63 protein-coding genes (1 of these 63 running past the window's edge) are annotated in these 56,177 nt (G+C 42.3%); 37 read left to right on the plus strand and 26 right to left on the minus strand.

What is annotated here, in order from left to right; genetic code table 11:
- From BLS59_RS07945 to BLS59_RS07990, 10 genes are all read left to right on the plus strand, one after another.
- Positions 1–492: sugar phosphate isomerase/epimerase family protein (locus BLS59_RS07945; protein WP_143014072.1), on the plus strand; the 492-nt coding region annotated here is incomplete at its 5' end.
- Positions 493–774: 282 nt separating this feature from the next.
- Positions 775–2,082, plus strand: a complete 1,308-nt coding sequence (locus tag BLS59_RS07950) for an MFS transporter (RefSeq protein WP_091147541.1) — start codon at positions 775–777, stop codon at positions 2,080–2,082.
- Between the two features lie 176 nt (positions 2,083–2,258).
- Positions 2,259–2,693, plus strand: a complete 435-nt coding sequence (locus BLS59_RS07955) for a c-type cytochrome (protein ID WP_091147544.1) — start codon at positions 2,259–2,261, stop codon at positions 2,691–2,693.
- A gap of 30 nt (positions 2,694–2,723) precedes the next feature.
- The gene (locus BLS59_RS07960) at positions 2,724–3,974 is read left to right on the plus strand and encodes a nucleoside permease (RefSeq protein WP_091147546.1); all 1,251 of its coding nucleotides are present in this window, start codon (positions 2,724–2,726) and stop codon (positions 3,972–3,974) included.
- Between the two features lie 5 nt (positions 3,975–3,979).
- Complete coding sequence (locus BLS59_RS07965) at positions 3,980–4,870, plus strand: hydroxypyruvate isomerase family protein (RefSeq protein WP_091147549.1); 891 nt, start codon at positions 3,980–3,982, stop codon at positions 4,868–4,870.
- Positions 4,871–4,920: 50 nt separating this feature from the next.
- Entirely contained in the window at positions 4,921–5,796 is an 876-nt protein-coding gene (locus BLS59_RS07970; protein ID WP_091147553.1) for a sugar phosphate isomerase/epimerase family protein, read from the plus strand.
- Between the two features lie 11 nt (positions 5,797–5,807).
- On the plus strand, positions 5,808–6,578 hold the full coding sequence (locus BLS59_RS07975; protein ID WP_091147556.1) for a 3-keto-disaccharide hydrolase: 771 nt from the start codon (positions 5,808–5,810) through the stop codon (positions 6,576–6,578).
- Between the two features lie 191 nt (positions 6,579–6,769).
- Positions 6,770–7,507, plus strand: coding sequence for an NIPSNAP family protein (locus BLS59_RS07980; protein ID WP_240315189.1), 738 nt, complete (start codon positions 6,770–6,772; stop codon positions 7,505–7,507).
- 118 nt (positions 7,508–7,625) lie between these two features.
- On the plus strand, positions 7,626–10,700 hold the full coding sequence (locus BLS59_RS07985; protein WP_091147563.1) for a PAS domain-containing protein: 3,075 nt from the start codon (positions 7,626–7,628) through the stop codon (positions 10,698–10,700).
- Positions 10,701–10,775: 75 nt separating this feature from the next.
- The gene (locus BLS59_RS07990; protein WP_205411217.1) at positions 10,776–11,126 is read left to right on the plus strand and encodes a response regulator transcription factor; all 351 of its coding nucleotides are present in this window, start codon (positions 10,776–10,778) and stop codon (positions 11,124–11,126) included.
- A 220-nt stretch (positions 11,127–11,346) separates the two neighbouring features.
- Here the strand turns inward: BLS59_RS07990 and BLS59_RS07995 are convergent, their stop codons facing one another.
- The 5 genes from BLS59_RS07995 to BLS59_RS08015 all read right to left on the minus strand — a co-directional run bounded on the left by BLS59_RS07995 (position 11,347) and on the right by BLS59_RS08015 (position 14,785).
- Positions 11,347–11,769 carry an SRPBCC family protein gene (locus BLS59_RS07995; protein ID WP_091147570.1) on the minus strand — a complete coding sequence of 141 codons (423 nt, stop codon included), beginning with the start codon at positions 11,767–11,769 and terminating at the stop codon, positions 11,347–11,349.
- A 2-nt stretch (positions 11,770–11,771) separates the two neighbouring features.
- Entirely contained in the window at positions 11,772–12,113 is a 342-nt protein-coding gene (locus BLS59_RS08000; RefSeq protein ID WP_091147573.1) for an ArsR/SmtB family transcription factor, read from the minus strand.
- A gap of 118 nt (positions 12,114–12,231) precedes the next feature.
- Positions 12,232–12,891, minus strand: coding sequence for a YdeI/OmpD-associated family protein (locus tag BLS59_RS08005; protein WP_091147578.1), 660 nt, complete (start codon positions 12,889–12,891; stop codon positions 12,232–12,234).
- A gap of 87 nt (positions 12,892–12,978) precedes the next feature.
- On the minus strand, positions 12,979–13,509 hold the full coding sequence (locus BLS59_RS08010) for an RNA methyltransferase (protein WP_091148737.1): 531 nt from the start codon (positions 13,507–13,509) through the stop codon (positions 12,979–12,981).
- 109 nt (positions 13,510–13,618) lie between these two features.
- A complete protein-coding gene (locus tag BLS59_RS08015; RefSeq protein WP_091147581.1) occupies positions 13,619–14,785 on the minus strand; it encodes a galactokinase in 1,167 nt (388 codons plus the stop codon).
- Positions 14,786–14,987: 202 nt separating this feature from the next.
- Between BLS59_RS08015 and BLS59_RS08020 the strand changes: the two genes are divergently transcribed.
- Positions 14,988–15,278 carry a YciI family protein gene (locus tag BLS59_RS08020; RefSeq protein ID WP_091147584.1) on the plus strand — a complete coding sequence of 97 codons (291 nt, stop codon included), beginning with the start codon at positions 14,988–14,990 and terminating at the stop codon, positions 15,276–15,278.
- Positions 15,279–15,314: 36 nt separating this feature from the next.
- Here the strand turns inward: BLS59_RS08020 and BLS59_RS08025 are convergent, their stop codons facing one another.
- Positions 15,315–15,737 carry a hypothetical protein gene (locus BLS59_RS08025; protein WP_091147588.1) on the minus strand — a complete coding sequence of 141 codons (423 nt, stop codon included), beginning with the start codon at positions 15,735–15,737 and terminating at the stop codon, positions 15,315–15,317.
- A gap of 73 nt (positions 15,738–15,810) precedes the next feature.
- Entirely contained in the window at positions 15,811–16,674 is an 864-nt protein-coding gene (locus BLS59_RS08030) for an aldo/keto reductase (protein WP_091147590.1), read from the minus strand.
- Positions 16,675–16,801: 127 nt separating this feature from the next.
- Between BLS59_RS08030 and BLS59_RS08035 the strand changes: the two genes are divergently transcribed.
- Entirely contained in the window at positions 16,802–17,233 is a 432-nt protein-coding gene (locus tag BLS59_RS08035; RefSeq protein WP_091147593.1) for a DUF6526 family protein, read from the plus strand.
- A gap of 144 nt (positions 17,234–17,377) precedes the next feature.
- On the opposite strand, the gene BLS59_RS08040 is transcribed toward BLS59_RS08035, so the two are convergent.
- Positions 17,378–17,782, minus strand: a complete 405-nt coding sequence (locus tag BLS59_RS08040) for a DUF1761 domain-containing protein (protein ID WP_162842585.1) — start codon at positions 17,780–17,782, stop codon at positions 17,378–17,380.
- 46 nt (positions 17,783–17,828) lie between these two features.
- The gene (locus tag BLS59_RS08045) at positions 17,829–20,552 is read right to left on the minus strand and encodes a hypothetical protein (RefSeq protein WP_091147598.1); all 2,724 of its coding nucleotides are present in this window, start codon (positions 20,550–20,552) and stop codon (positions 17,829–17,831) included.
- 339 nt (positions 20,553–20,891) lie between these two features.
- On the opposite strand from BLS59_RS08045, the gene BLS59_RS08050 reads away from it, so the two are divergent.
- From BLS59_RS08050 to BLS59_RS08060, 3 genes are read left to right on the plus strand one after another with little or no spacing between them, the layout of a single operon-like run.
- Positions 20,892–21,374: a methionine-R-sulfoxide reductase gene (locus tag BLS59_RS08050; RefSeq protein WP_091147601.1), complete on the plus strand. Its 483-nt coding sequence runs from the start codon at positions 20,892–20,894 to the stop codon at positions 21,372–21,374.
- Between the two features lie 9 nt (positions 21,375–21,383).
- Positions 21,384–22,007, plus strand: a complete 624-nt coding sequence (msrA, locus tag BLS59_RS08055) for a peptide-methionine (S)-S-oxide reductase MsrA (protein ID WP_205411218.1) — start codon at positions 21,384–21,386, stop codon at positions 22,005–22,007.
- A 54-nt stretch (positions 22,008–22,061) separates the two neighbouring features.
- Positions 22,062–22,544 (plus strand): CYTH domain-containing protein, encoded by a 483-nt coding sequence (locus tag BLS59_RS08060; protein WP_091147606.1) that lies wholly within the window; start codon positions 22,062–22,064, stop codon positions 22,542–22,544.
- Positions 22,545–22,551: 7 nt separating this feature from the next.
- Here the strand turns inward: BLS59_RS08060 and BLS59_RS08065 are convergent, their stop codons facing one another.
- The 5 genes from BLS59_RS08065 to BLS59_RS08085 form a co-directional block, all read right to left on the minus strand.
- Positions 22,552–22,845, minus strand: a complete 294-nt coding sequence (locus BLS59_RS08065) for a DUF3892 domain-containing protein (RefSeq protein WP_091147609.1) — start codon at positions 22,843–22,845, stop codon at positions 22,552–22,554.
- A 309-nt stretch (positions 22,846–23,154) separates the two neighbouring features.
- Positions 23,155–23,373, minus strand: a complete 219-nt coding sequence (locus tag BLS59_RS08070; protein WP_091147612.1) for a hypothetical protein — start codon at positions 23,371–23,373, stop codon at positions 23,155–23,157.
- A 141-nt stretch (positions 23,374–23,514) separates the two neighbouring features.
- A complete protein-coding gene (locus BLS59_RS08075) occupies positions 23,515–24,066 on the minus strand; it encodes a GNAT family N-acetyltransferase (RefSeq protein ID WP_091147616.1) in 552 nt (183 codons plus the stop codon).
- A 24-nt stretch (positions 24,067–24,090) separates the two neighbouring features.
- The gene (locus BLS59_RS08080) at positions 24,091–25,242 is read right to left on the minus strand and encodes a M28 family metallopeptidase (RefSeq protein WP_091147619.1); all 1,152 of its coding nucleotides are present in this window, start codon (positions 25,240–25,242) and stop codon (positions 24,091–24,093) included.
- A gap of 43 nt (positions 25,243–25,285) precedes the next feature.
- Positions 25,286–26,212 (minus strand): hydroxypyruvate isomerase family protein, encoded by a 927-nt coding sequence (locus BLS59_RS08085; protein ID WP_091147621.1) that lies wholly within the window; start codon positions 26,210–26,212, stop codon positions 25,286–25,288.
- 436 nt (positions 26,213–26,648) lie between these two features.
- On the opposite strand from BLS59_RS08085, the gene BLS59_RS08090 reads away from it, so the two are divergent.
- Positions 26,649–26,813, plus strand: a complete 165-nt coding sequence (locus BLS59_RS08090; protein ID WP_240315190.1) for a hypothetical protein — start codon at positions 26,649–26,651, stop codon at positions 26,811–26,813.
- A 90-nt stretch (positions 26,814–26,903) separates the two neighbouring features.
- On the opposite strand, the gene BLS59_RS08095 is transcribed toward BLS59_RS08090, so the two are convergent.
- Positions 26,904–27,506: a helix-turn-helix domain-containing protein gene (locus tag BLS59_RS08095; RefSeq protein ID WP_091147626.1), complete on the minus strand. Its 603-nt coding sequence runs from the start codon at positions 27,504–27,506 to the stop codon at positions 26,904–26,906.
- A 203-nt stretch (positions 27,507–27,709) separates the two neighbouring features.
- Here BLS59_RS08095 and BLS59_RS08100 point away from each other — a divergent pair, with 203 nt between their 5' ends.
- From BLS59_RS08100 to BLS59_RS31530, 4 genes are all read left to right on the plus strand, one after another.
- Entirely contained in the window at positions 27,710–28,201 is a 492-nt protein-coding gene (locus BLS59_RS08100) for a hypothetical protein (RefSeq protein WP_091147629.1), read from the plus strand.
- Positions 28,202–28,221: 20 nt separating this feature from the next.
- Positions 28,222–28,416 carry a hypothetical protein gene (locus BLS59_RS08105; protein ID WP_091147632.1) on the plus strand — a complete coding sequence of 65 codons (195 nt, stop codon included), beginning with the start codon at positions 28,222–28,224 and terminating at the stop codon, positions 28,414–28,416.
- 331 nt (positions 28,417–28,747) lie between these two features.
- Entirely contained in the window at positions 28,748–29,710 is a 963-nt protein-coding gene (locus tag BLS59_RS08110; RefSeq protein ID WP_091147635.1) for a collagen-like protein, read from the plus strand.
- 176 nt (positions 29,711–29,886) lie between these two features.
- Positions 29,887–30,462 carry a collagen-like triple helix repeat-containing protein gene (locus BLS59_RS31530; protein ID WP_091147637.1) on the plus strand — a complete coding sequence of 192 codons (576 nt, stop codon included), beginning with the start codon at positions 29,887–29,889 and terminating at the stop codon, positions 30,460–30,462.
- 62 nt (positions 30,463–30,524) lie between these two features.
- On the opposite strand, the gene BLS59_RS08120 is transcribed toward BLS59_RS31530, so the two are convergent.
- Together BLS59_RS08120 and ppnP are read right to left on the minus strand one after the other, a co-directional pair.
- Positions 30,525–30,854, minus strand: a complete 330-nt coding sequence (locus BLS59_RS08120) for a YbjQ family protein (protein ID WP_091147640.1) — start codon at positions 30,852–30,854, stop codon at positions 30,525–30,527.
- Between the two features lie 31 nt (positions 30,855–30,885).
- Positions 30,886–31,167, minus strand: coding sequence for a pyrimidine/purine nucleoside phosphorylase (ppnP, locus tag BLS59_RS08125; RefSeq protein ID WP_091148740.1), 282 nt, complete (start codon positions 31,165–31,167; stop codon positions 30,886–30,888).
- 165 nt (positions 31,168–31,332) lie between these two features.
- Here ppnP and BLS59_RS08130 point away from each other — a divergent pair, with 165 nt between their 5' ends.
- Positions 31,333–31,896 carry a hypothetical protein gene (locus BLS59_RS08130; RefSeq protein WP_091147643.1) on the plus strand — a complete coding sequence of 188 codons (564 nt, stop codon included), beginning with the start codon at positions 31,333–31,335 and terminating at the stop codon, positions 31,894–31,896.
- A gap of 142 nt (positions 31,897–32,038) precedes the next feature.
- Here the strand turns inward: BLS59_RS08130 and BLS59_RS31975 are convergent, their stop codons facing one another.
- Positions 32,039–32,407, minus strand: a complete 369-nt coding sequence (locus BLS59_RS31975) for a hypothetical protein (RefSeq protein ID WP_205411219.1) — start codon at positions 32,405–32,407, stop codon at positions 32,039–32,041.
- 158 nt (positions 32,408–32,565) lie between these two features.
- Here BLS59_RS31975 and BLS59_RS08140 point away from each other — a divergent pair, with 158 nt between their 5' ends.
- Positions 32,566–33,501, plus strand: coding sequence for a cation diffusion facilitator family transporter (locus BLS59_RS08140; RefSeq protein ID WP_091147646.1), 936 nt, complete (start codon positions 32,566–32,568; stop codon positions 33,499–33,501).
- A 40-nt stretch (positions 33,502–33,541) separates the two neighbouring features.
- Positions 33,542–34,048: a hypothetical protein gene (locus tag BLS59_RS08145; RefSeq protein ID WP_143014073.1), complete on the plus strand. Its 507-nt coding sequence runs from the start codon at positions 33,542–33,544 to the stop codon at positions 34,046–34,048.
- Here the strand turns inward: BLS59_RS08145 and BLS59_RS08150 are convergent.
- From BLS59_RS08150 to BLS59_RS08160, 3 genes are read right to left on the minus strand one after another with little or no spacing between them, the layout of a single operon-like run.
- Entirely contained in the window at positions 34,041–34,829 is a 789-nt protein-coding gene (locus tag BLS59_RS08150; RefSeq protein ID WP_091147650.1) for a DUF817 domain-containing protein, read from the minus strand. The genes BLS59_RS08145 and BLS59_RS08150 overlap by 8 nt on opposite strands.
- A gap of 2 nt (positions 34,830–34,831) precedes the next feature.
- Positions 34,832–35,605 carry an oxygenase MpaB family protein gene (locus BLS59_RS08155; protein WP_091147652.1) on the minus strand — a complete coding sequence of 258 codons (774 nt, stop codon included), beginning with the start codon at positions 35,603–35,605 and terminating at the stop codon, positions 34,832–34,834.
- A 1-nt stretch (position 35,606) separates the two neighbouring features.
- A complete protein-coding gene (locus tag BLS59_RS08160) occupies positions 35,607–36,002 on the minus strand; it encodes a ribosomal maturation YjgA family protein (RefSeq protein ID WP_091148742.1) in 396 nt (131 codons plus the stop codon).
- A gap of 136 nt (positions 36,003–36,138) precedes the next feature.
- Here BLS59_RS08160 and BLS59_RS08165 point away from each other — a divergent pair, with 136 nt between their 5' ends.
- Positions 36,139–36,699, plus strand: a complete 561-nt coding sequence (locus BLS59_RS08165; protein WP_091147654.1) for a sugar O-acetyltransferase — start codon at positions 36,139–36,141, stop codon at positions 36,697–36,699.
- Between the two features lie 12 nt (positions 36,700–36,711).
- Here BLS59_RS08165 and BLS59_RS08170 read toward each other — a convergent pair whose 3' ends face one another.
- Positions 36,712–37,320 carry a DUF1684 domain-containing protein gene (locus BLS59_RS08170; protein WP_091147656.1) on the minus strand — a complete coding sequence of 203 codons (609 nt, stop codon included), beginning with the start codon at positions 37,318–37,320 and terminating at the stop codon, positions 36,712–36,714.
- Between the two features lie 159 nt (positions 37,321–37,479).
- Here BLS59_RS08170 and mutS point away from each other — a divergent pair, with 159 nt between their 5' ends.
- A complete protein-coding gene (mutS, locus tag BLS59_RS08175; protein ID WP_091147658.1) occupies positions 37,480–40,089 on the plus strand; it encodes a DNA mismatch repair protein MutS in 2,610 nt (869 codons plus the stop codon).
- 253 nt (positions 40,090–40,342) lie between these two features.
- Here mutS and BLS59_RS08180 read toward each other — a convergent pair whose 3' ends face one another.
- Entirely contained in the window at positions 40,343–42,331 is a 1,989-nt protein-coding gene (locus BLS59_RS08180; protein WP_091147660.1) for a M1 family metallopeptidase, read from the minus strand.
- A 184-nt stretch (positions 42,332–42,515) separates the two neighbouring features.
- Here BLS59_RS08180 and BLS59_RS08185 point away from each other — a divergent pair, with 184 nt between their 5' ends.
- Genes BLS59_RS08185 through BLS59_RS08215 form a run of 7 tightly spaced genes read left to right on the plus strand, consistent with a single transcriptional unit; the run spans position 42,516 to position 47,229 of the window.
- On the plus strand, positions 42,516–43,037 hold the full coding sequence (locus BLS59_RS08185; RefSeq protein WP_205411220.1) for a carboxypeptidase-like regulatory domain-containing protein: 522 nt from the start codon (positions 42,516–42,518) through the stop codon (positions 43,035–43,037).
- Positions 43,038–43,039: 2 nt separating this feature from the next.
- Complete coding sequence (locus BLS59_RS08190; protein ID WP_091147665.1) at positions 43,040–43,810, plus strand: prolipoprotein diacylglyceryl transferase; 771 nt, start codon at positions 43,040–43,042, stop codon at positions 43,808–43,810.
- Positions 43,782–45,179: a radical SAM protein gene (locus BLS59_RS08195; protein WP_091147667.1), complete on the plus strand. Its 1,398-nt coding sequence runs from the start codon at positions 43,782–43,784 to the stop codon at positions 45,177–45,179. The genes BLS59_RS08190 and BLS59_RS08195 overlap by 29 nt, the downstream gene beginning before the upstream one ends.
- Complete coding sequence (locus BLS59_RS08200; protein ID WP_091147670.1) at positions 45,179–45,439, plus strand: hypothetical protein; 261 nt, start codon at positions 45,179–45,181, stop codon at positions 45,437–45,439. The genes BLS59_RS08195 and BLS59_RS08200 overlap by 1 nt, the downstream gene beginning before the upstream one ends.
- Before the next feature lie 3 nt (positions 45,440–45,442).
- Positions 45,443–45,706 (plus strand): hypothetical protein, encoded by a 264-nt coding sequence (locus BLS59_RS08205; protein WP_091147673.1) that lies wholly within the window; start codon positions 45,443–45,445, stop codon positions 45,704–45,706.
- A gap of 59 nt (positions 45,707–45,765) precedes the next feature.
- Complete coding sequence (locus BLS59_RS08210; protein ID WP_091147675.1) at positions 45,766–46,500, plus strand: carboxypeptidase-like regulatory domain-containing protein; 735 nt, start codon at positions 45,766–45,768, stop codon at positions 46,498–46,500.
- Between the two features lie 6 nt (positions 46,501–46,506).
- Entirely contained in the window at positions 46,507–47,229 is a 723-nt protein-coding gene (locus BLS59_RS08215; protein ID WP_091147678.1) for a carboxypeptidase-like regulatory domain-containing protein, read from the plus strand.
- A 19-nt stretch (positions 47,230–47,248) separates the two neighbouring features.
- Here the strand turns inward: BLS59_RS08215 and BLS59_RS08220 are convergent, their stop codons facing one another.
- On the minus strand, positions 47,249–48,175 hold the full coding sequence (locus BLS59_RS08220; protein ID WP_091147681.1) for a Ppx/GppA phosphatase family protein: 927 nt from the start codon (positions 48,173–48,175) through the stop codon (positions 47,249–47,251).
- Between the two features lie 295 nt (positions 48,176–48,470).
- On the opposite strand from BLS59_RS08220, the gene BLS59_RS08225 reads away from it, so the two are divergent.
- Complete coding sequence (locus BLS59_RS08225) at positions 48,471–48,953, plus strand: hypothetical protein (RefSeq protein ID WP_091147684.1); 483 nt, start codon at positions 48,471–48,473, stop codon at positions 48,951–48,953.
- Between the two features lie 78 nt (positions 48,954–49,031).
- Here BLS59_RS08225 and BLS59_RS08230 read toward each other — a convergent pair whose 3' ends face one another.
- Entirely contained in the window at positions 49,032–50,285 is a 1,254-nt protein-coding gene (locus tag BLS59_RS08230) for an ABC transporter permease (RefSeq protein WP_091147686.1), read from the minus strand.
- 3 nt (positions 50,286–50,288) lie between these two features.
- Positions 50,289–51,197, minus strand: coding sequence for an ABC transporter ATP-binding protein (locus BLS59_RS08235; RefSeq protein ID WP_091147689.1), 909 nt, complete (start codon positions 51,195–51,197; stop codon positions 50,289–50,291).
- Positions 51,198–51,496: 299 nt separating this feature from the next.
- Between BLS59_RS08235 and BLS59_RS08240 the strand changes: the two genes are divergently transcribed.
- From BLS59_RS08240 to BLS59_RS08255, 4 genes are all read left to right on the plus strand, one after another.
- Positions 51,497–52,306 carry an SDR family oxidoreductase gene (locus BLS59_RS08240; RefSeq protein WP_091147692.1) on the plus strand — a complete coding sequence of 270 codons (810 nt, stop codon included), beginning with the start codon at positions 51,497–51,499 and terminating at the stop codon, positions 52,304–52,306.
- Positions 52,307–52,457: 151 nt separating this feature from the next.
- Entirely contained in the window at positions 52,458–53,774 is a 1,317-nt protein-coding gene (locus BLS59_RS08245) for an MFS transporter (RefSeq protein WP_091147695.1), read from the plus strand.
- 168 nt (positions 53,775–53,942) lie between these two features.
- Positions 53,943–55,799, plus strand: a complete 1,857-nt coding sequence (hscA, locus tag BLS59_RS08250; RefSeq protein ID WP_091147698.1) for a Fe-S protein assembly chaperone HscA — start codon at positions 53,943–53,945, stop codon at positions 55,797–55,799.
- Between the two features lie 23 nt (positions 55,800–55,822).
- Positions 55,823–56,177 carry the 5' portion of a hypothetical protein gene (locus BLS59_RS08255; protein ID WP_091147701.1) on the plus strand. Its footprint extends 656 nt past the window's final position, so the window shows 355 of its 1,011 coding nt (coding positions 1–355); the start codon lies at positions 55,823–55,825; its stop codon lies beyond the right edge, outside the window.

A 56,177-nucleotide genomic window follows, 5' to 3' on the forward strand; every position in this document is an offset into this window, starting at 1 on the left:
CACCCGGGCGAAGACCTGCATGATGGCATTACCTTCGAGATGTTTTTGGATAAGGTGAACCACCACAAACGCGCCAACCTACTGTATGATCCATCACATTTTGTATTACAGTGCCTTGATTACCTGGAGTATATCGATCTGTATCATGAGCGTATTAAAATGTTCCACGTAAAGGATGCCGAGTTTAACCCTACGGGGCGGCAAGGCGTTTATGGCGGCTACCAGAACTGGATAGACCGTGCAGGCCGTTTCCGTTCACTGGGTGACGGACAGGTTGATTTCAAAGGCATCTTCAGTAAATTAACCCAATACGATTTTAAGGGCTGGGCAGTACTGGAATGGGAATGTGCCCTTAAACACCCGGAAGATGGTGCCCGCGAAGGTGCCGAGTTCATCAAGAACCACATTATCCGTGTAACCGAGCGTGCTTTCGATGATTTTGCAGCATCAGGTTCTGATGACGCATTTAACAGGAAAACGTTAGGGATATAAAGAAAAAGGCTGTCATGCGGAGCCTGTCGAAGCATAGTTGGGTAAGGCCTATGCGCTCAACCCTTCGACAAGCTCAGGGTGACAGGCCAGCTACATAAAGAACGTTATAAGAATAAACGAAGCACGAAAATTGCCGGCTAACCAACTGGCGAAAGGATGCTTCGTTTTTCAAAACAAAAAAAGATATAGGAGGAGAGTAAAAGAAAAATTGCTGAGTTTGTGAGAAGAGCAAAGCATTTATAAAAGCCAATAAACCAATTAATTAAACCTAAATATTTTTAAATGCAAACCATTAACCGAACACAATTATTCAGGGCCAGTTGCCTGTCACTGCTGGTAACATCGCTATCATTTGGCATCCGTGCCGGTATATTGAACGATCAGGGTGTTAGATTTCACCTGAATGGTTCACAATTAGGCACCATTGCTGCAACGGCTTTTTGGGGCTTTCCATTGGCTATTATAATAGGAGGGATTGTTGTTGATATTATCGGCATGAAAAAATTGCTGGTATCTGCTTTTGTTTTTCATTTGGCAGGTATCCTGCTTACCATTTTTGCAAATGGATATTGGACATTATTCCTGTCTACCCTAATGATTGGAATTGCCAACGGCACTGTTGAGGCATCCTGTAATCCTCTGGTTGCTTCTCTTTATACAGATAATAAAACCACCAAGCTTAATCACTTTCACCTTTGGTTTCCGGCAGGGCTTGTAATCAGCACGCTGATCGTATTTGGGTTGGATAGCTTACTTGCACACGGTGTATCTCCTAAACCTTACTGGATTTCTCAGTTGGCAATAGCTACTATGCTTATTCCTACACTTATATATGGTTTCCTTTTCTCCCGGTTACAGTTCCCGGTTACAGAAAGAGTATCGGCAGGCGTTAGTACAAGCGATATGTACAAATCTTTGATGAACCCGTTGTTGCTGTTCATGATCATATGTATGTTTGGTACGGCTATAACAGAGCTGTTTACCAACCAGTGGACGGATGTACTGTTCAAAACAGTTACTAACAACGCTATCCTGATCCTTACTTTCGTGGCATCTGTACAGGTATTAGGCAGAGCGTTTGCCGGTCCTATAGTACATCGCCTGGCGCCGCAGGGGGTGCTGCTTATTTCGGCAATATTATCTGCGCTGGGAATTTATATGATGATCCATTTACACGGCGATGCTATTTATTTTGCAGCTGTTGTTTTTGGATTAGGGATCGCCTTTTTCTGGCCTTGTATGATAGGGTTTGTAGCAGAAAACCTGCCGCGTACAGGAGCCGTTGGGTTGAACCTCATTGGCGGAGCGGGCATGTTTGGCGTATCAATATATATGATATTTATGGGTGGGCGTTATGATGCAATTATGACCCAGAAACTTCCGGGAGGGGCTAACCTCGATGCTTACAGGTCTGCAGGGGCTGGAACAGAAATGGCTAAAGCCTTTGACGCCGCCAGGTCAGCAGCAGGGCCAGAAGTGTTAAATACCACCCTTATTATCCCGTTGGCTTTGATAGTTGCGTTTGCAGGGCTGGTACTTTACATGCGTACAAAGAAAAAAACTATGTCTTTTGACGCAACTACCGTGTAAAAAGTACACATGTTTACTATAAAAATTGTATTTTTCGCCATCAATAAAACAAACTAAAATATCCGGTCTGCATGGATAAAGTAAAAACATACCTCGTGCAGGCAGGTTATTAATTAACCAACCAATAACTTATTTAAGCGAAGCCTGGCTTCGCAACCAAAAAAACAATTGAAACAATGAAAAAGGCATTTTTTATTCTTGGTATTTGTGCAGTAATTTCTGCTTGCGGCGGTAACGCATCAAAATCTGGTAATGACACTACCAGCAATCAATCGGCAAAGGCAGCAAATTCTGATGCTGATACCAATGCAGTTAAAACAGGTACCGAAACAGCTGCTACTGAGAAGGTAGGATCGGCTGCGGGCGAAAAACTGATCGGTAATTACGATTGTAATACCTGTCACAAAGTAGACGTTAAAATAGTTGGGCCCGCATTTCAGGATGTGGCTAAAAAATACCCAGCAACACAGGCAAATATTGATACGCTTGCCAACAAGATCATCAACGGCGGTAAAGGTAACTGGGGCGATATCCCTATGGCACCACACCCTACACTTGCAGTAGCTGATGCCAAAGAAATTGTGAAATACATTTTATCGCTAAAAAAATAAGTCCATTAGTATAAACCTAAAAAATCAATTATGACCGCTGGAATCAGGGTAAAACTTTCTGCAATGATGTTCCTGGAGTTTTTTATCTGGGGAGCATGGTTTGTAACAATGGGTACTTATTTAACCAAGACCCTGCATGCAACCGATGTGCAAAACGGCGTGGCTTATGCAACGCAATCATTAGGAGCTATCCTGGCTCCATTTATCATAGGATTAATTGCCGACCGTTATTTTTCGGCGCAAAAAATTCTGGGTGTTTTGCATTTGATAGGTGCGGGCTTGCTTTATTATACCACAACCATATCAAACTTCGATTCGTTTTACCCTATCATCCTCATATACATGATCATTTACATGCCTACACTGGCATTGGTAAATTCGGTATCATTTAAGCAGATGAAAGATCCAAGCAAGGAGTTTCCGCCTATCAGGGTTTTAGGAACTTTAGGCTGGATAATTGCAGGTTTAACTATCGGCTGGCTTGGCTGGGAAAATAAAGGATCGTTAGTATTAACGTTCCAAATGGCGGCTGTAGCTTCATTAATTTTAGGATTATTAAGTTTTACATTACCAGACACCCCTCCGGCTAAAAAAGGACAAAAAACTACTTTTGCCGATATTATTGGTCTTGATTCTATAGGTTTATTAAAAAATAAATCATACCTCACTTTCTTTCTGGCTTCGGTTGCCATTTGCGTACCGCTTGCATTTTATTACAACTTCACAAATCCTTATTTAAATGAGATAGGTGTAAAGGCAGCAGCAGGGGTACAATCAATGGGGCAGATATCTGAACTATTGTTTATGTTCCTGATGCCGTTGTTCTTTGTAAGATTAGGTGTTAAAAAAATGCTTGCTGTAGGTATGCTTGCCTGGGTGTTACGCTATATATTGTTTGCGTATGGTAACGTAGGGTTAAACTACTGGATGGTAATTGGCGGCATAGTATTACACGGTGTTTGTTATGACTTTTTCTTTGTAACTGGTCAAATTTATACAGATAAACTTGCAGGCGATAAATTTAAAAGCGCGGCGCAGGGCTTTATTACCCTGGCAACTTATGGTGTAGGTATGCTTATAGGATCTTATATTTCAGGGCCTATTGTAAACAAATATAAAATATCAGATACCGCGCATAATTGGCAATCAATATGGTTAATACCTGCCAGTATTGCCGCAGTTGTGCTAATTGTATTTGTATTGTTTTTTAAAGATAAAAACCACACCGAAACACAACCCGGACTTAATATTCAGGAACCATCGGCTTCAACAGAAATTTAAACAACATGGCATCTAATCAAAACCGCAGATCTGCTATCCGTAACATTGTTGCAGGTACGGCAGCTATAACAGCTACAGGTATGTTATCTTCATTTAAACCATCCGAAGAAAAAGAATTGGGCGCCGATGCGCTTAAAGGTAATATTAACCATGCGGTTTGCCGCTGGTGCTACGGCGGTATGTCTGTAGAGGAGCTTTGTATTGCCGCTAAGGATATCGGCATAAAAGGGATAGACCTGGTTGGCCCGGCAGATTGGCCTACGCTTAAAAAATATGGCTTGTATTCGTCCATGTGCAACGGTGCCGAAATTGGCCTTAACGATGGTTTTGGCGATACACAGTTTCACGCCACACTGCAAAAAAACTATGCCGAGATGATACCCTTGGTTGCCAAAGCAGGATATAAAAACCTGATCTGTTTTAGTGGCAGCCGTCGTGGTAAGGACAACGAAACCGGTTGGAATAATTGTGTAGCAGGTCTGAAGCCATTAATGCCCATTGCCGAAAAACATGGCGTAACATTGGTAATGGAACTCCTGAACAGTAAAATAGATCACCACGATTACCAATGCGACCGTGTTTCATGGGGTGCAGAATTGTGCAAACGTTTAGGGTCAGAAAACTTTAAACTGCTGTATGATATTTACCACATGCAGATTGACGAAGGCGATGTGATTCGTAACATTGGCGAATATCACCAGTATATAAATCATTACCATACCGGTGGTGTACCGGGCCGTGCCGAAATTGACGACACACAGGAATTATATTATCCTGCAATAATGAAAGCTATCCTGGCTACAGGGCACAAAGGCTTTGTTGCGCAGGAGTTTATTCCTCGTAATGCCGATAAGGTGGCATCGCTGCGTAAAGCTGTACATATTTGTGATGTTTAAACCTTATTGAATAAACGCACTCTAACGCTACATTAACCAAACTAAGATACATGACAACCAGAAGAACATTTTTAGCACAGGCCGGCCTTATTTCGGCAGGTGTGATGTTAGCACCACAACTATTATCGGCCAAAGAGAAAAATGGCGCCGGGCTGCAATTATACAGTCTGCGCGATCAATTACCTGCCGATGTAAAAGGTGTAATTGCAAAAGTTGCTAAAGCAGGTTACAAAGAAGTTGAAACCTTTGGCTATAATAAAGATACCGGTTACTGGGGTTTACACAGTAAGGATTTTGGCCAGCTGTTGAAGGATAACGGTCTTACCAGCCCAAGCGGGCACTATGGTTTAGATTCATACTTTGGCAGCGGAAATACCGACGAGCTTAAAACTTATACAGATGTTGCAAACACCATAGGGCAAACTTATATTATTGTGCCTTCGCTTAATCATGATTTCATAAAAACGGTTGACGATTGTAAAAAAGTAGCCGAAAAAATGAACAGCGCCGCCGAAATATTGAAATCGGCAGGTTTAAAACTGGGTTACCACAATCACAATTTTGAATGGCAGCCCGTTGGCAATACTACATTTTATGATGTAGTGCTTACAAACACCGATCCTAAGTTGGTGAACATGGAAATGGATATTTACTGGGTGGTACGTGCCGGTCAGGATCCGATAGCTATTTTCGAGAAACACCCTGGTCGTTTTACCTTTGTACACATTAAAGACAGGGACAAAACCAATGGTGATCTGAATACAGAAATTGGAACAGGCAGCATCGATTTTAAAGCCATATTAGGTAAAGCCAAACTTGGCGGCGTTAAGCATTTTATTGTTGAACAGGAAAACTTTACCAATATTGATCCTTACGTAAGCATCACGCAAAGTGCCGCTTATCTTAAAAACTCACTTCATATCTAACAAATATTAAAATGAAATATTCAATTATATTAACAACACTTTTAGCCGGAAGCGTTTTTATGGCAAAAGCTCAAAATGCAAAGCCCGAGGATACCGAGATCTGGGATCCTGCGCCTAAGGTAGTTGTACCAGCCAAAGTATTGGGCAATGCCCCATCTGATGCTCTTGTTTTATTTGATGGTAAAGGACTTGATGAATGGGTTTCTGTAGAAGATCAGACCCCAGCTAAATGGCTTGTTAAAGGCAATGTGCTTACGGTTAACAAAAGCACAGGCAACATCGAAACTAAAAAGAAATTTACCAATTATCAATTACACCTGGAGTGGAAAGTGCCTGCAAACATTACAGGTACAGGCCAGGCGCGTGGTAACAGCGGCGTGTTTTTAGCTTCAATAGGTAAAGGCGACGATGGTTATGAATTACAGGTATTGGATTCATATAACAACAAAACATATGTTAACGGTATGGCCGGCAGCTTATACAAGCAGGTAATTCCGTTGGCAAATCCTGGTCGTAAACCGGGTGAATGGAACGTTTATGATGTTGTTTGGACTGCCCCCGTATTTAACGAGGATGGATCATTAAAATCGGCCGCAAGGGCAACTGTGTTCTTTAACGGTGTGCTTGTTGAAAATAACTTCGAATTGCTGGGCCCAACCCAGTACATCGGAAAACCATCTTACGAAGGTAAAAAACATGGTCCTTCGCCAATAAAACTGCAGGCTCATGGCGATAAAAGCGAACCGCTTAGCTTCCGTAACATTTGGGTAAGGGAACTATAATATATCAGCTTAAATATTACAAAAAGCCGCTTTATGATTTATCATAAAGCGGCTTTTTGTTTATGGTTATAAAAACCACAAACTTTTTTTAAAACATACAAATTATCCGATTTGAAATTATATTTACATACTCAAATCTGCTTATGAAATTACCTTGTAAATTGCGTGTTTTACTGATTAGCTTTTTATTAATGATTACGGCTGCGCTTCAGGCCAATGCCGTAAAACGTTATTATTATCAGCTTAAAATATATCACTACAAAACGCAGGCGCAGGAAAGCATTATTGACAGATATTTGAAGGATGCTTACGTGCCTGCTATGCACAGGGCAAACATTGCAAACGTTGGAGTATTTAAACCCTTAGCACAAGATACCGCCGATAGGAAAATCTATGTATTTACGCCCTTTACAACAATTGACAAGCTCACCCAGACCGATCAAAAGCTACAAGCTGACACGCGTTACTTAACTGATGCAGAAGACTATTTGAACGCCAGTTACAAAGATGCACCCTACACACGCATTGAAACATTGATATTATGGGCATTTCCCATGATGCCGGCACCAGCCGTACCACAGCTTTTCGCTAAAAAGGCCGATAGGGTATATGAGCTGCGTAGCTATGAAAGCCCTACCGAAAAATATCACCATAACAAAGTACGTATGTTTAATGATGGCGATGAGGTTGGTCTATTCAAACGGCTTGGCTTTAATGCCGTATTTTACTCCCAGGTTATTTCCGGCGCGCACATGCCTAATTTAATGTACATGACCACATTTAACAGTAAAGAGGATAGGGACAAACATTGGGATGCTTTTGGTAAGGACGCCTACTGGAAAACCCTATCAGCAAAAGAAGAATACCAGAATAATGTATCGCATGTAGATATTACTTTCCTGTACCCAACAGACTTTTCTGATTATTAAATCGCTTTAAAACAAAACTTAAACAAGTAAGTTGTTATGATTATTAATTTATAACATAATTAATTTACAACAAAGTTTTATTTTAGAATAGTGCGTTTGCACAATAAAACCCCATTTAATGCAGCAGGGTAACTACAAATTTATGGCGAATGGCGGCGAAATGGGCGCCCTGATCAGGGCACATGACTGGTCGCAAACCTCGCTGGGCAGCCCCAATCAATGGCCTGTTAGTCTGCGTACTACTTTAGGTATAGTTTTAAATAGCCGGTTCCCGATGTTTATGTACTGGGGCCCAGATCTGGTTTGTTTTTATAATGATGCATACCGGCCAAGTTTGGGTATAAACGGTAAGCATCCAACGCTTTTAGGTAAGCCAGCAAAAGTTTTCTGGGCCGAGATCTGGCATATTCTTGAACCGCTCATAAACCAGGTATTATCGGGCGGTGGGGCAACCTGGCATGAAGATCAGCTGATCCCGTTTTACCGTAATGGAACTATCGAAGATATTTATTGGACGTTTAGCTATAGCCCCGTTATTGATGAAAATGGCGAACCGTCGGGCATATTGGTAGCTTGTACCGAAACTACTCAAAAGGTGCTCTCACTTAATAAAATTAAAGAAAGTAAAGAGGAACTGGAGTTTGCTATTGATGCCGCCGAACTCGGCACCTGGGATTTAAACCCTAAAACCAATAAATTTATAGGTAACAGCCGGTTAAAAGACTGGTTTGGTTTAAAGCCTGCCGATGAAATTGAGCTTCAGCTTGCCATAAGTGTAATTGCCGATAAGGATCGCGAGCGGGTTACCTCGGCTATACAGGCTGCGCTTGTTCCCTCATCTGGCGGCAAGTATGATATTGAATATGCTATAATTCATCCTGTAACCCAAACCGAACGGATAGTGAGGGCCAGAGGTAAAACTCTTTTTGACGAACAAGGCCAGGCCATAAGGCTTAATGGCACATTGGAAGATATTTCTGACACAGTAGTAGCCCGTATGGAGCTTGCCCATAGCGAACAGAAATTCCGTTCGCTGATATTGCAGGCGCCCGTTGCTATAGCGGTTTTCAGAGGGCCGCAGTTTATTGTTGAAGTAGCTAATGATCCAATGTTTGTGCTTTGGGGGCGCGGGCGGGATGAAATAATGGGCAACCCCATCTTTGAAAGTCTGCCCGAAGCGCAGGGACAGGGATTGGAAGCCTTACTTGAAAATGTTTACCAAACTGGCGAGCGTTTTGAGGCATTTGAGCACCTTGTTTATCTGCCAAGAAATGGCAAGGCTGAGGCTACTTATATAAATTTCGTATATGAGCCTCTAAAGGATAACGATGTTATTACCGGTGTTATTGGCGTAGCATCGGAAGTTACCGAACAGGTAATTGCCCGGCGCAAAATACAGGATGCGGAAGAACGTACAAGGCTGGCCGTTGCCGCTGCAGATATGGGCACCTTTGACCTTAATATGCAAACCGGGCAAATAATTGCTTCACCACGGTTTGATGCCATATTGGGTATTGAAAACTCACCTTCACATGCCGATTATTTAGAGAAACTGCATCCCGGCGATAAACATACCCGCGAACGATCTTATTTAACAGCGCTTAAAACCGGCCATTTTTTTAATACAGCAAGAGTGATATGGGCAGATGGAAGCATTCATTGGATCCAATCTGAAGGGAAAATGTATTTCGATGAAGAGCATAAGCCGTTACGGTTGCTGGGTACCATAATTGATATCACAGGTCAAAAAGATGCCGGAGAAGAACTTAAACGCTTTAAATTCATGGCCGATAACGCATCGGATGTGTTTATTTTGATTATGGCCGACGGCTCCTTTGCCTACGTAAATAATATGGCCCTTGACGAATGGGGCTATGATGAAGATGAATGGCCTGATCTGTTAGTGGGCGATATTGATGTTTTTTATACCGAAGAAACATTTACCCGGGCATTTAAACTGGCACAGGAACAAAATATACCACAATATGAAACGCTTTATCGCCGTAAAAATGGCACGGTTTATCCCGTAGAAATAAGTATGGTTAGCCTTATGTTGTCAGAAAAGCCATATCTGTTTGCCGTTGCGCGTGATATTACCGAACGTAAAAATTCCCGCGAGGAGTTACTTAAAACCAATCAGCGGTTAGAGATTGCGTTGGAAGCAGGGAAACTTGGGTCGTACGAATTGGAGCTAAGCAGCGGATTTATGAACTGTACAGCCCAATGCAAAGCCAATTACGGTATTGGGGTAAATGCCGAATTTAATTTCCCCGATCTGATGGCGGTTGTTGCGCCCGAAAATCGTGAATATGTAAGGCAGCGTGTGGCAGAAGCAGTTGAAAACCACAGCGTTTACAATGCCGAGTACAAAGTTACCTGGCCAGATGGATCGGTGCATTGGATCAGTGCGTCTGGTAAGGCCACTTATGATGAAAATAACAAGGCTATTAAAATGGTAGGGGTAACCTTTGATGTTACCGAGCAAAAACTGTTGCAGCAGCAAAAAGATGAGTTCATAGGCATAGCCAGTCATGAATTAAAAACGCCGGTAACCAGTATTAAGGCCTATACGCAAGTGCTGGAACGCATCCTTAAAAAGAAGGGGGATACCCAGGAAGCCGCCATGATAGGAAAAATGGATGCGCAGCTTAACCGCTTAACCAGCCTCATTGCCGATCTGTTGGATGTTACCAAGATCAACTCGGGCAGGCTGCAGTTCAATTATACATCGTTTGATTTTAATTTGCTAATAACCGAAGTAGTAGAAGATTTGCAGCGCACCACTCAAAAACATACCCTTATTGAGGATATGCAGGAAACAGGACAGGTGTATGCCGATCGTGAAAGGATTAGCCAAGTACTGGTTAACCTGGTAACCAACGCCATAAAATATTCGCCTCACACAAAAAATATTATCGTTCATACGCGCCTTAATAATAATGAGATTGTAGTAAGCGTGCAGGATTTTGGAATAGGTATATCTAAGGAAAAACAGCAAAAGGTTTTTGAGCAGTTTTATCGTGTAAGCGGCGCAAAGCAGCATACTTTTCCCGGTTTGGGCCTGGGATTATACATCTCATCAGAAATTATAAAACGCGAAAGCGGCCGTATCTGGGTAGATAGTGAAGAAGGAAAAGGCTCTACATTTTATTTTGCGCTCCCCTTGCAAAAACCAGGAACTCCCGAAAATTAAATTATTACGCTTCCCGCCCCTATACAGGCTTGATTTTTGTGGTGTATTTTACCAGTGGGAAATATAAAAAAAATCATGATTGCGGACGATGATCCGGGAATTGTAGATGCGGTGGAAATAATTCTTGATTTTGAAGGATATGAAGTATCATCGACAGTAAACGGTTCGACGCTATTGGATATGCAAAGCGAGTTTCCCGATCTGCTGCTGCTTGATATCTGGATGTCTGGATCAGACGGCAGGGACATTTGTCGTGAGCTTAAACAACGCGACAATACTAAAGGAATCCCCATTATCATGATATCTGCCAGCCGGGATATTGAGCGATCGGCCTATGAGGCAGGTGCCGATGATTTTCTGGCCAAGCCCTTTGAAATTGATGATCTGTTGGGTAAGATCAAAAAACTGTTAGACCGGCATAATTAAGTCTATATAAATTTCATTGGTCAATGCTGAGTTTTAAAAGCCGGGGTTTTTGAAAGAGAAGTGACATCGGAGATTATAAGAAAAAGAGGTGCTGTCATGCTGAGCCTGTCGAAGCATAGTGGGCGAAGGCCTCTGCCCGCAACCCTTCGACAAACTCAGGGTGACTTCCCTTTACTTAAAGAATGTCATACCCATGCCGGCATGACCAATGAAACCGTGGTTATTCTTCCACATATTTCTTTAACGAAATGCCCACAATGTGGTTCCATCCGGCTGAGAAACTTTCTCTTCCAAAATCCTTCAATGGCGGGAACGTTTCTAAACCAACATGGGTAAGCACAACTTTAGTTTTATCACCTTCATCAAATAACTCCCAGGTAACCTCAGAATTGCCTTCATAACCATCGTATCGCCAGGTATGCGACAGCTTACGGCCTTCTACTACTTCGGTTACGCGGCATAGATGGGTATATGTTTTTTCCTTGCTGCCTCCCTCGAAAGTAAATTCAAATCCAACTACGGGTTTAAAGTCAGGTAAATCAAAATACCATTCCTTCATCTTTTTAACATCGGTAATGGCCTGCCATACTTTAGCGATGGGGGCATTATAAACCCGTTCAATTACAAAAGGTTGTGCGCTCATAATTATTGATTTTTTAGGTTAATATTATCGGTTGATTGTTGTTCATTGGTAAGAAATGTATCCAGAGCATCCAGTTTTTGCGTCCAGAACTTCCGGTATTGTTCAACCCAGTCGGTTACCTGCTGTAGTTGCTGCAAATCGGCGCGGCAAAAATGTTCGCGCCCTTGCTTTTTGATAACCAGCAAACCACACTGAGTTAATATTTTAATATGTTTAGATACCGCGGGCCTGCTCATGTCAAAATTATCGGCCACGGCGTTCAGGTTCATGCTGTTGTGGGCAATTAAATTAATGATCTCGCGGCGGGTAGGGTCGGCAATCGCTTTAAAAACATCTCTATGCATACTGTAAGGCTATATGAAACCTTTCGGTTACAAATATAAATGAAACCTTTTGGTTACGCAATAGTGTGGATCAGAATTTTAGAATTAAAGCATTTTCAAAACGAACGCTTGAGAAGAGTTATTTATCTGACGGATTTTTCTTTTTTTCGATAAGCATTTGTACCATTTTGGCCAAACGGTCTTCGCGGGTTTTTTGCTGTTTGGCGGTAAGTATCCATAGTACATATTCCTTTTTATGGCTATAGGCCAATTGCTGAAACCAGGTTAGCACGCCAGGTTGCTGCTCAAGGGCAGTCTTAATATAATCGGGTAGGGTAACAGTTTTGTTGTCAACATCAATATAGGTGCCGTACTCATTGTTTCGCACAGCTTCATTGCGACCTTCAGACACCTTGGTTTGTGCAATTGGCCGAAACCGTAATGCCGTCCATGTTTCGTTTACTGCTGCCGATGCTACCGGGCGCAGCCCATATACTTCCGGCTCAGTCCAGCTGCCCATCATTGCAAGATTGGTGGGTATGTTGGATGTTTTTTTTGGGTAGATGATCCAGAAAACGGTATCTGTCTTTAATAATGGAACTATAACTTTTAGTTCAGCTGCCAGTTCTGCGCTATCGGTTACAAACAATTGAATACCGTTAAAATTGCCGCCGGTATTAAATACCAATTCTGCATCATCGGGCAAAGGACTAAGACTGTCCAAATAATTTGCCGGTGCATTGTAAAGTAACCAGCGCGAAGTGGGCTTTATTAGCAATTTTTTGGCAAGGTTGTTCATTAGTTTATGGCTTCAATTGTCAGTTGTAAACTAATTTAATAAAATTATAACATGGAGCCAAGTTTATGCCGATAGCTATATAAGCAATTATTCAACCAGTTTCGCGAAGAAATCCCATAATACAATACCGGCTGATGTAGCTATGTTAAAAGAATGCTTGGTGCCAAATTGGGGGATTTCAATACAGGCATCTATGGTTTGCATTACCTCGTCGCTCACGCCATTTACTTCGTTTCCAAATATAAGGGCATACTTTTTATCCGGGTCTGGGGTAAACTGATTAAGCATAATGCTGTTCTCGGCTTGTTCAACAGCAATTATTTGGTAGCCTTTTTGACGCAGGAGTTCAACAGCCTGTAAAGGAGTTTCGTGATAGGTCCAGTTTACGGATAGGGTAGCGCCTAAAGCCGTTTTTTCAATTTCACGGTGCGGAGGCTGGGCGGTGATACCGCAAAGCAGGATCTGCTCAACAGCGAAGCCATCGGCCGTACGAAATATGGAGCCTATGTTGTGCATGCTGCGTACATTATCAAGCACCACGGCTACCGGCAGTTTTTCCTGTTCCTTAAATTCATCAACCGAAGCCCGGTTCAGCTCATCTAACTTTAATTTACGCATTTTTATAAATATAAATGGTTCATCGGTCATAGTTCATGGAGCATTCTCCCTAACCATGATCGATGAACCATGAACTATTGCCTTGTTCGGCAAAAGTAATTATAATAGCTTAATTAACTACAGCGCTTAGCAGACCAACACCGTTGCCAATTAACGAGCTGTAAACCGACGGAGCGTAGCCAATTTTTGAAGTATAATATTCGGTAACTGCTTTGCTGAAGTCGTCGTAAGCATCACCTTTAACCAGCGCAATGGCACAACCGCCAAAGCCTGCACCAGTCATACGGGCACCGGCTACATTAGGGTTGGTTTTAGCGTATTCGGCAACTGTATCTAACTCAATGCCGCTTACTTCATAAAGATCGCGCAGCGAATCATGTGAGGCGTACATCAGGCGGCCAAACTCATCCAGGTTATTACTGGCCAATGCTTTTGCGGCAAGTTTTACTCTTTCGTTTTCTTCAATAACGTGTTTGGCACGTTTAAGAACGGTTGTATCGGTTATCAAATGGGCGTATTTTTCAAAAGTGGCGGTATCAATATCGCACAGGTAGTTGATGTTTAATTCCTTTTGAAGGGCGGTCAAAGCTTCCTGGCATTCCTGCACACGTTCGTTATATTTTGATTCGGCAAGTTTACGTGGTTTGTTGGTGTTGATGATGGCCAGCACATATTCGCCAAGGTTACTGTCAACAGCCTCATAATCCAGCGTATCACAGTTAAGCATCAGGGCTTTGTCCTTTTCACCGAAGGTAACAGCAAACTGATCCATAATGCCGCTGTTAACACCTATAAAGTTGTTCTCAACAGATTTTGAAAGTTTTACCAGGTCGAGCTTACTGTAGCCGCAGTTAAACAGATCATTAAGTGCAAAAGCAGTAACAACCTCTATTGATGCTGATGACGATAAGCCCGAACCGATAGGGATATTGCCATAAAACAGCAGATCCAAACCTTTAAGCTCATGTCCGTCTTTTGTAAAGTGCTGTATTACACCTATGGGGAAATTAAACCAATTATCGCCTTCTTTTGTGTATGAGGTTTGCAAAGGTATTGTGCCTGTTTCATCAAAATTAAGGCTCCTGAAACGGAAAACACCATCTTCGTTTGGTGCTGTTAACAGGTAGGTGCCAAAAGTTATGGCGCATGGCATTACCAGGCCACCGTTGTAATCAATATGCTCGCCAATAAGGTTAACGCGACCGGGTGAAAAATAAGCGTTTTCGGCTTCTTTGTTATAAAACTTGTTAAATTCCTGGTGTAAAGTATGCTTCATTATTCAGGTTGGTTTATTCGGAAAACAAATATTGTAAAAATTGTCAGATTTACAGTTATAAAATTAAATTAATTTGAATAAAACGTCAAATTTAACTACCCTGTATTAACTTTTTGCAGCTATATGAAATTTTATAGTTTTACAAATGCAGCAAACAGAAGGCAATGTTTGATGTTGATTACATACTTAACCACCATATACCATGAAACAATACCTTGTAACCGGATACGACTATTCAAACCCTGATGCTCTGCAACATCGTATGGATGTGCGCCCGCATCATTTAGATAACTTAAAAGCCCTTAAAGCCAACGGAAACTACATTTTGGGCGGCGCCGTACTAAACGACGAAGGCAACATGATAGGCTCGGTAATGATCATGCAATTTGAAACCGACGAAGAGCTGGAAGCCTGGAAAGCAGGTGAACCCTACATCACCCAAAAAGTTTGGGAATCTGTTGATGTGAAGCCTTACAAAGTAGCCACGGTTTAGTTGGCCGTTAACAGTTTGAAGTTTGCAAATTGCTTATTACAGAGCAATCCACCTGCTTAGCTGCCAATAGCCCTTTGCATCTTTTTTGTAAAAGGCGGTGTAGCCCGTTCCCTGCATATTAAAGTCAAATGATAGCTCGGTTGTTGCGCTGTCGTCGGGTAAAAAATTGGGTAAAATACTATCGGCAACCAGGGCTACGGCCTCCGCTAATTCATCTGTTTCGGTTTTTATAATGGGAAGCTGCGTGCTTTCTATATAATCATCAAGCGTGGCAAATGCATAGCTGGCTTTGCTTGTGATCCCGTCAATTAATTTACGGGCATTAGCAAAGGCATCGGCTACGCATTGGTCCTTATAGGCTTCCATGGCTTTCAGCAGATCCTGGGCAGATATTTCGGGCATGCCATCAGCGCCGTTTTGGGTGTAATAGCTTTGCAGTATTTCTTCTTTACTTTTCATTATCGATATAAAAACAAAAGGATGCCAAACTTAATGACATCCTTTTGTTTTTTGTGTTTGGTGCGAAAATTAATTATGCCCCGGCCAATGTATTAAGTGTGGCGATATCATCATCTGATAAAGAAATATCGGCTGTTTTCATATTTTCTTCCAGGTGACCAACACTTGATGTACCCGGGATAAGCAATATATTGGGCGAATGGTGCAATAACCAGCTCAAGGCAACCTGGTGAATGGTGGCACTATGTTTATCGGCCACACGTTTCAACAGCTGCTCGCCATTTACGTTGCCGCCACCAAGCGGGAACCATGGAATAAAGGCAATGTTATGATCGCGGGTATATTCCAGTTCTGCCTCCCATTTGCGGTTATCAATGCTGTACATGTTTTGTACGGATACCACTTCAAAAAATTCCTGCGCGTGTTTAATATCGGCTACGCTCACTTCCGATAGGCCGATGTGTTTGATCTTGCCTTCTTTTTGCGCTTCTTGCAAAAACGCGAATGTTTTTTCGGCGGGTACTTTAGGGTCTATCCGGTGAAGCTGGTAAAGTTGTATCTGCTCCAGTTTAAGGCGTTTTAAGCTGCCTTCCAAAGCTTGTTTCAAATGCTCCGGTGATGCATCTACGGGCCATTGATCGGGCCCGGTGCGCAATAAGCCTCCCTTTGTACCTATTATAAGGTCGGCAGGGTAGGGAGCAAGTGCTTCTGCAATTAATTCTTCCGATACATACGGCCCATAGCTATCGGCCGTATCAATAAAATTAACGCCCAACTCAACAGCGCGTTTAAGCACACGTATCGACTCGTCTTTATCCTTGGGCGGACCCCAGATGCCTTTGCCGGTAATGCGCATTGCGCCATAGCCAAGGCGGTTAATAGTATATTCTCCGCCTAAACTGAAAGTTTTTTCAAATGAACTTGTTGTGTTAGCCATAGTGATGTTTGTTGTTACATTTTTAACTCAAATATGGCCGCATTGTTTAGCAATAGTATAACTTGATTGTCATTTAAGACGTGCGTGCCGCCTGTATTGAACTCACCAATGTCATAAAAACAAACCAATGGATCAACAGAATTTCGAGAATCATAAACGTAACGTAGCCGGATTCCATTATTTATTAAGCTTTCTGCTAATTGCAGGGTTGATAGGAGCGGTGGTAAATGCGGTATACCAATTTGGTACTGGTGATTTTTTTACCGCGCTGCTGTTGTTATTATTTTCGGCTACGTTGTTTTTGATGAGCTGGTTTATCCGCACATTCCCCATAAGGGCGCAGGATAGGGCCATTCGTGCCGAAGAAGGTCTGCGGTATTTTATACTTACCCGCCAGCCATTGAGCAATAAACTAAGCATCACGCAAATTGCAGCCCTGCGCTTTGCTCCCGACGATGAACTGCTCCCCTTGGTTGAAAAAACACTGGCCGAAAATATGGCACCCACCGATATCAAAAAAGCCATAAAAAACTGGCGCGCCGACCATCACCGTGTGTAGGTGGATTTCGGAATTGGGATTTTCGATTTCTGATTTAGCGTTTAATATTTAGAATTTTTGTTTTAGGATTTAGCGCTTTATTCCTTTAGAATTTAGGTTTTGGAGTTTTCGTTTTAGGATTTAGGTTTTAGAAATTCCCTTGCTCTATCTCCACCAGCCAATAATAGCGCCCATGAGTGTTAATGATACAAGGCTGTAGCCACCGTTAATAAATATCAAACGCCAGCTTTTAAGTTCAAAAAGACTGTGAATGGCTATGGCGCTAAATGTCCATATGCCGGCAAGGAAACCCGCTGTTGCACCCCAGGTAACATCGGTGGTAGGCGTTGCTAAAAAGGCGGCAAGATTAGCAGCCATAATTATGGAGAAGATGGCCGTCATCCCGAAAGAGCGGCCTTTATTTGCGGCTTTTAAGGTATCGGAACTGAGGTTACTATCGGTCATCCAGGCATTTGCAAAAAGTAAGGGCGAATACCAAATACCGCCTACTAAAAATGCAGACAATGCGGCCGCCACTACGGCCAGCCAATTAATAAGAGCAAAGTTCATGGCGATAAGTTTATGTGTGAAATAAATTTAAGAAATTAATTCTTATTTACTTCACAACAAAATGCATTATATATCGGCCTAAATTACCTTCACTATCAATGCCTTCAACAATAGCGCGGTAGCTGCCACGGGCATCACTGTTAAAAAAGTTGAACGTGGCTGCACCTGTTTTATCTGTGATGATTTTGGGGTTCCAATAAAGGGTATTCCGTAAGTCGAGTCCTACTGTGCTGCTTTTGTTAACATCGTATTTGGGTATGTAAAACTCTTTAGCCTTAGTATAACCTTGTATGGCAAATGTTACCACATTTTGTTTAGGGATAAGCGCCTGTAACTGCGCAAAGGAGATCTTTTCCTTTTTTATTACTTTTTTATTAATGATCATTACCCCATTGGTTTGGTTAAGCCTGTTAATGTTGCTTAAACCATCCTTCAGGAAAATCTCCACCGATTCTACCTCACTGCCACTCATCGATGCTAAAAAGCTAACATCAACTTGCATCGCATCTACGTATACCTGCACAGGTTTCTTATTACCTGCGTTGTAATCACGGGTAACATAAAAGTTATTATCAACATAGGTTAAACCCATTGCCAGGGTCGAGAGGCAATTGAGCAGGTCTGGGCAATCTTTAAGCATAGCGCTTGATATTTCGTGATCTGCCTGTACGCTGAGGCCCGAGAAGGTACCGCCGTAATCATTATGCGATTTTTTCTTTACAATGGTTTTAGCCTTAATTACTACCTCTTTAAGCACTTTTGAAGTTGCGGCCTGTTTGCGGCTATTTTCCAGGTAAGGACGAATGGTGCTGTCAATATTTACCACCTCATCGGCAATGTTATTGTTTTTGCTTAGTTTTTGAAAAATTTCGCCGTTAACGTTAATAACCATGTATTTACCATTGGGGTTATTGCGCGCGCTAAGGGTGATTTTTGAAGTATCCTGAACCATCACATTTGAAAATTTAAAATTTCCAGACATATCTGTAATGGTTTCGGCCGAAAAGTTTTTATCCGGTATCAGCAATCGTACACTGCCTTTACCAACCGGCAAGCCGCTGTTGGTACGTAATATGCCCGATACATCAATGCCTTGTTCTGGCGCAACAAAAATTTGCGGCACTTTGTCGGCAAGTATATCGTCATATGAAAAACGGTGATAGCCTTGTGTAAGCATCAGCACATCAAGGTTAAAAAGTTTCTCCTTATCGGGTTTGTTGAAATAGTAGTTAGGCTTTTCAATGTAACCCTTTAACTCAGATGTAAGGAGCAGGTTACTCAAAATTGTCCATTCATTATTTTCATCGGTAGGCACGGTAGCATCATCCAATACTGCTACAGAAAAACTGCCTGCTACCGGTACCGCTGCACTGTTTTTGGCAAGGAAGGATAGTTTTACATTTTGCCTGGCCGTATAGGATGGCTTATCGGTTTTAAGAGAAAGGTTAAGCTGATCGTTATGCTGAATAAATACCAACCGCTCGCAAAGTGCATAACCGCCCGATGAGAAAAGGGTAACCTGTAAAAGCCCCGTAGGGAACTTACTGGTTGGGATATTGGCCGAATAAACCATGTTTTGTAACACTGTAGAGGCTGCGTAATAAATTACGCCACCGCTTTGTGCTACCAGGTAAAAGCTTTTGTTCTTTTTACGCTGTAAAAACAGGTCGTTTGCATTTATTTTAACCACAATGCTATCCTGGTTGTTGTTAACCACCAGATTTATACCCATTGCCTGTACACGCGGCAGCCTGTACGATGCCTTTGAACCATCGGCAAAATTAATGTTGGCTATGTATGATTTACCGGTTTCGGGTACAAGGTTAAATACACCCATGCCTAAATGCGCGGTGGTTAACTTGGCTACTTCGGTGCCTTTATCATCGATAATATTACCCTGGGCATCGGCTCCTAAACCTTTGGAATCAATAGCTTTAAAGGCAACCCTGGTGAGGATGCCGTTGGTAAGCTGTCCGCCTTCGGGGAAAAACTGAACATCGTAATTAGTTACTGCAGATCGCAGCGAAAATGTTTTTACGATCATCTGCTTGTCGCCCATATCCATGGATGTAACTAACGATCCTGACGTAAGGGTTGCGGCATCGCTTTCTGGAATATCAATACTCAAATTACCCTTGCTATCTGTAGTGCCTTTTCCCTTGCTGATGGCGTCGCCGTTTCTTACCACTTGCCAGGTAACCTTTTTATCGGTGTATGGGGTGTTTGCAGGATCTTTGTAAAGTATGTTGGCATCAACCTTAACCGTGTTTTTTTTTGATGTGCTTTTGTAGGTAATAAACGTGTTAACCCGGTTATCGAGTGCGTTGCCTATATTAATGGTATGGTCGTAAAAATAATCGGGATCAAAATTGCGCATCCAGTTGGTATAGGCGCGCAGGCGGTAACTACCTTGTTTATAATTATCGCCTGTGAGCGTGATATTGCCATTGGCCGATCCGTTTTTAACCGGCAAACGCTGGCTTTCCACCACCGAATCCTGCGCATTTATCAGATCCACGTAAACGATGCCGCTCAGGCCCGAAAGCTGATGTTTTTCGATAGTTAGGTAAGCTTTGTACCAAATTGTATCGCCAACGGCGTAGTAAGGCTTATCGGTATGCAGATAAACCTTCTCCATGGGATAGGTAGCACCAAACTTTAAAGTTTTTTCAATAATTGTACTTATGGGGATGCTATCCTGTTGTGCAACAGCGCCTAAACTAAAGGATAACAACAGGCAAATTACGGGTAAAAATTTTCTTGATATCATTAATATACTATAAAGCAGCTAACAGGGGCTAATATAAACATTTAGGGTTGCCTGCAATTATACACACCTGGGTTTTAACATTTTTTTACATTAAGGTAAACTGAAATCCCATATAAATTACCGGTAACACACAAGGAAACGACACCCTTTCGCCATTATTATGGAAAGGTATGGGCTATAGATAATAATGCTTAAATATTAACATGATTGTTACTTTTAAAGGATTGGCGATTTTTGGGAAATGATAGTCGGCGGGTATGTTCCGTCAGTCCTTTGTAAAAACGGGTTATTAAAATTAAAGATGCATACCTTTGCCCTGTTTTTATCGTAGGTACTTGTATGCGTAAATTAATTATTGCCTTATTATTCGTTTTACCTTTTGCCGTATCGGGCTGTAAACCAAAAGCCGATAAGCAGGTTTCGGCTGCTCAATCTGGTTATAATAAATTAACTCCCGAGCAGGAGGCTGTAATTGTAAACAAGCAAACCGAAGCACCATTTACCGGCGAATACCTGAAAGACATGGGCGAGGGGCTATATGTATGTGCCCGTTGCAATGCACCTCTATATACGTCTAAAAGTAAATTCGATTCGCATTGCGGTTGGCCAAGTTTTGATGAAGAGATCAAAGGAGCTGTAAAACGCATTCCCGATGCCGACGGTATCCGTACCGAAATTGAGTGCGCCCATTGCGGAGCCCATTTAGGTCACGTTTTTTTAGGAGAGGGGCTTACGGCCAAAAACACACGGCATTGCGTTAATTCGTTATCATTAAAATTTATACCCGCAGCACAGATAAACAAACAAAAAACAAGTAAATAAGTATCAACCATGCGTAGAAGTCAATTTTTCATATTAGCTTTTTTATTATTGATGAGCCCGATGGCGTTTGCGCAAAAGCAGGCGGCAGCTACAGCTAATACACAAACCGTTACCTTTGGTATGGGCTGTTTCTGGTGCTCTGAAGCCATTTTTACACGCCTTAAAGGTGTAACCAAGGTGGAGTCGGGATTTTCTGGCGGTACGGTAAAAAATCCAACTTATGAGCAGGTTTGTACCGGCGAAACCGGTCATGCCGAGGTGGTGCAGGTTACCTATAACCCGCAGGTGATCAGCTATGCCGATTTGCTGGAGGTATTCTGGAAAATGCACGACCCTACCACCCTTAACAAACAGGGCGAAGACGAGGGAACGCAATACCGCTCGGTAATATTTTACCGTACGCCTGCGCAAAAAGCAGAGGCCGAAAAATATAAGGCCGAGTTGAACAAGGCCAAAGCTTATCCAAACCCAATTGTAACCCAGATAGTGCAGTTTAAAGCATTTTATAAAGCCGAAGACTATCACCAAAACTACTTTGCGCTAAATGGTAAAAAGCCGTACTGCCGCCTGGTAATATTACCCAAAGTACAAAAGCTGGAAGAGGTATTTAAAAATAAACTGAAAGCCGAGTAAGCCGGCAAACAATATCACCCCGCACCGCTATATTTGTAAAGCAAAACCAACACAATGGGAGTTGAAATTGAACGTAAGTTTTTAGTAGATCATAATAAATGGCTGCAGCTGGCTAAACCGCAGGCTATGCACTACCGGCAGGGTTATATTTTAAGTGATGATACCAAAACCATAAGGGTGCGTATAACGCCCAGCAATGGCTATATCACCATAAAGGGGATAACCAAGGGCTTTAGCAGGAGCGAATATGAATATGCAATACCTGCAGGTGAGGCAGCAGAAATGCTGGATAGCTTTGCCATATCCGAACTTGAGAAATACAGGTACAATATCAATTTCGCAGGTAAATTATGGGAGGTAGATGAGTTTTTGGGCGATAATAAAGGCCTGCTTGTTGCCGAAATTGAACTTAACAGCGAAGACGAGCAATTTGATTTGCCACCCTGGGTTTCTATGGAAGTAACCGGCGACGCGAGATATTACAACTCAAACCTTTCGGTAAAACCGTTCAGCAAATGGTTGGATTTAAATGGGTAATTTAGGCTTAAGCACACTCGGGCAGCGAAAGTAGCAGATCATTTTCTGATTCGTCGCAATCAGTTTTAACATACTTATTACCATCGGGGCAAAGCGCCGGGATGAGGCAGGTTTTATTGCCTTCACTATCTATTATATAAGCTTCGCCGTCCTCATTCTTTATCCAGTCGTAAAGTTTTGTGCGTTCGGTAAGTCCTTTAATGTTAACACGTTCGTTAACCCATTCCAATGAATCTATGGCCACATAGGGATTCTCATGCGGCGTTTCATCGGTTTTTATAGATAATATACGTACAGCCATATTCAATTGCTTTAATTAATCAGGTGCCATAAAAGTAAGGCAAATGAAAAAACCGGCAAATAGGTGTTTTCACCCATTTTTGTATACGTAGTATTACTTATGGGAGCTTAAAGCTGAAGGCAGAAAGCCTAAAGCCTAAAGCGAAGGAGAGAAGATTTAAAGCGGATTTAGGATTTCAGCTTTAGAATTTAGAGTTTTTCTTTTTTTAGGATTTCCCTATTTAGAGTTTAGAATTTCTCTTTTTAGAATTCCCTCTAAACACAAAAGCCCTGGTTTATTAATAAACCAGGGCTTTTGTGTAAAAAAATATTAAGACCAGCCAGTGCCTTTTTTAGCATTGCCGTTTTTAACGTGCTCTTCGGCGGTTGCTTTGCCCATAATTGCGGCCATTTTATTGCCGGCACCGTCTGTACCAGTAGCAATGTATCTGCCAGATTTAATGTCGATAACTGGATCAACCATTGGTACATTCTTAGTTTTTGTTTTCACTGAATACGCGGTAATACCGCTTCCTTTTTCTGTTGCCATGATAAGTTCTTTTGTTTTTTAATGATTAACTCCATTCGTGCCGAATTGTTTTCGGCATTAGCTATAATTGGTTTTGTGCTGTAAACATGCGTTAAATTTTTTTAATTCAAAATACCTATGGTAAATAATTTGTTAACACATTTACAATTTTGTTAATAATGAGTAAATTATAGTGTCTGAAAAGCGGTTATTAAAGCGATAATTTTCCTTAAAATAACCCTCGCGAACAAAATTATTGCGTTCAAGCAGCTTAATTGAGGCAAAATTATGAGGATCTACCTTGGCCGCTACAGAATGCAAACCTATTATTTCAAAACCAAAATTAAGCACAACATCCAGCGCCTCCTGCATAATATCCCTTCCGTGATAGGCCGGGTTTAAAAGATAACCGATCTCGGCCCGGTGGTTTTCTTTCTCAATTCGCCAAAAGCCAATGCTGCCAATAAACCTTGAATCGTTTTTAAGTGAAATGCACCAGGTAATGCCGTTATTGCTGGTCAGCAGGTCATCAATAACCTTTAGGAGCGCTAAGGCATCCTCCAATGTTTTAGCCAGCGGACGGGCAATATATTGCATTACAGCCTCGTTACTGCGTACTTCAAAGAAATCGGCAGCATCATCGGCACTAAATCGCCTTAATACCAAACGTTCAGTTGTTAAAACCGGAAAAGGTTCAAAATTGGGGTCGAGCATCTGTAATTAATATTAAACCGGTTGCTATTGCTGGTGCATAAGTCCGCTGTTAAATTTCACTATCAGTTTAAAAAGATCGGCATATTTGGTAAGGGGTAGGGTAGCGCTGATGTCAAATACATCATGATAGGCCTTTATGCCGCCCATAGTGTAAATGAAAAATGCGGGCACACCTTTCTCCGTAAAAAGATAATGATCGCTGTTGGCAGCCTTGCCGCGCGGATTTACCTTTACCAGGTAATTACCTTCGCTGTTCTTTTTTTGCAGCATGGCAAATTCTTGTGGATAAACAGTTGCGTTTACTACGGTAATACCATCTATCCCGGTGCCGTTTAAATCCAGATTTATAAGGAAACGAATGTTTTTTAGGGGGATGAGCGGATTTTCGGTAAAGTATTTAGAACCCAGCAAGCCGGCTTCCTCGCCCGAAAAACAAATAAAGGCCATACTGAACGGCTGCGGATGCGCCGCATAATATTTAGCCAGGCTAAGCAATTGTGTAACCCCACTGGCATTATCATTGGCGCCGGGGAAATAAGTATTGCTCCCCATGCCCCCCAAGTGATCGTAATGGGCGGTAATTACAATAACCGAATCGGGTTTTGAGGTACCCTTTACAATGCCGCAGATGTTGGCGGTTTTAAAATCGGGGATCAGCTTGTTTTCAATAGCAATATCAATAGTGGCAGGCACACCCTTCAGGGCCTTTTTATCCATTTGTATCACTGTATAATCAAGTGCCTTACCTTCAACAGACCAGGTGAGTTTATCTTCCAGCGATAAAACCACGCGGTTTTGCTGGTCTATAAAATGGCTGCTGTCGCTCTGAACAAGTTTGCCCGAGCCGGTAACCCCCTTGCTATCCGGACTTACAATATAATCCTTACCCGGCCTTAGTTCTGCACCGTTTATAGTCACCTTCATTTTACCGGGGAAGGTATTTACAGGGTAACTAAAATTTTGCAGGTAATTTTTACCATCCATTGGTTGTACACCATACGCTTTAAATTGTGCGGTAAGGAACACGGCAGCCTTGTGTACGCCGTCGTTAGTATATCCCCGGCCCCAAAAGTATGGCGAGGTAAGGGTATCTACCATTTTGCGGGCAAACACACTATCCTGCGCAAATACGGTGGCAGATGTAAAAATAAATAACAGGGTAAGTTTAAATTTCATTGTTATAGGAAGTGTAAGGAGATGAACGAAGTGTAAAGAAGTTCTACATAAAACTATCGGCTTCGCGATAAGCCTTTATTAGCGCCATTTCACCCTCTTTGCCTTTGCCTGCGTTGCCATGTTCCATACCTATAACACCGCGGTAGCCCTTGTTATAAATATGTTTGAAAATGTTTTTATAGTTCATTTCGCCGGTGCCGGGTTCATTACGGCCCGGGTTATCACCAACCTGGTAATAGCCTATTTCGTCATAAACCATATCAAGTGTTGGGATTATGTTGCCCTGGTTACGCTGTACATGGTACATATCATACAAAATTTTACATGACGGACTGCCCACGGCTTTGCAAATGGCATAAGCTTGGTCGGGTGTACGAAGAAAGAGGTCGGGATTATCGCTCAGGGGCTCCATAACAATAACCAGGCCGTGCGGCTCAACAATAGCGGTACCCTTTTTCATGGCTTCAATAACATTGCCGGTTTGGATGCCGATGGGCAGGTGGCGCACAAAATCGCCGGGTACCACGGTAACCAGCTTACTGTTGATGCGCTTGGCAACTTCAATCGCCTGTTTGCACGATGCTATGAACTTATCTACATATTCGGCTTTGCCGGATGCCAGCATATTGCCATCATTACTCAGGCCGGGCTGTACAAATACGCCCATGGCCATACCCAGTTTAGCCAGGGTATCGCCAATTTTTATTTGCTGCTCAACCGGGCGACCGGCCATGCCATTATCCTCAATAGCGCGAAAGCCATTATCATAAGCAAACTTTATCTGCGCTATAAAATCATCGCCGGCGTGGTTTTTAAACATGCCATCGTGTATGCCATAATTCAGGTGGAAGGGTTTTTTGTCGTCTTTAGCTGGGTGAGCGCCGGTAAATGTACCTGCTTTTAAAACTCCGGTGGTAAGTAGGGAAGTACCTGCAAGTACGGAGCTTTGCACAAAGTTTCTGCGTTTCATAGGCTGGTTGGTTTAATTCAAAAGTAAAAATTCAAAATTCAAAAAGCGAGGTGTCGTTAAAAATACCGAGGAAAATGAACCCGTTGGATGAAATATAGTTAAGATTAATTTTTTTGAATTTTGAGTTTTAACTTTTGAATTATCGCGTCGTTACACTTGAAAATACCATAAATTTTCGTATATTTGTATCACAAACGGAAAATTTATAGCTATTTCCCTTTAGCTGCCTGTTTATCAATTATTATTGATCAGGGTTCATTTTTATCCCCGCTGATACCGTTGCTGCCCGGACATTAATTAATGAGATCCTCTTCATGTACACAATTCAATGCAGAACGCGAGTTCGTTTGAATGTTTTATACAGGTTTAAAACCAGGGAAAGGCTTATTGTTTAACTAAATTTTTATAATTTATGGCTAAATCGCAAGCAACCTTCATGAAAAAACAACTCGAAAAAAATCGTCAGAAAAAGAAAGAAGATAAAGAACAGCGCAAGCTTGAACGTCAGCAAAACGGCGGCGGCAGCGATCTGGAAAGCATGATGGCTTACGTTAATGAATTTGGCGAGATCGTATCAACTCCGCCAGAAAAAAAAGGATAACCCCCGATCCGCTTACAATATTATGTAGTGTAACAACTGAATGTTTACACTACATAAAAAATTGTAACTCCCAAGTTCTGCCCCACTCATCTACCTTAAAAACCTTACGGCTGGTTGGTAGATCACTACTTTTCCCTTATAACTTCTGTAAGCATTCCATAGTATAATTAATACGTTAAACACGTAGTAAAATATCGGTGCGAGTATCATTAGCTCAAGTCCGCCTAAGTTAGCTAAAGAGATATTTGGCATAGGAATGTGTACGTGCAGAAATATTACGCAGAAAAATAAAATGTAACCCAGGAATATGGCCAAACACCAGGTTATTTGAAAGTTGAGTATTCGCCGGCCAGTTTCATTGATGTTTTTTACCTGGTCCTTTTTCAGCATATAAATAATAAGCGGTACAATTATTCCCATTATCGGGAAAGCAATGAAGGCCAGGGCTGATAGGTTTAAAAACACGAGGAGGCCATTATCTTCCTTTTCGGTCCATTCTATAAGGTCGTTTGGCATAACGTTAAGAGCGTTAGCCAGTCTTTTAAGACTATCGCCGCGTGGTTCTGTTTCGCCGCTTTCAATACGCTGAACAGTGCGCAGGTTTAGTTGCGCAATATCTGCCAGTTCGCCCTGGCTAAGGCCCAGGCGGGTACGTAATTCTTTGATCTTTTTGGATAGGTCGGTATTTTTCATTTGTTGAATAATTATGGCAGCAAAGGTATTTTAAAGCATAATACATAGGTACGACATGTTTACGGCATTTATACGGCATTTGTGCCATGCGTAATTTTGCCGCCTGTTTGCTACATGCTTTTGTAAAATATATATATCATTAAACCTTGATTGAACTTTTTTAATTTTCAATTGTCGTACATTGTATAATTAACTAAAAATCTATGAAAATTAATTTTTGCCTGCTTTTGTTGTGCATTTTTGCTGCTTCGTGCGGCGGCAGCGGTAAAAGCACTACCGATACATTGGGCACCAAACCAACGCATGACGATACCGTGCAGGCCAATGCTAATAATGCACCTATAGTTAACATGCAATATTGTTTTTATCATACCGATGGTACAGCGGCGCAGGATACTACTATGGTAAACATAACCATCAATGGTGATAAAGTTACCGGCAAGATGAATTGGATACCTAAAGAAAAAGATGCCCGCAAAGGCAAGCTGGATGGCAAACTTACCGGGAATGCTATAAAAGCACGATGGACATATGGGCAAGAGGGAACAAAAGACACCATGACGGTGGAATTTCAACTGCGAGGCAATGGGCTGGCACAAAAGCCTTATAAATACGATGCCAAAACGGGCGCCGAGCAAACAAATGCTGCTGCCGATTATAGCATTATATATACTATGAAAAATTGTGTTAATTAGCAGTAGTAAATAGTAATAACATGAAAAAGAGAGACACCAGTATACTTTACCTTATTTTGGGCATTTATACCCTTATGATAAGCTGGTATTATAACCACAGTTTTATACTGTTGATTATCCATTATTTGTTTTGGCCGGTTTACCTTATTTATGAATTGTTGATAGGGCATTTGGCACACGGTATGTGGAAAACAATCCCGCTGCATTATTTTTAGAAAAAATTTCTTGCTAAAGAATTCAAACCCGGTTATTATACATAGCCGGGTTTTTTGTTGCAGGAGTGTTTTGCAATGCCATAAAAAAGGACCTGAAAATTATAGCTAAACCTGCGGATTATACGCAGCTATAATTGCCTGCGCAGCGTTTTATTACTCAAAGCAATATCCGTAAAAGTGCGCTTACAATACCGTAATGGCACTTCCATGATTTATATGGGCAATAATCAATTTTGAATTACAGTTTAACGCTGCATTATTTATGTGCTTTAAGGCATTAACAGCAGCGGTTTAATTGTGAAAAATTAATTATCCATTAAAATCATTTATTATGAAAAAATTAAACGCTCTACCGGTATTTTTTGCTTTATTAATTTTATGCCTTGCATCGTGTAAAAAAGGGGATGATGGCGCAACAGGCCCTGCGGGGTCTACAGGTGCTACAGGAGCCCAGGGTGTGGTTGGTCCGGCTGGCCCTAAAGGAGCCGATGGTAAAGATGGAAGCGTTATTTATAGTGGCAACACCCTTCCCGCAGCAACCACTGGCGTTGTTGGCGATTTTTATCTTAATGTGGCGACAGGCCTTTTATATGGCCCAAAAACCGGCGAAGGCTGGGGTGCCGGGTTTTCTTTAAAAGGGCCGGCTGGAGCTACCGGAGCCACCGGAGCTACTGGTGCAGCTGGTGCAAATGGTAATACTACGTTAAGTGGTTCAGGAGCGCCATCTGCAAGCCTGGGCAATGTGGGCGATTTTTATTTAGATAAGACCAGCTACTTTCTTTACGGTCCTAAAACTGGCACAGGATGGGGACCTGCCGTTAATTTACGAGGCCCTGCTGGTCCTGCAGGTACAGCGAATGTGATCTACTCTGACTGGATCAAGCCCGATGTTTATACCAAAACAACTATTTTCGGTACGATCCATTTTTCTTATACCATTACCGCGGCTAAAATTACCCAGGATATTTTAGATAAGGGAACCGTGATTGTTTATGGCAAATTGAACGGATACAATCCTGTGATCTGGCCTACTGACAATGTAGCTGCGTTGCCTATTGTAATTACTTACATGTCTGGCACAAATAGCAATATTGATACCTGGTCGGGCATTGCTTCGCTCGGTGCGATTCAGATCGACTTGACCAGCAGTCTTAATGCATATAGCAGTATATCAAATGCACACAGTTTCAGATATGTCATTATTCCGGGTGGGGTACATACAACAGCTGTAGCAAAGCAATTGAATATTAATGATTATGAATCGGTACGTAAATACTATCATATCACCGATTAATTTTTACCGATAGCCATAGTTTTATAACAATCAAGGGCGATAAAATATTTTATCGCCCTTGATTGTTTACTAAGTTGGTTAGGCATATTGGCTCGGTTAGCAGGTTCATTGGCTCATTGTGGTAAAATAACCTTGAACAGGGTTTTAGTTTAGCGTAAAATCTAACTAAAACACTTATGAAAAAAGTTACTTATCTATTATCGATGCTCATAGTTGTGGCATTGTTTACCGCTTCGTGCAAAAAAGGAGATGTTGGTCCGCAGGGTGACAAAGGCGATACCGGTGCGGCTGGTGTAAAAGGAGCAACCGGTGCGGCCGGAGAAGATGGCGTAAAGGGAGCCACCGGAACCGCCAACGTAATTTACTCGGATTGGCTACCCGCTAAGAGCATCAGAGATACCTTAGTAGATGGTACCAATTTCAAAATAGCCGATTTGCCTGCAACAAAGCTTACACAAGCCATTATAGACGGAGGAAGCATCATGGTATATTTTAGTATAGGCGGTACAGTGTTTCCATTGCCCTATACGAGTTCTGCCGGGGGAAAAGCCAATACCATAAGTTTTTGGCCGCGTTTAGGCCGCTTTATAATTAACAGGTACTCCGCAGATAATTCCGGCTCAATAAATTTGAGCACATTATTATTATACCGTTATGTGTTGATCCCGGGTGGGGTGAAAACAGCAGTAACAAAAAAGATAAACTTAAATGATTACCAGGCCGTTGTGAAATATTACGGCATAAAAAACTAATAAATGCCTAAACCTTAATTGTAACAGGTGAGCGATAAATTAAGTTATCGCTCACCTGTTTTTTATACTTTTTCAACCACCACGGCAGTGCCGTAAGCTAATACTTCGGTTACGCCTTGCATAACCTCATTAGCATCATAGCGCATACTAATAATAGCATTGGCACCAATTGCCTGCGCATGCTGTATTAAAAGCATGTAAGCCTCTTGCCGGGCGTTTTCGCAAAGCTCCACATAAATAGAAAGTCTGCCGCCAAAAAGCGATTGAAAGCCGCCGGCTATGTTGCCCAGCGCGCTTCTGCTGCGAACGGTAATGCCACGTACAACGCCCAAATGTTTAACTACTCGGTAGCCCTCAAGACCGGTACTGGTGGTAATAAGTGAAGTATCCATATTAATAATGTTTATAGGTTAGCAGGTTTGTTTATTTGTATGTGCAAAGGTATGAGCTTTGTACATTGGTTTTAACTTTAAAGCTGGTATTGGCTTCAACTTCAAATGATTGGCCGTTGGTGAAAGTTTGCCATTCCTGTTCGCCGGGTAGCAGGGCCTGCAGTGCGCCTTCAATAACCGTCATGGTTTCGTGACTTGATGTGCCAAATTCGTATTCGCCTTTTTCAATAACACCAATGGTGCTGCGGCCCTGTATAGTGGTATAAGCCAGTGATTTTACGGCTCCTTCAAAGTATTCGTTAACGTTTATCATGCTTGTGATTTTTGTGCCTAATATGCTCAAATAAAATGATTTGTTTAATAAAAACAATACCCTTGTTTGTTAAGCTATCAGTACATAATGTTAAAATATGTGAAAAAAGTAACTTTGGTTGTAATTATTAAAGTGCAAAGAACGTTATTTGCATAAAATTTATATATGAGGAAAATTCAACTTATTGTGCTGCTACTTATATCAGCTATATTTATCCAAAGCTGTAAAAAGGACGTAGTAACTTCTGCTTCTACAACATCTGATAAAGAACTATCTGCAAATATTAACGGAACTGCCTGGGCACCTGATACTATAGCCGCAGCTATCACATATAACGCCGCACTTAATACAAAATCCTTTACTGTACAAGGTACTGCCGATGAAAAAAGGATAAATATTAATATTACGCTTGCAAACGGCACCAATACCAATGATTTTACATTAGGCAATTATAAGGTAGATGGTACTTCGAGGGTGCAGCTGACCTACTCAACTTTAGAGTTAATTGGCGATACGTACGGCTACAAGCAGGTAGGTGAGGTTGAAGCAGGGTCTGGCTCAGTTACTATTACTTCTATTGATCCAACAAAAAATGTGATAACCGGTTATTACTCCTTTACAGCTAAAAAGGTTAATTACGATTTAAACGGTAACATCGAGTCTATCGAAATTTCGCAGATCCTGTTAGGTACATTTACCAATTTACCATATACTTTTTCAGCTAATTAATCCCGTTGAGGTTTAATAGGTTCCGTATATAAGTTAAAATTTTCATAAACTTCGTAATGGCTAACAGCCAAAACGTTACCACATAATAAAGCCCTTTTGCAATTTGCAAAAGGGCTTTTCATTTTATACTTTTTTTATCAAGTTACTGACCAGGACGTGTTGGCGTTGGGGTGGTTGGTACCGGTGTAGGCGTTGGTGTAGGGCTTGGTACCGGTGGCGGCGTAGGTACGGGCGATGGATTTGGTGTTGGCGCCGGATCTGTAGGCAGCGGTGTTGGGTTTGGATTAGGGTTTGGAGCCGGTGTTGGGGTCGGATCTGACGGAACCGGTGGCGGTGTTTTCGGTGTTTTTGGCGCTTTCTTCTTTTTGCCCGGTATGGTATCCGTAGCCATTGATTTTATGATGTAGGTATTGTTTTTAGATTGATCAGCCGTTTTATGACTGGCCGCAAAAACAACTGAACCTGCAAATAATAATGCGGCAGCTGCAGCTGTTATTTTTAAGTTTTTCATGGCGTTTTTCTTTAAATGGTTTAAAAATTAACTAAAAAGATAACGTATTGAATGGTTATTTGTTTTAGTTTATTTGAATAACACCCCGGCAACCAAAGCTGATTGTAGTTGCTTTTTATCCAAACAATTTGGTTTTTTAAGCATTAAATGGGTATCGTATGGCATCATCAAATAAATCCATTTATAGCGCGTTGGCGGCAAACCTGCTTATAGCCATCACCAAGTTTATTGCGGGTATAGTAAGCAACAGCGCCGCCATGATAGCCGAAGGTGTGCACTCGGTTGTTGATACGGCCAATCAGCTATTGCTGCTGCTGGGTTTATACAAAAGCAAAAAGAAACCCGATGCCACTCATCCCTTTGGCTACGGCAAAGAGCTTTATTTTTATTCGTTCATCGTATCTATCCTTATTTTTGGTTTGGGCGGCGGGGTATCAATATACCAGGGCGTAACGCATATCCTTCACCCCGATGTACCCGGCGATCCTAAATGGAGCTACGTGGTATTGGGCATCTCGGTAATATTTGAAGGTTCGTCGTTTATAATAGCCGCAAAAGAGTTTAATAAACTACGCGGCGACCAAACCTGGTGGCAGGCCATCACAAAAAGTAAGGATCCATCTACATTTTTGGTTTTGTTTGAGGATAGTGCTGCCGTTATTGGGTTATTTATTGTGGCTATTTGCCTGTTTATAGGTCATAAATTCCATATCAATTACCTGGATGGTGTTGCATCGTTGCTGGTAGGTATTTTGCTGATAGGCGTATCTATGATACTGGCCCGCGAAAGCCGCAGCCTGCTCATGGGCGAGGGGATAGGCTCAAACACCAAACAGCGCATTAAAGAAATTGTGGAGGATGATAAAGATGTATTAAAGCTGATGCACATCCTGTCAACCTATCAATCGCCCAGCGAAATTGTGATGATGCTCATCGTATCATTTGATACCCATCTGGATACTAACGGTATTAACGAAGCCATTTCCCGCATCCGTAACCGGGTTAAGGATGAGTATAACCTTATTCATTTCCTCATCATCCAACCCGAAACATTTATGGAAAAAGTAAACCCCGATGTGCAAACGTATATTTAGTTTGGCGGATGTTATATTTGTTCCATAAATAAGCACCCTCATGTATAACGTACAGTCTGCACCGCCGCATCCCCGGTCTGTTTTGAAAGCGATAATAATGATCCACGCTGCTTTATTGGTTGCGCAGGTGTTATTTGCCATAGCATCGTACGCTGTAGGTACAAAAACAAAGTATTTTGGAGCTCCGTCTACCCAAATACTTTATCTGATAGCGGTGCCCTTAATAGCCGCTGTAAGTTTTGTGGCCTCCAATCTGGTGTTTAAACTATTGGTTGCCAAACTCACCGGCAAAGATACCCTGGCAGAAAAACTGGTGGGTTATTTAAGCGCCGTAATTGTACGGCTGGCCCTTTTAGAAGGTGCGTCGTTATTTGGTATCGTTGTTTCCTTTATCACCGGGAATTTACTTTACCTGCTTATAGCCGGCTTGCTTATATTTTATTTTTTAATGGTAAGACCCACTGCTGATAAACTGGAAAGCGATCTGGAACTTACCTACGATCAAAAACTGGAGATGGAAGCCACAGACGATAGCGAGGTTAAATAGTCACAATCCGCTTGGTGTGTTCTGTAGCGCTTTTTAAAGTTTTTAACTCGGCCACAATAATAAAGCTTACAATAACCAGGAAACCCCAGGAGCTTATTTTTTGATAATTGACCATTGCCCAGGCATTATGCTGGTAAGCGTATTTCCATGCCCCAAGAGAAGTGGCCAGGTTTTCGGCAAGCCATATAAAAAAACCAATAAGCAGGAACGATAGTATGGTAGGCATGCGGTAAGCTTTGCCATCTAAATAAAACACCACTACCGACCGGCGAAAAAAGTAAATGATGAGCAAGCCGATAGCATACCGTACATCTATAATAAAATGGTTGCTGAAAAAGTTGAGGTATATCAGCGCGCCGATGATTCGGGCAATGTTGTGGCTGGGCCAGTTGAGTATTTGCAGGTTGAGTCTGCGCCAGGCCTGGCACATATAGCTGGCTACACTGGCATACATAAAGCCGCTGTAGAGGGGGACGCCTAAAAGTTTGGTATAGGCAAGTTCGGGGTAAGTCCATGAGCCAAAATGTACCTTAAACAGTTCCATCAATAAACCCAACAGATGGAAGATGCATATTACCAGCACTTCGTCCTTTGTTTCAATTTTGGTGTAATACATAATGGCCTGTATGCTTAGGCAGGCAATCAGCATAAAATCATATCGCGGCAAAATATTGGCAAACAAATGCGATAGGGCCAGCATACTAAACACCAGCACGGGAAACAAGCATGACAACGCCTGCTGATACACAAAAATTAAAAAGTGGTTGAGGTATGTTTTCAATTTTATTTCTGCTGATGATAAGGACTGTCCATTGCGATGATCTGCGCTTTATACTCGGCAGGCAGCAGGGCATTACGTAAAAAGGCTTCGGCACGTATTGTTTTTAACAACTTGTAACCCCAGATGATGGGCAGCAGCCAGGCTTGATTGCCTAATTTAAGCAGTTTGCGCACCTGCGGCGGGGCCACCAGCAATTGCGCCTGTTTTAGTATTTGGTAACGTGCCGTGCCCAAATGTTTTTTATACTGGCGATAAAGATCAACCGTTAATTCTCCGCTCACAAGATTCTGCTGCAAGTGATCCTGACGCATGCGCAGGTATTCGGCGTAATCAACAGGTAAACCTGTAAGCTGCATCCGCAGGCCAACCCGGTTAAAAACTGCGAATGTTTCGGCCTTTTCCGCTTCGGTAAGTTTGCGTTCCAGTAGTTCATAAGAGCGGATGGACAGGTCGATAAGCAGGAACAGTACATCACGGTAGGCCCAATCTGGAATTTGTGCGCCGCGATGGGCCTCAACGCCTTTATGTATGGCGTTAATTTTGTCGATGGACTTTAAGGCGGCTTCCTGGTCCGAAAATATGATCTGCCGGGAGTAAGCTACTGTTGAAAACAACCTCGCCAGCGGATCTGCCGGCAGGCGACCGGTATAGTATAGCCAGTCTACCGCTTTATTCAGGGCAAACTCGGCTGCGGCACCGGCAAAAATAAACAGGATGGTATCGGCCTTACCCCAAATCCTGCGCACTATTGAATCCTCGTTTACAAAATACTCCATATCAGTTAACGCTTTTATTAATCGGGGCCATGTAAATCATCTTTGTTCTTTCAATGGCAATCACCAGCGAAATGCCCAATGTGTAGCAAAGCATATCTGCCCATGAAAATGTGCTGCCTAATAAGATAACTGCTGCTTTTGATTGCTGCAAACCCAGTAAGTGTACCAAATGAAAGTATTGCGAACCTTCTACCAGGTAAGCAAAAAGTAGTACGTAAATGGCCACAGGAACGGCCGGTTTACTAAAAAAAGTTTTTACAAAGCAGTACAGCAATATCACCACCAAAAAATCCCCGCCAAATGGTCTGATAACTACATCGTGCACATATGTGCCAATGAATATTTCTATCAGCAATAGCAGTAGGGTAAGGGCGAAGTAGATTTTATTAAATTGCATAATTAAAAAGTACTTTGTATTGCAAAGTAAATTACAATTATTTGTATTTGCAAGTTTGTGCTGCACAAATTTCATGGTATAAAAACATAATTATTACAAGTCATTGTTTAATTTGGGTGGCTTATATACATCTGCTATGAATAACACATCCGAACTGGAAAAAATGATTGCCGGCGAGCTTTACAATGCCTGCGATGCGGAATTAGTGGCCCTGCGCTCAAAAGCCCGCGTGCTTTTTACACAATACAATGCCGCCGATTATGATGACAAGCAAACAAAACTTAACGTTTTAAAGGAGCTGTTTGGGGGTATTAAGGGCGCTATAGATATACAATCGCCATTTTACTGCGATTATGGTTTTAACATATTCGCGGGCGATAATGTGTTCATGAATTTTAATTGTATCATACTGGATTGTGCACGTGTTACCTTTGGCGATAATGTTTTTTTAGCGCCAAACGTGCAGCTATACACGGCCTACCATCCCATAATTGCAGCAGAACGAATTAAAGGACCTGAATATGCTGCGCCGATTACCATAGGTAACAACGTGTGGCTTGGCGGAGGCGTTATTGTTTGCCCCGGTGTAACCATAGGTGATAATACTACTATAGGCGCGGGGAGCGTGGTTACGAAGGATATCCCCGCAAACGTGGTAGCGGTTGGCAATCCTTGCAGGGTTATAAAGGAGTTGTAAAACTGACTAATATTAATGCTTTTTTTCGCCTGCAAATAATTTCTCGCCGGCTTCTATGCTGGTAGCCAGCTTATTTTCGCCGGGAGGTTTGGGGCAGGCGTAGCCGCCGCTGAACGCGCAGTAGGGGTTGTAGGCTTTGTTAAAATCGATAGTTACTTTGCCGTATTTAATATCTCCAATACGCAGGTCAATGTACCTGCCGCCGCCGTAAGTGGTAAGGCTATTGGTATCGTCGGTAAAAGGCAGAAAAAGGTAATCGGCATACTGCGGATTATTGGCCAGGGCTAAACTTTTATAAATGGTAAGTTCATACGGTTTGCCTTTAAGCGTAAAATTAAGTACGGCGTAACGGGCATAACCGCTTCCTGTTCCGCTAAATACGGGCATTACAAAGGGTGTTTCGTTAATCAGAATTTTTGCGTTGGCTACGACCCTGTAGGTGCTATCGGCACCATAAAAACGCAAAAACTGCAGGTCGTCTTTCTTTAGCGGACTACCTGCATCTGACAAAAAATCTGCTGCATAGCTTTTACGATGTTCGGCAATAAGTGTTTTATAATCCTGGCTGTAACACTTTAGGCTTATCATCAAAAGTATAAGGAGGCAGTATTTGCGTTTCATGGCCGAATATACAGATTTAGGTAAAAGGATAAAGGATAAAGGAATAAAGGAATAAAGATCGCAATGCAAGCATAATCCACAATTCCTCAACTTTTCCACAATGAGGTAAAACCCCACCCAATGCATTAACTTTACCCGATTAATAAAAGGAGCAACCGCTTGGCTAAAGATACTACCAAAGAAACCCCCTTAATGCAGCAATATAACGCTATAAAGGTTAAGTACCCAGGTGCTTTGCTGCTTTTTCGCGTGGGTGATTTTTACGAAACTTTTGGAGAAGATGCCATTAAGGCCGCCGGTATATTGGGTATTGTGCTTACCCGCCGCGGTAATGGCGTGGGTACACATATCGAGCTGGCGGGCTTTCCGCACCATTCGCTGGATACCTACCTGCCAAAGCTGGTACGTGCCGGGCAGCGTGTAGCCATCTGCGATCAGTTGGAAGACCCAAAAGCCACCAAAACCATTGTTAAGCGTGGTGTTACCGAACTGGTAACCCCCGGCGTGGCCACCAATGATAACATACTGCACCAAAAAAGCAATAATTACCTGGCTTCGCTGCATTTTGAGAAGAACACCATCGGCATTGCCCTTATAGATATTTCAACCGGCGAGTTTTTGACCGCGCAGGGTAACAGCGATTATATTGATAAGCTGCTGCAAAGCTTTTCGCCAAGCGAGGTAATATACCCAAAGAGCCGCAGTAAGGATTTTAAGGATGATTACGGCGATCGTTTCTATACTTATGCCCTGGACGAATGGCCTTACAGCGGCGATTACGCTACCGAAACACTGCTTAAACACTTTGGCGTAAAATCATTAAAGGGATTTGGGATAGATAAGCTAAACCTGGGCATTATAGCCGCGGGCGTGGCCATTCATTACCTTAACGAAACCGAACACCGCAACCTGCAGCACATTAGTGCTATCGGCCGAATTGAAGAGGACAGGTACCTGTGGCTGGATAGGTTCAGTATCCGTAACCTGGAACTGGTTGGATCAACCAACGAGAATGCGCTGACCCTGGTTGATGTGCTTGACCATACCTGCTCGCCTATGGGCGCACGCCTGTTGCGCCGCTGGATAGTGATGCCGCTTAAGGAGATAAAACCCATCAACGATCGTCTGGGCGTAGTGGAATACATGATAGCCCATGAAGAACTACGCGAGAACCTTCAAAATCAGATCAGGCAAATAGGCGATCTGGAAAGATTGATTTCCAAAATAGGTTTGCAAAAGGCCAACCCACGTGAGGTTTGTCAGCTTAAAAAAGCGTTAATGGCCATTGGCGCCATTAAAAAAATAGCCGAAACATCTGAAAGTTTACCATTACGCGCTATAGGTGAGCAGCTTAATCCATGTGTGCTCATCTGCGAAAAAATAGAACGCGAACTGCACCCCGAGCCGCCGGTAATGATTGTAAAAGGCTCGGTAATGAACGAGGGTATTAACGAGGAACTGGACAGGCTGCGCAAAATAGCTTTCGGCGGTAAAGGTTACCTGCTCGAAATTCAAAAACGCGAGGCTGAATCGACGGGTATTCCGTCGCTTAAAGTATCGTTCAATAATGTGTTTGGCTATTACCTGGAGGTTACGCACAGTCACCGCGACAAGGTACCTTCAGAATGGATCCGTAAGCAAACGCTGGTGAACGCCGAGCGCTATATTACGCCCGAACTTAAAGAATACGAAGAACAAATTTTGGGTGCCGAGGAAAAGATCCTGGTTATTGAAACCCGCTTATATAACGATCTGCTGTATTCGCTTGCCGAATATATTAAGCCTATACAGCTTAACGCACAGCTGATTGCCCGTTTGGATGTGCTGCTTAACTTTGCAACCATCTCCATAAAAAACTACTACGCCAAACCCGAGATGAATGAAAGCCGTGTGCTGGATATCAAGGGCGGCCGTCATCCGGTGATAGAAAAGAATTTGCCCCTGGGCGAAAGTTATATTACCAATGATGTTTATCTCGATTCGGAAACGCAGCAGATCATCATTATTACCGGCCCCAACATGGCGGGTAAGTCGGCTCTGTTAAGACAAACCGGCTTGATTGTGCTTATGGCGCAGATGGGATGCTTTGTGCCGGCTAAATCAGCCTCTATTGGTTTGGTTGATAAGATCTTTACAAGGGTAGGAGCATCGGATAACCTGTCGTCGGGCGAATCGACCTTTATGGTGGAGATGAACGAAACGGCCAGTATCCTCAATAATATATCCGACAGGAGTTTGATTCTGCTGGATGAGATCGGTCGTGGTACCTCTACTTATGACGGTATCTCCATAGCATGGTCAATTGCCGAATACCTGCATAGCCACCCGGCTGCAAAGGCAAAAACATTGTTTGCCACCCACTACCACGAGTTAAATGAGTTGAGCAACACATTTAACCGGATAAAAAACTTTAATGTATCGGTAAAAGAGGTTGGGCAGCAGATCATTTTCCTGCGTAAACTGGTACCCGGCGGCAGCGAGCACAGTTTCGGGATTCACGTAGCCAAGCTGGCGGGCATGCCTCAAAAGGTGCTGACGCGTGCCAACGAAATACTGAAGAAACTGGAAAACGAGCGTACGGGCGGTGAGCATATAAAAGAAAGTATCCGCAAGGTGCAAAAGCAAGCCGTACAGATGCAGATGTTTTCTATAGATGACCCCGTATTGGTAAAGATCCGCGATACCCTGAACAACCTCGATGTAAATACCCTAACCCCTGTAGAGGCCCTCATGAAACTCGACGAGATACAACGGGTGATAAAATCGTAGGCTTTTGATGTGCAGATTTTAGATTTCAGATGTGCAGATTGATCTTAAAACTAACTTGTCATTCTGAGGAACGAAGAATCTATTGTACGATATGTAAGCCGCTTAATAGATTCTTCGCTACGCTCAGAATGACAGGAGTTTTTCATGAAAAAGGCCTCTGCATTATGCAGAGGCCTTTTTCATGAAAATAGTATTCTTAAGACTTACGAAGTTTTTAAAACTTCGTAAGTCTGTTCTTTAATAAATTTAATTTTTACTTCACCTTCAAACTATTATTCCCCCTGTTTGCATCGGGCAGGGCATTATCCGGGTCGATGGTGACGCTTTCAGCTTCCTGGGTGGTGGGGAGCGTGAAGGTGATCCTGGTGTTTTGCAGCCAGGTTTCAACCGGCATATAGCTGCGTTTTTTGGTGCCGTCTTTAAACTTTACTTCAATGGTGAACGGCATAGGCAGTTTTTCCTTGTTCACAGCGGTAATGCTAATTCCTTGTGAAGCATCTTTACCAGCATATTTGGCTTCAATAAGTGCTATATCCGAAATCCAGTTGTTATAGAACCAGCCTTTCCAAAACCAGGAAAGATCCTCACCTGCGCCGTTTTCCATCGAACGGAAAAAATCATCGGGTTGTGGGTGCTTGTAGGCCCATTTGTTAATGTAATTGCGGAATGCATAGTCGAACCGCTCTTTGCCTAAAATTTGCTCGCGCAATAAAACCAGCCCAAATGCGGGTTTATAATAGGTTAGGGGATGGCGGTATTTTTCGGCGATGGCATCGGGCGCGGTCATAATAGTAGGCGACGCAGGATCTAAAATAGAGGGGATGATCTCATCGGCCGGGTTGCCGCCGTTGGGCGCATATTCGCTATCGCGTTTGGGTGCAAATTCGCCTTTGTTAAATGCGTCAGACGCATATACGTCAATAAAGGTATTGAAACCTTCATCCATCCAGGCGAAACGGCGCTCGTTTGATCCTACGATCATCGGGAACCAGTTGTGGCCTATTTCATGCGCGGTAACCCAGTAAAGCACACTGCCTTTATCGGTTATGCCATCAAACACAATACCCGGATATTCCATACCGCCCGCTGTACCGGCCTCGTTAATAGCAACGGGATAAGGGTACACAAACCATTTTTCTGAAAAGTATTCTATCGATTTTTTAAGGTATTCGGTAGCGCGCCCCCAGGCATCGTTACCGTAACTTTCTACCGGGTAAACAGACATGGCCAGCGACTTTTTACCGCCAGGCAGGTTAACCCTCGCCGCATCCCATATATAGGCCTTCGATGCGCCAAAGGCTACATCGCGGGTGTTAAACATTTTAAAGTGCCAGGTAAGCGTGCCCTTATTTACCGGGCGACTGGTCAGCTCGTTTACCTCGGCCAAATCGCGGATCATAATGGTTTTATCGCTGTTGCGGGCTGCATCAAGGCGGGCCAGCTGTTTGGCGGTAAGTACTTCTTTAGGGTTCACCAACTCGCCCGAGCCGGCAACTATCATATCCCATGGAACGGTAACCTGGTAGTCGAAATCACCATAATCTAAATAAAATTCACCGCTGCCTAAAAATGGCAGGGTATCCCAGCCGCTGGTATCATCATACACGCACATACGCGGAAACCATTGCGCAATTTCGTAGATCTTGCCGTTTTTGGTGTCAGAATAGTCGGTACGGTTCCCAAAATCGCCGGGGATGGTGTATTTATATTTTATTTTAATGCGGATGGTGCCCTTTGCTGCAAGCGCGGTTGGCAGTTGCAACTGCATACGGGCATCGGTAATTATATACTTTACCGGTTTGGCTACGTCACCCGTTAAAATGCTTACCGATGCAATCTCGTAACCATTGGTATGTTTTTCGGGTTTAGGCACAACACCAGTTACAAAGTTCGACCGGGCATCTTTTTTATAAGTATTCTGGTCCATTTGCAGCCACAGGTATTGCAAAGCATCGGGACTGTTGTTAATGTATTCAATGGTTTCGGCACCGCTAATAGTTTTGCTAACGGTATCAAGCGTTACTGCAATCTGGTAGTTAGCACGGTTTTGCCAGTATTTGGGTCCGGGATCGCCGTTGGCACTATGAAATTCATTGCCTTTCTCGCTATAAAACTGCGGCGAAAAAGCTTCGGCAGGGTTGTAATTAGTAGTAGTGTCGTTAGGGTTGATCTTGTGTTTTTGTGCCTGGGCAGCAAGGGAAAAAACTGCTAACAGGGCTAAGCCGGTAAATTTTATTTTCATGCAGATGCTTTAAGCCACCAATATACAAAGGATGCCGCAAAAAATTTGACCCGACTTAAAAAAGATACAGAACGAATGGTTGAGTTATAGTGTTAAAAGATTAACAAACTTTAACTTACAAATATGGAAACTATTTGTAAAATGGATCATTGAAATAAATTATATTATGGCGCATATTAATAAGATGAAAAATAGAAAATTATTTAAGTATAGATATTGCGTGCTTGCAGTTTTTGTGGGATGTTTCTTTTTTTATACGGGATCTGCAAAAAACAATGTATTTCATAATGAGATGCAGGATTTGCCAAAAGTGGATACTGCTTTTAAGACCATATCCGGAAGAATTACCGGAGCGAATGATACAGCCGGATTAATTAACGCCACTGTTTGCATTACGGGAACATCCATTAAAACAACAACCAATAATAAAGGAGAGTTTACTTTTAACGTGCCAATAAATGCACATAGTCTGGAAATTATTTATTTACCTCACCCAAATGGATATGTACCCATTAATCCCATACTACAGCTAAATTACAACATTACTTTCGGGTACGGAATGCCGGCGACAACGACAGACAAAGACGGAACCACTTGGTATTTTAACTTAAATGAACAAACACGTAAGCCAGGTACCAGATTTAATATGGCATCTTATCGCAAAGCCCTAAAAGAAATAGGAACGCTGGGAGAGTTTAAGGAATAATTATGCACTTCCCTATAAATATACCTATCGGCAAATCGCACATACCGGTGCATTTTATATGCGAAACCCTGGCCTATTTTTTAGGTTACCGCTATTATGCATGGCTGCGTAAACACCACACCGATAGTATAAGCGAGCATAACCGGCTCATTATATTTATAGGTGCGGCATTTGGTGCCTTTGTAGGATCGCATGTGGTTGGTGTTCTTGAAAATCCAACTTTGCTCTCGCAGTTCAATATTATGTATTTTATGGGTAACAAAACCATAGTTGGCGGTATGCTGGGCGGATTAATTGGGGTGGAATTAACCAAGAAACAAATAGGAGTTACCGTATCCTCAGGCGATATGATGGTTTATCCGCTTGTAGTGGCTATGGTTATTGGGCGCACCGGTTGCTTTTTGGCTGGGTTGGAGGATGGAACTTATGGCATTGCATCAAATTTACCGTGGGCTATTGATTTTGGCGATGGTATTCGCAGGCATCCTACCAATTTATATGAGATATTGTTTTGGCTGATACTTTGGATGGTGCTGCAACTGGTAGAAAAACGTTATGAGTTTACCAACGGCAGCAGGTTTAAGGTTTTTATGGTGAGTTACCTGTTGTTTAGATTTTTGGATGAGTTTATTAAGCCCGATTATTTTTTCAGTTTCGGTCTTTCGGTAATTCAATTGGTTTGTATCGCAGGTATTTTGTATTATTATAAAGTATTTTTATATCCACAAAAACTTATAAAACCTCATGCCCGAACGCCCGTATATTTATTATGATTTTACGCTGAGTATCTGTTCAACCTGTTTGCGCCGGGTTGATGCCAAAATAGTTTTTGAGGATGATAAAGTTTACATGCTTAAAAACTGCCGGCAGCACGGTTTTGAAAAGGTACTTATAGCTACCGATATTGAATATTATAAAAACTGCCGCAACTATGCCAAGCGCAGCGAGATGCCGCTGAAGTTTAATGCCAAAACCCACTACGGATGCCCTTATGATTGTGGTTTATGTCAGGATCATGAGCAGCATTCATGCCTTACCGTGGTGGAGGTTACAGATAGGTGTAATTTGAGTTGCCCTACCTGCTACGCCATGTCATCGCCAAGTTACGGCCGGCACCGTACCCTGCAGGAGATTGAGCAGATGCTGGATGTAATTGTTGAAAACGAAGGCAGGCCCGATGTAGTGCAGATAAGTGGGGGCGAACCTACCGTGCATCCGCAATTTTTTGAGATCCTGGACATCGCCAAAACAAAACCTATTAAGCACCTGATGGTGAACACCAACGGCATACGCATAGCCAAGGACGAAGCATTTGTGAAACGACTGGCCACTTATATGCCCGATTTTGAGATCTACCTGCAATTTGACTCCTTTAAAAAAGAAGCGCTGGAACAACTGCGCGGCGAAGATCTGCGAGAAGTAAGGATCAAGGCGCTGGAACATTTAAACAAATACAACCTGTCTACCACGCTTGTAGTAACCTTGCAAAAGGATTTAAACACCGATGAAATAGGGAGTATTATTGAATATGCACTAAAACAGCCTTGCGTGCGTGGCGTAACTTTTCAACCCACGCAACAAGCCGGGAGGTTAGAGAATTTTAACGAGAAAACAGACAGGTATACCCTTACCGAGGTGCGTACAGCCATACTGGAACAAACCAATATATTTAACAAGAACGATCTGATCCCGGTACCCTGTAACCCTGATGCGCTGGTGATGGCCTATGCACTAAAACTTGGCGACCAGGTATTTCCTTTAACCCGGATGATCAACCCAGACGATTTGCTTGACAACTCGCGGAATACTATTGTTTACGAACAGGATGAGGTGCTGAAAGGGCACCTGCTTAATATGTTCAGTACGGGTAATTCTGTTGATAAGGCTAAGGAGCATTTGCACAGTATATTGTGTTGCCTGCCAGAAATTGACGCGCCCGAACTGAGTTATGATAACTTATTCAGGGTGATTATTATGCAATTCATTGATGCGCAAAATTTTGATGTGCGTGCCATTAAAAAATCATGCGTGCATATTGTAAATAAGGATATGCAGATCATCCCGTTTGAAACCATGAACATTTTTTACCGTGACGATAAGCGGGAGTACCTGGAGCAATTGCGAAATGAAATAATAGTATAATGGAAGAAGAAAAGAAGCCCATACCTAATAAAAATATGCGCATAGTTGGTATAAACCTGGCAGTACTTGCTGGCTATACCATAATTTGCGCGTTAGGCAGCGAGCAATTGCTTGTACTGGATATGTACTTGTTTGGGATACACGTTGTGGTGTGCATTTTTGGAGCTATAATATTTCGTAAATGGAGCTGGCTGCTAAGCGCGGTTTTAATACTTGTAATTGGTTTTTCGACGTGTGTAATGATAGCCACCATGCACTAAGTGATGAAGGAAGACGAAAAAGACAAAACGCCGCAAATGATAATAGCAGGCACAAATTTATTGGTGCTTATTGCTTATACCATTTACTTTCACACGCAAAAAGATGAGCTTATTATAATTGGCGAAGCATTTTTAATTGTAATTCAAATTATTATATGTTTGGTTACCGCCATTTTTGTTTATCGTAAGGAGTTTTTGTTGAGTGCCGCACTGGTGTTGCTGATCGGTTTTTCTACCTGTTGGGTTGTTTTTACACAGTATAATTAAATTTTAATCGGCTTTATGGAAACCTGCCATAACCGGCATCCTAAAGTAAATTATCATTTATGACGCCAGTTAAAAATATAAATATCCCACAGGCCTGTCACCAGTCGTGGCAACAAATGACGCCTGTTGAGCAAGGCATGCATTGCCAAAGCTGTAGTAAAACCGTTACCGATTTTACCAGTATGAGCAATCAGCAAGTGATAAACTATCTGGCTAAACAAAGCCATGTTTGCGGCCGGTTTAATGACTATCAGTTAAATAGCATAAACCATCAGCTTAATGTGCAGAGCGTACCTGCCGCAGGCGGTTGGAAACGGTTGGTAATGCTCATGGGAGTATTCGGTTCAACAATATTTTATAAAGCCAACGCGCAAACTAAACCCACAACGGAACAAGCGCCCGGCAATAAACCCGATGCCGGTACAATAACAATGGGTAAAGTGCTTTTGCGTGATACTGCAACCTATAAAACAATAACCGGGCAGGTGGTTGATGAATTAAATATGCCGCTGCCGGGTGTTAAAGTAATGGAGCAAAAAGATTTAAAGTGCACAATAGCCGATGCTTATGGTAATTTTAAATTAAGCGTGCCCACATCTGCATCGCAGCTTGTATTGACTTTTATAGGTTACGCCACAAAAACGGTTAATATTAATACTAAGGCGGCTGCTGTTTATCAGATAAAACTTGCACCCCAGGTAATGGGTGAGGTGGTGATTGTGAGGAGGCAGTCATTTGTTAAACGTGTATATTACAGGTATATTAGAAAACCTATTCGCAGTATATTTAATTGATCATAAATGGGTATCAAAAATATTAGTATCCCGCAAGCTTGTCATGAATCGTGGCAAAGTATGGCGCCTGTTGATAAAGGCCGTTATTGCCAAAGCTGCTGTAAAACCGTAACCGATTTTACGGGTATGAGCAATGCCGAAGTGATAAATTACCTGGCAGATAGAACCAATAGCTGCGGCCGCTTTAGCGATGTGCAACTGAAAAGCATAAATCATCAGCTTTATATAGAAAACCAGCAACCAGTGAGCCAGTGGAAGAGGTTAGCGCTTTTTGTTGGTGTAATTGGATCATCAGTATATTTCAAGGCTGATGCGCAAACCAAACCATCAACAAGCAAGTACCCTGTAACTAAGCAAAATGGTAAGGATAAACCGGCACCCATAACCACGACTCAGTTTTCTTCAAACAGGATTATCACCGGACGGGTATTTGACGATACACTGGCTGTTGCTGGGGCTACAGTAATGGTGAAAGGTTTAGCTATAAAAACTTCGACAGCCCTTAATGGGGAATATAAAATAGAGTTGCCTGCCAATGCCGATACATTAACTGTAAGTTTTATTGGCTATGAAACCGCTTATATTGATATAAGCCAGCAAAGCCAAACAAAGTTTGATGTTAAACTGAAAGAAGACCCGCAGTTAAATGACGTTGTATTAGTTGGTGCTTATCAGGTACGGCAATCGTTTTTTCAACGGATGTGGCACTCCATAACACACATTTTTTAGCTGGAAAACTGTTACCTGCTTAATCCAGCATCCCGGCCAATACACCTTCTTTTAACGAGTTGGTACACATCATTACGTTGCCGATCTGTAATTTATGCATAATAAACCGCGTAATAAGCGATGCTACCACTATCATATCAACCCTTACTGGTATAATAGCCTTATTACCTGCCCGTTTCTGATGGGTAGATTGTACGAGTTGATTGGTTAATGTTAGCAGCTCGGTTTCATTAAAGGTATAGCTAACGTTCTTTTTAAGATCAAATTCCTCGCCTTTTTCAATTTCAATTAACCCGGCGAAAGTTTCAAACGCGCCGGATGAACCTATAAGCACTTCCACTTTGTGGTTTGTAACGGCTTTAAACAGGTCGCTCAGTTTGTCTTCCAGGTATAAGTTTAAGGCTTGGATAGAGGCTGCTGGGATAGGATCAGTACGATGGAAAAGATCCATAAGGCGGGCCGCGCCAATTTCAAAGCTCTGTTTATAAATGATATGATCGGCATTGCCTAAAATAAACTCCACACTGCCACCACCGATATCCATTATAAGCGAACTGCCGCCTGATAAACAGCCGCAAAGCCTTACGCCGTTATAAATAAATTCGGCTTCCTGCGCGCCATCTATAATTTCAATGCTGATGCCTGTTTTGGCTTTTACTTCGTTAATAAAATCGTTACCGTTTGACGCGCTTCGCAGGGCAGATGTGGCTATGGCCCGTACTTGTTCAACACCGTTAGCTTCAATCTGCTGCTGAAATTGCAGCATGGTATTAATGCCGCGCGCAAAAGCTTCTGGTAAAATGTAACCTTTATTTATGCCCCCTTCGCCAAGCTTTACCGACTCGTGCAGGTGCACAATTTCCTGATAATTATGGGCTGTACCACTGGCAATCAACAAATGAAAGGTGTTGGTGCCAAGGTCCATCACGGCAACGCGTTTACTCATGATGCTAAAATAAATATTCGGCCAAATTGTTTAGTCGTTTTTGCAGATTATTAAACGCTTACAATGTAATTACAAAATGCGGATGTATTAATGTGTTGTAAACTATACATAATTGTTTTAACGCTTTCCATATATGCCGGAACGCTTATATGGGATATAATATGAAGTAAAATATTGTTTTTACTTAAAAAACTGGGGAGTGGAGGTGGTATTGATTAACATATGATGCCAATCGGTATGGTATTTGTTTAGGTGGGTTTTAATTAATACTTATCCGTTTATCTAAACAAACATTATGAAAAAGTTACTATTACTATTTTGTGCCGCTTCTTTCTTTATTGCAAACAATGCTAATGCACAACGTTCGCGTTCACGCGCTGCCTCATCTGAAACTGAAAACTCTGCGGGTTTAACCGTTGATTTTGGCGATGGCTCAACATTGGTTGGCCCGGCGCTTAAACACTTTTTTGATAGAAATAATGCCGGTCAGGTTGAACTTTTGTTTGGCAATGGCGGTTCATATCTTGCCGCTTATTATCAATATAATGCGCCTATTAAAAACTCTGGCGGATTAAATTACTATTTAGGAATTGGTCCGGCCTTGGGTTTTGGTCATGGTAATACCGATTTTTATATCAGACCGATGGCTGGTTTAGATTATAAAGTAGGCGATACCCCGCTTGATTTGTCGTTTGACTGGCGCCCGGCCTTTTACGTTGGCGATAATTCCGATTTTACAGCCGCCCGCTTTGGTTTAGGCTTGCGTTTTTCGTTCTAAATCATACTTAATAACATATAACAAAGCCGGACTTGTTTTACACAAGTCCGGCTTTGTTTTTTATAGGCAATAGCAGCATTACTCCTTATAAAAGAACCATTTGGCCAGTTCTTTAAAGCTTGCTTTTTTGCCGTACATCAAAATACCAACGCGGTATATTCTTGCTGCTACATACGTAGTGAATAAAAAACCTGCTATCATCATAAACATGGATAGCGCAAGTTGCCACCCGGGCGGATCAAAAGGCAGGCGTACCATCATGGCTATCGGTGCCGTAAACGGTATAATAGATAGCCACACCGCCAATGTACTATCAGGTGCCCTGAACAATACCGACACCGATAAAAAGTAAGTAAATAAGAGGGGAAGTGTTATCGGGAACATGAACTGTTGTGTTTCTGTTTCACTGTCAACCGCCGAGCCTACCGCTGCAAACATTGCGCTATATAATAAGTATCCGGTTAAAAAGTAAAACAGGAAACAACCCAATATATATCCAAAGGGAATGGTTTGCAATGTGGCCAACGCACCGGCCATAGGGCTTGCAGGCGAGTTAAAGGCATGCCCCGCTATTTTTGTTGAAATTATTGATAAGATGATCCACGCGGCAAATTGTGTTAAACCAACCAAACCCACGCCAATTATTTTACCAAGCATCAGTTGAAATGGTTTTACTGATGATATGATCACCTCAATTATCCGGCTGGTTTTTTCTTCAATAACACCACGCATCACCTGCCCGCCATATATGAGCAGGGAAATGTAAATAAGGATAGCGCAGGCTATTGTTATAGCTATGTTTGGGCCTATGTTGGCATCTTTATCGCCCGTAGCGGTAATTTCAACGGCTTTTACAGATATATCTGTTTTTTTTAAGGAATGGATAACCGCCGTATCAATATGGTTTAAAACCATGTTGTTATTTAACGTTATTTCATTCATCTGCCTTTCAATTTCATCGGTAACCTGCATGGCCGATTTCTTTTTTGAAAAGATCTGTACACCGCCATCTTTAACGTAATCTGTAGGAATAAAGAGCGTCAGGATATTTTCATCATCTTTTGATATAGCTTTAGCTTTATTAATATCCAGCTGGCTTTCAATGAATTTAATATTGGGCTTATCTTTAAGTTTTTTGGCATAAATACCGCTATTGTCTACTACGTTAATCACCTGTAAGGTTGTTAATTGCTGGCTGTTTTTAGCCACTAAGGCAATCACACCACCCATGATCAATATCAGCAACGGCACCACAAATATCATCACTATGAATGATTTTTTGCGAACGCGGGTAATATACTCGCGCTGTATAATGAGTAATATTTTGTTCATGGCTTAGGAGATTTGGTTTACTTTTTCAATGAAAATTTCGTTCATGCTGGGTATCACCTCTTGCAGCATATTGATGTGTGTTTTGGGAATAAGGTATTGCAGCACATCGTTTGAGGTATTTGTACCATTTAGTTTTACGCGGATGATGTTTGTATCTTCGTCGGTAATGGTATCGCCAATAATATCAAAGGGCTGCAGGCCATCAAAGTTTAACGGCGCACCTGCATATTCTACTAAATAAGTGTCGTTACGGTACGAGTTACGGATGTTTTTAACCCTGCCATCCAGTATCTTGTGCGATTTATGAATAAGCGCAATAGAATCGCAAAGTTCCTCTACCGATTCCATCCGGTGGGTGGAGAAAAGGATGGTAGCGCCTTTTTTATTAAGCTCCAGGATCTCGTCTTTAATTACTTCGGCGTTCACCGGGTCGAAACCGCTGAATGGTTCATCAAGGATGATCAGATCGGGATCGTGCAGTACGGTAGCCACAAATTGGGCCTTTTGCTGCATGCCTTTTGAAAGTTCTTCTATTTTCTTTTTCCACCAGGTTTCCATTCCCAGTTTTTCAAACCAAAGCTTTAAGCGTTTTGTGGCCTCATCGCGACTCAGGCCTTTAAGGCGGGCCAGATATATCATTTGCTCGCCAATTTCCATTTTTTTATACAGACCGCGTTCTTCGGGCAGGTAGCCGATGCGTTCGATGTGCGATTGATTGAGCTTTTGCCCGTCGAAATAAACCTCGCCGGAATCGGGCGCGGTTATCTGATTTATAATGCGGATGAGTGAGGTTTTGCCTGCGCCGTTTGGCCCAAGCAAACCGAAGATCTTGCCGCTTTCAACCTCCAGACTTACATCATCCAAAGCCCTGTGGCCGGCATATTGTTTAACAATGTTGCGTATGCTTAACATTTTTTTGAAAAGGTTTATGTTAATAGTATGGTTTAGATACGGGCGTTTTTAAAATGTTACATGAAGTAATTAAGGAAAAGAAATACAGTTGTTTTTAGGTTAATCTTCATGAAAGGCGTCTGTTTTAATCCAATCTGATTTTAAAGCTATAGTTTATTTTTTATCGTTGATAATTTATTTTATTTAATAAGTTTAAAGCCGCTTTATTAGCGCCAATAATTATATTTTTATAGTTTTTAAGGAATTAGTTATCTCTTCATAAAAAATCAACACATTCGCATTCAATTATTAAATCAAAAATGAAAAAAGTAATTCTTGTAACAGGGGCATCATCTGGTTTAGGTTTGGCTACTGCTACTGCGCTGGCTGCCGAAGGGCATACCGTTTATGGCACAACGCGCGATATTAAACGGATCTCTGATGTGTCATTTAAGCCATTACAAATGGATGTTACCGATGATGCATCGGTAAATGCCGCCATTGCAACTATTATTAAAGCCGAAGGCAAGATAGATGTGCTGGTAAACAATGCAGGTAACGGAATTACCGGGCCGCTTTATGCTATGCCTGTTGATATTGCTAAAAAGCAATTTGAGGTTAACTTTTTTGGCGTGGTGCGTGTAAGCAGCGCGGTTTTGCCGGGCATGATTGAAAAAAAACAAGGTCTTGTTATAAATATAGGCTCATTGGCTGGCTTATTTGGTTTGCCATACCAGGGACTATATAGCGCGTCTAAATTTGCCATTGAAGGATATTCTGAAAGCCTGCGCATGGAGTTGCAAAACACGGGCGTTAAAGTAGCGGTAGTAAACCCGGGCGATTTTAAAACCGACTTTACCGGTAATCGCGAAAAAGTTCCGTTCACACTAAAGAACGACAAACTGAAAGCCGAATTTGAGGCGGCCGTTGCCGCCATGGAAAAAGACGAAAGCATAGGCGCAAGCCCAGCAAAACTGGCCGCGCAAATAGTTAAAATAATAGGTAAATCAAAACCCGCACATAGCTACCTGGTAGGTGCCATAGGCCAAACCATAGTGCCTACGCTTAAAGCCATACTGCCAGGATCGATATTTGTAAAATTAATGAACGATCATTACGGGATTAAGTAGTTTAGTGAGTGGTTGATTGGGTGAGTAGTGAATGGTTTTTCGTTTAATTTTGAAAATCATTTAATTCCGTAAATTCTGATTCTGACAATACGTAATCCAATCAACCACTCACTCAATCAACCATTCTCCAATTCCCTTCTCAACCTAACCAATGCAAGAAAAAAACAATAAAAAAACCATCTGGGCATGGGCCATGTTCGATTGGGCTAACCAGTCGTACAATATGGTTATTACCTCTACCATATTCCCTGCTTATTACGTAGGGATCACCCAGGATAAAAATCCCGGCGGAATGGTTTCCTTTTTTGGGCACAAGTATGTAAATACAGTACTGTCTAATTATATACTGGGCCTGTCGTACCTTATAATAGTAGCTATATTACCCATATTAACTTCCATTGCCGATTATAAAGGGCATAAAAAGCTATATATGCAGCTGTTCACCTGGCTGGGTGTGCTGGCCTGTTTTGGCTTGTTCTTTTTCAAGATGGAAACCTTCGAGTTTGGGATGATCTGTTTCGGACTGGCCTCTGTAGGGTATTGTGGGGGCTTTGTATTTTATAACTCCTACCTGCCGCAAATAGCCACTGTAGATCGGCAGGATGCGGTGAGTGCTAAAGGCTTTATTTACGGCTTTGGAGGTAGTATTGTAGTGCAGTTGTTGTGTTTTGTATTTGTGCTGTTCCATAATACATTCGGGATGACGGAAGATGCTGCCGCCCGTTTATCATTCCTGATAGTTGCCTTATGGTGGATAGGCTTTTCGCTTATTCCGTTTTACCTGCTGCCCAAGGGCGTACCCAATGCAGGTTCGCATGAGTACAATGTATTTACAGGGGGTTTTAAAGAACTGGCCAAAGTGTGGAAACGGGTTAAGGAATTGCCATTGCTGAAACGGTTTTTACCAGCCTTCTTTTTTTACTCTGTAGGGGTGCAAACTATTCTGTTGGTAGCCGCCAATTTTGCCGCCAAGGAGCTTAAAATGCCCGATGAGGATTTGATCACCATTATACTAATTATACAGGTTGTTGCAATAGTTGGGGCGGCATTAACTGCAAAAGCATCTGCTAAATTTGGTAATATCAAGGTATTATCAACCATAGTTGCTTTTTGGTGTTTGCTTTGCGCTGGCGTTTATTTTATAGCTACACCTCACCAATTTTATTTTGCTGCTGTATTGGTGGGGCTGGTGATGGGTGGTGTGCAATCCATATCACGATCCACCTATTCTAAATATATCCCGCAAAACATCCCAGATACGGCCTCTTATTTCAGCTTTTATGATGTTACCGAAAAACTATCAATAGTAGTGGGCCTGTTTACTTTTGGCTTTGTAGAAGCCGTTACCCATGAAATGCGCGATTCGGCCCTGGTGCTGGATGGTTTTTTTGTGATCGGGTTTGCGTTGCTGATATCGTTGTTGGTTTTTGAAAAAAAGCAAAGAACAGTGGAGGCTTTTGCGGCGTAATTGTCTGAACCATGATTAAACAGATTAAGTGATTATTGGATTTTTTTTTAAATCATGTAAATCCTTTAATCTGTTTAATCATGGTTCAGACAAAAAACACAATTACACATTCAAAAGACACTGCATCCCTCAAAACTAAGTACATTTGCAGCTTGTTAAGTTTTCACAATGGCTAAAGTTTCTATCAACCTGGCAACGGGTTCTATACAAAAAGAAGATATTATTGTAGGTATTGATCTGGGTACTACCAATTCGCTGGTGGCCTTTATCAATCCCGATAAACAACCGCACGTAATAAATGATACCGGTAAAGGGGTTTTGGTGCCATCTGTAGTGCATTTTGGCCCATCGGGCGATGTGCTGGTTGGCAACGAAGCAAAGGAATATTTGATAACCGATCCGCAGAATACCGTTTTTTCGGTTAAGCGCCTGCTTGGTCGCAGTTACCATGATATTGAAAATTATAAGGATTTTTTCTCATACAAGGTTATTGATGATGATACCGAAAGCCTTGTTAAAATAAAGGTAGGCGATAAGTTTTATACGCCTATCGAGCTATCGGCCCTCATATTAAAAGAGCTGAAAGCCCGTGCCGAACATGCCATTAAAACCCCGGTGAACCGTGCAGTAATCACTGTACCTGCGTACTTTAATGATTCGCAGCGCCAGGCCACCCGCGATGCAGGCAAGCTTGCCGGGTTAGATGTGCTGCGTATAGTAAACGAACCAACCGCCGCGAGTTTAGCTTACGGCATCGGCCTTAATCCCGAAGAAACAAAAACGATAGCCGTTTATGATTTGGGCGGTGGTACATTTGATGTATCTATCCTGCAAATTCAGAACGGCATTTTCGAAGTACTGGCCACCAACGGCGATACTTTCCTGGGCGGTGATGATTTCGACCGGATTATTGTTGACTACTGGATTGAAAAGAACCAGCTAAACAGGGCCGATGTTATAGCCAATAATGAACTGGCACAGCAACTTCGCCTTAAGGCCGAGGAAGCTAAAAAAGCGTTCGCACATCAAAGCATCTTCAACGAAAAGATAGGAGAGATCTGGTGTACGCTGGATAGAACTACTTTCGAAGAGCTGATCATGCCTAAAGTACAGCAAACCATTACCGCCTGTACCAACGCGCTGAAAGATGCAAAGCTTACCATAAAAGAGATTGACGAAGTGGTAATGGTAGGCGGATCTACCCGTACGGCGCTGGTTAAAAAAATGGTGGCCGAGTTTTTTGGTCGCCCGGTACATGATGATTTGAATCCCGACGAAGTTGTTGCCCTTGGTGCTGCTATACAGGCCGATATTTTGGCCGGCAACCGTAAAGATATCTTACTGCTGGATGTTACCCCTTTATCGCTCGGTATCGAAACTATGGGCGGTTTAATGGATGTTATCATCCCCAGAAATTCCAAAGTACCAACTAAGGGTGGCAGGCAATATACTACCTCTATTGACGGACAGGTGAACATGAAAATCGCCGTTTACCAGGGCGAGCGCGATCTGATAAAAGAAAACCGTAAACTGGCCGAGTTTAATCTGAAAGGCATTCCATCTATGCCGGCCGGTTTCCCCAAGGTTGATATTAACTTTTTGCTGAATGCTGATGGTATCCTCACCATTCAGGCAATTGAACTGCGCTCGGGTGTTAAACAGGAGGTTGAAGTAAAACCTACCTATGGCATTACCGACGAGCAGGTTGAGCAAATGCTGATGGACAGTATTACCCACGCTAAGGATGATGTAAGTCAGCGTATGCTGATCGAGGCCCGTACCGAGGGGCAGCAAATGGTTTACGTTGTCGAGAACTTCCTGAAAAAGAACGGCACTTACGTTACTGCCGAAGAAACAGAACAAACCAACCAATTTCTTGTTAACCTCAAAGCTGCCATTGCAACCGGCGACAAGGACCTGATATTAAAAAACATCGACGAAATAAACGAGTTTACCCGTCCTTTCGCCGAGCGTTTAATGGATCAGGCCATAAGTACGGCCATGCGCGGTAAAAGCATCGAATAATTATATTGATCTAAACTTTATAAATGAAGAAGGTAACAGGAGTATTTGCGTTATTAGCTATTAGTTTTTTTATTGGGTTTGCAAATACAGCATCGGCCCGGTTGTCGGTTTCAAAAAATTATAAAGATACCAGCCTTAAAAGCGTCGCTGCTTTTGATACCCTCCGTTACGATTCATTAATGAAACGGCTGGCTAATGGCGATAAAACAGGTAAATGGCCGGTAAAAAAAGATGTTTACCCCTTGCCCGGCGCTGTGCTTCCGTTTAACCGTATCATTGCTTATTACGGTAATATGTACTCAAAAAACATGGGAGTTTTGGGGCAGTATCCGCCAAAGGAAATGATAGCCAAGCTTAAAAGTGAGGTTAAAGCTTGGG

The sequence above is a fragment of the Mucilaginibacter pineti genome (assembly GCF_900101875.1).
GTDB lineage: Bacteria > Bacteroidota > Bacteroidia > Sphingobacteriales > Sphingobacteriaceae > Mucilaginibacter > Mucilaginibacter pineti.

Excerpts from the sequence above, each read along its gene's own strand:
- BLS59_RS08215 (WP_091147678.1), top strand. The coding sequence starts at position 46,507 with ATGGGTATCAAAAATATTAGTATCCCGCAAGCTTGTCATGAATCGTGG.
- BLS59_RS07975 (WP_091147556.1), top strand. The coding sequence starts at position 5,808 with ATGAAATATTCAATTATATTAACAACACTTTTAGCCGGAAGCGTTTTT.
- BLS59_RS08095 (WP_091147626.1), bottom strand. The coding sequence starts at position 27,506 with ATGAAAAATACCGACCTATCCAAAAAGATCAAAGAATTACGTACCCGC.
- BLS59_RS08105 (WP_091147632.1), top strand. The coding sequence starts at position 28,222 with ATGAAAAAGAGAGACACCAGTATACTTTACCTTATTTTGGGCATTTAT.
- BLS59_RS08030 (WP_091147590.1), bottom strand. The coding sequence starts at position 16,674 with ATGGCTAACACAACAAGTTCATTTGAAAAAACTTTCAGTTTAGGCGGA.
- BLS59_RS07995 (WP_091147570.1), bottom strand. The coding sequence starts at position 11,769 with ATGAGCGCACAACCTTTTGTAATTGAACGGGTTTATAATGCCCCCATC.
- BLS59_RS08140 (WP_091147646.1), top strand. The coding sequence starts at position 32,566 with ATGGCATCATCAAATAAATCCATTTATAGCGCGTTGGCGGCAAACCTG.
- BLS59_RS08005 (WP_091147578.1), bottom strand. The coding sequence starts at position 12,891 with ATGAACAACCTTGCCAAAAAATTGCTAATAAAGCCCACTTCGCGCTGG.
- BLS59_RS08130 (WP_091147643.1), top strand. The coding sequence starts at position 31,333 with ATGAGGAAAATTCAACTTATTGTGCTGCTACTTATATCAGCTATATTT.
- BLS59_RS08080 (WP_091147619.1), bottom strand. The coding sequence starts at position 25,242 with ATGAAATTTAAACTTACCCTGTTATTTATTTTTACATCTGCCACCGTA.
- BLS59_RS08170 (WP_091147656.1), bottom strand. The coding sequence starts at position 37,320 with ATGAAACGCAAATACTGCCTCCTTATACTTTTGATGATAAGCCTAAAG.
- BLS59_RS08160 (WP_091148742.1), bottom strand. The coding sequence starts at position 36,002 with ATGCAATTTAATAAAATCTACTTCGCCCTTACCCTACTGCTATTGCTG.
- BLS59_RS08230 (WP_091147686.1), bottom strand. The coding sequence starts at position 50,285 with ATGAACAAAATATTACTCATTATACAGCGCGAGTATATTACCCGCGTT.
- msrA (WP_205411218.1), top strand. The coding sequence starts at position 21,384 with ATGCGTAGAAGTCAATTTTTCATATTAGCTTTTTTATTATTGATGAGC.
- BLS59_RS08200 (WP_091147670.1), top strand. The coding sequence starts at position 45,179 with ATGGAAGAAGAAAAGAAGCCCATACCTAATAAAAATATGCGCATAGTT.
- BLS59_RS07990 (WP_205411217.1), top strand. The coding sequence starts at position 10,776 with ATGATTGCGGACGATGATCCGGGAATTGTAGATGCGGTGGAAATAATT.
- BLS59_RS08050 (WP_091147601.1), top strand. The coding sequence starts at position 20,892 with ATGCGTAAATTAATTATTGCCTTATTATTCGTTTTACCTTTTGCCGTA.
- BLS59_RS08070 (WP_091147612.1), bottom strand. The coding sequence starts at position 23,373 with ATGGCAACAGAAAAAGGAAGCGGTATTACCGCGTATTCAGTGAAAACA.
- BLS59_RS08220 (WP_091147681.1), bottom strand. The coding sequence starts at position 48,175 with ATGAGTAAACGCGTTGCCGTGATGGACCTTGGCACCAACACCTTTCAT.
- BLS59_RS08020 (WP_091147584.1), top strand. The coding sequence starts at position 14,988 with ATGAAACAATACCTTGTAACCGGATACGACTATTCAAACCCTGATGCT.
- BLS59_RS08100 (WP_091147629.1), top strand. The coding sequence starts at position 27,710 with ATGAAAATTAATTTTTGCCTGCTTTTGTTGTGCATTTTTGCTGCTTCG.
- BLS59_RS08035 (WP_091147593.1), top strand. The coding sequence starts at position 16,802 with ATGGATCAACAGAATTTCGAGAATCATAAACGTAACGTAGCCGGATTC.
- BLS59_RS07950 (WP_091147541.1), top strand. The coding sequence starts at position 775 with ATGCAAACCATTAACCGAACACAATTATTCAGGGCCAGTTGCCTGTCA.
- hscA (WP_091147698.1), top strand. The coding sequence starts at position 53,943 with ATGGCTAAAGTTTCTATCAACCTGGCAACGGGTTCTATACAAAAAGAA.
- BLS59_RS08245 (WP_091147695.1), top strand. The coding sequence starts at position 52,458 with ATGCAAGAAAAAAACAATAAAAAAACCATCTGGGCATGGGCCATGTTC.
- BLS59_RS07970 (WP_091147553.1), top strand. The coding sequence starts at position 4,921 with ATGACAACCAGAAGAACATTTTTAGCACAGGCCGGCCTTATTTCGGCA.
- BLS59_RS07980 (WP_240315189.1), top strand. The coding sequence starts at position 6,770 with ATGATTACGGCTGCGCTTCAGGCCAATGCCGTAAAACGTTATTATTAT.
- BLS59_RS08155 (WP_091147652.1), bottom strand. The coding sequence starts at position 35,605 with ATGGAGTATTTTGTAAACGAGGATTCAATAGTGCGCAGGATTTGGGGT.
- BLS59_RS08210 (WP_091147675.1), top strand. The coding sequence starts at position 45,766 with ATGACGCCAGTTAAAAATATAAATATCCCACAGGCCTGTCACCAGTCG.
- ppnP (WP_091148740.1), bottom strand. The coding sequence starts at position 31,167 with ATGATAAACGTTAACGAATACTTTGAAGGAGCCGTAAAATCACTGGCT.
- BLS59_RS07960 (WP_091147546.1), top strand. The coding sequence starts at position 2,724 with ATGACCGCTGGAATCAGGGTAAAACTTTCTGCAATGATGTTCCTGGAG.
- BLS59_RS08240 (WP_091147692.1), top strand. The coding sequence starts at position 51,497 with ATGAAAAAAGTAATTCTTGTAACAGGGGCATCATCTGGTTTAGGTTTG.
- BLS59_RS08205 (WP_091147673.1), top strand. The coding sequence starts at position 45,443 with ATGAAGGAAGACGAAAAAGACAAAACGCCGCAAATGATAATAGCAGGC.
- BLS59_RS08015 (WP_091147581.1), bottom strand. The coding sequence starts at position 14,785 with ATGAAGCATACTTTACACCAGGAATTTAACAAGTTTTATAACAAAGAA.
- BLS59_RS08120 (WP_091147640.1), bottom strand. The coding sequence starts at position 30,854 with ATGGATACTTCACTTATTACCACCAGTACCGGTCTTGAGGGCTACCGA.
- BLS59_RS07955 (WP_091147544.1), top strand. The coding sequence starts at position 2,259 with ATGAAAAAGGCATTTTTTATTCTTGGTATTTGTGCAGTAATTTCTGCT.
- BLS59_RS08110 (WP_091147635.1), top strand. The coding sequence starts at position 28,748 with ATGAAAAAATTAAACGCTCTACCGGTATTTTTTGCTTTATTAATTTTA.
- BLS59_RS08225 (WP_091147684.1), top strand. The coding sequence starts at position 48,471 with ATGAAAAAGTTACTATTACTATTTTGTGCCGCTTCTTTCTTTATTGCA.
- BLS59_RS31975 (WP_205411219.1), bottom strand. The coding sequence starts at position 32,407 with ATGAAAAACTTAAAAATAACAGCTGCAGCTGCCGCATTATTATTTGCA.
- BLS59_RS08085 (WP_091147621.1), bottom strand. The coding sequence starts at position 26,212 with ATGAAACGCAGAAACTTTGTGCAAAGCTCCGTACTTGCAGGTACTTCC.
- BLS59_RS08060 (WP_091147606.1), top strand. The coding sequence starts at position 22,062 with ATGGGAGTTGAAATTGAACGTAAGTTTTTAGTAGATCATAATAAATGG.
- BLS59_RS07965 (WP_091147549.1), top strand. The coding sequence starts at position 3,980 with ATGGCATCTAATCAAAACCGCAGATCTGCTATCCGTAACATTGTTGCA.
- BLS59_RS08000 (WP_091147573.1), bottom strand. The coding sequence starts at position 12,113 with ATGCATAGAGATGTTTTTAAAGCGATTGCCGACCCTACCCGCCGCGAG.
- BLS59_RS08065 (WP_091147609.1), bottom strand. The coding sequence starts at position 22,845 with ATGGCTGTACGTATATTATCTATAAAAACCGATGAAACGCCGCATGAG.
- BLS59_RS08010 (WP_091148737.1), bottom strand. The coding sequence starts at position 13,509 with ATGCGTAAATTAAAGTTAGATGAGCTGAACCGGGCTTCGGTTGATGAA.
- BLS59_RS08190 (WP_091147665.1), top strand. The coding sequence starts at position 43,040 with ATGCACTTCCCTATAAATATACCTATCGGCAAATCGCACATACCGGTG.
- BLS59_RS08090 (WP_240315190.1), top strand. The coding sequence starts at position 26,649 with ATGAAAAAACAACTCGAAAAAAATCGTCAGAAAAAGAAAGAAGATAAA.
- BLS59_RS08040 (WP_162842585.1), bottom strand. The coding sequence starts at position 17,782 with ATGAACTTTGCTCTTATTAATTGGCTGGCCGTAGTGGCGGCCGCATTG.
- BLS59_RS08045 (WP_091147598.1), bottom strand. The coding sequence starts at position 20,552 with ATGATATCAAGAAAATTTTTACCCGTAATTTGCCTGTTGTTATCCTTT.
- BLS59_RS08165 (WP_091147654.1), top strand. The coding sequence starts at position 36,139 with ATGAATAACACATCCGAACTGGAAAAAATGATTGCCGGCGAGCTTTAC.
- BLS59_RS08075 (WP_091147616.1), bottom strand. The coding sequence starts at position 24,066 with ATGCTCGACCCCAATTTTGAACCTTTTCCGGTTTTAACAACTGAACGT.
- BLS59_RS08145 (WP_143014073.1), top strand. The coding sequence starts at position 33,542 with ATGTATAACGTACAGTCTGCACCGCCGCATCCCCGGTCTGTTTTGAAA.
- BLS59_RS08185 (WP_205411220.1), top strand. The coding sequence starts at position 42,516 with ATGAAAAATAGAAAATTATTTAAGTATAGATATTGCGTGCTTGCAGTT.
- BLS59_RS07985 (WP_091147563.1), top strand. The coding sequence starts at position 7,626 with ATGCAGCAGGGTAACTACAAATTTATGGCGAATGGCGGCGAAATGGGC.
- BLS59_RS08025 (WP_091147588.1), bottom strand. The coding sequence starts at position 15,737 with ATGAAAAGTAAAGAAGAAATACTGCAAAGCTATTACACCCAAAACGGC.
- BLS59_RS31530 (WP_091147637.1), top strand. The coding sequence starts at position 29,887 with ATGAAAAAAGTTACTTATCTATTATCGATGCTCATAGTTGTGGCATTG.
- BLS59_RS08235 (WP_091147689.1), bottom strand. The coding sequence starts at position 51,197 with ATGTTAAGCATACGCAACATTGTTAAACAATATGCCGGCCACAGGGCT.
- BLS59_RS08180 (WP_091147660.1), bottom strand. The coding sequence starts at position 42,331 with ATGAAAATAAAATTTACCGGCTTAGCCCTGTTAGCAGTTTTTTCCCTT.
- BLS59_RS08195 (WP_091147667.1), top strand. The coding sequence starts at position 43,782 with ATGCCCGAACGCCCGTATATTTATTATGATTTTACGCTGAGTATCTGT.